The sequence below is a fragment of the Aeromonas sp. S13(2024) genome (assembly GCF_041402405.1).
Taxonomy (GTDB): domain Bacteria; phylum Pseudomonadota; class Gammaproteobacteria; order Enterobacterales; family Aeromonadaceae; genus Aeromonas; species Aeromonas veronii.
The window spans coordinates 1-56,878 of record NZ_JBGLRA010000017.1; the positions used below are offsets into that span (position 1 = coordinate 1).

At 60.1% G+C, this 56,878-nt stretch carries 54 protein-coding genes and 1 riboswitch; of the genes, 20 read left to right on the forward strand and 34 right to left on the reverse strand.

What is annotated here, in order from left to right; genetic code table 11:
- Nucleotides 1-195: 195 nt before the first annotated feature.
- From rplS to ffh, 5 genes are all read right to left on the reverse strand, one after another.
- Entirely contained in the window at nt 196-543 is a 348-nt protein-coding gene (gene rplS / locus ACB042_RS17725; protein ID WP_005313505.1) for a 50S ribosomal protein L19, read from the reverse strand.
- Nucleotides 544-575: 32 nt separating this feature from the next.
- On the reverse strand, nt 576-1,325 hold the full coding sequence (gene trmD / locus ACB042_RS17730) for a tRNA (guanosine(37)-N1)-methyltransferase TrmD (RefSeq protein WP_005340400.1): 750 nt from the start codon (nt 1,323-1,325) through the stop codon (nt 576-578).
- A 34-nt stretch (nt 1,326-1,359) separates the two neighbouring features.
- A complete protein-coding gene (gene rimM, locus ACB042_RS17735; RefSeq protein WP_005340394.1) occupies nt 1,360-1,881 on the reverse strand; it encodes a ribosome maturation factor RimM in 522 nt (173 codons plus the stop codon).
- A gap of 24 nt (nt 1,882-1,905) precedes the next feature.
- The gene (gene rpsP, locus ACB042_RS17740; protein WP_005340392.1) at nt 1,906-2,154 is read right to left on the reverse strand and encodes a 30S ribosomal protein S16; all 249 of its coding nucleotides are present in this window, start codon (nt 2,152-2,154) and stop codon (nt 1,906-1,908) included.
- A 177-nt stretch (nt 2,155-2,331) separates the two neighbouring features.
- Nucleotides 2,332-3,708, reverse strand: a complete 1,377-nt coding sequence (gene ffh / locus ACB042_RS17745) for a signal recognition particle protein (protein WP_371178830.1) — start codon at nt 3,706-3,708, stop codon at nt 2,332-2,334.
- Nucleotides 3,709-3,910: 202 nt separating this feature from the next.
- Between ffh and ACB042_RS17750 the strand changes: the two genes are divergently transcribed.
- Together ACB042_RS17750 and ACB042_RS17755 are read left to right on the forward strand one after the other, a co-directional pair.
- Nucleotides 3,911-4,699 (forward strand): inner membrane protein YpjD, encoded by a 789-nt coding sequence (locus tag ACB042_RS17750; protein WP_371178831.1) that lies wholly within the window; start codon nt 3,911-3,913, stop codon nt 4,697-4,699.
- A 42-nt stretch (nt 4,700-4,741) separates the two neighbouring features.
- Nucleotides 4,742-6,022, forward strand: a complete 1,281-nt coding sequence (locus ACB042_RS17755; protein WP_005348906.1) for an HlyC/CorC family transporter — start codon at nt 4,742-4,744, stop codon at nt 6,020-6,022.
- Between the two features lie 27 nt (nt 6,023-6,049).
- On the opposite strand, the gene ACB042_RS17760 is transcribed toward ACB042_RS17755, so the two are convergent.
- Nucleotides 6,050-6,520: an Rrf2 family transcriptional regulator gene (locus ACB042_RS17760; RefSeq protein WP_058057978.1), complete on the reverse strand. Its 471-nt coding sequence runs from the start codon at nt 6,518-6,520 to the stop codon at nt 6,050-6,052.
- 111 nt (nt 6,521-6,631) lie between these two features.
- On the opposite strand from ACB042_RS17760, the gene hmpA reads away from it, so the two are divergent.
- Complete coding sequence (gene hmpA, locus ACB042_RS17765) at nt 6,632-7,825, forward strand: NO-inducible flavohemoprotein (RefSeq protein WP_144714954.1); 1,194 nt, start codon at nt 6,632-6,634, stop codon at nt 7,823-7,825.
- A 98-nt stretch (nt 7,826-7,923) separates the two neighbouring features.
- Here hmpA and ACB042_RS17770 read toward each other — a convergent pair whose 3' ends face one another.
- The 6 genes from ACB042_RS17770 to ACB042_RS17795 form a co-directional block, all read right to left on the reverse strand.
- Nucleotides 7,924-8,508, reverse strand: a complete 585-nt coding sequence (locus tag ACB042_RS17770; RefSeq protein WP_144715073.1) for a tetratricopeptide repeat protein — start codon at nt 8,506-8,508, stop codon at nt 7,924-7,926.
- Nucleotides 8,509-8,903: 395 nt separating this feature from the next.
- Entirely contained in the window at nt 8,904-9,839 is a 936-nt protein-coding gene (gene mdh / locus ACB042_RS17775) for a malate dehydrogenase (RefSeq protein ID WP_005340384.1), read from the reverse strand.
- Nucleotides 9,840-10,060: 221 nt separating this feature from the next.
- Nucleotides 10,061-10,723: an arginine ABC transporter permease ArtM gene (gene artM, locus ACB042_RS17780; RefSeq protein ID WP_005348902.1), complete on the reverse strand. Its 663-nt coding sequence runs from the start codon at nt 10,721-10,723 to the stop codon at nt 10,061-10,063.
- 3 nt (nt 10,724-10,726) lie between these two features.
- Nucleotides 10,727-11,377, reverse strand: coding sequence for an arginine ABC transporter permease ArtQ (artQ, locus tag ACB042_RS17785; protein ID WP_042011891.1), 651 nt, complete (start codon nt 11,375-11,377; stop codon nt 10,727-10,729).
- Nucleotides 11,378-11,380: 3 nt separating this feature from the next.
- On the reverse strand, nt 11,381-12,118 hold the full coding sequence (locus ACB042_RS17790) for a transporter substrate-binding domain-containing protein (protein ID WP_005340381.1): 738 nt from the start codon (nt 12,116-12,118) through the stop codon (nt 11,381-11,383).
- 24 nt (nt 12,119-12,142) lie between these two features.
- Complete coding sequence (locus tag ACB042_RS17795; RefSeq protein WP_005348895.1) at nt 12,143-12,883, reverse strand: ATP-binding cassette domain-containing protein; 741 nt, start codon at nt 12,881-12,883, stop codon at nt 12,143-12,145.
- Nucleotides 12,884-13,084: 201 nt separating this feature from the next.
- Here ACB042_RS17795 and argR point away from each other — a divergent pair, with 201 nt between their 5' ends.
- Entirely contained in the window at nt 13,085-13,555 is a 471-nt protein-coding gene (argR, locus tag ACB042_RS17800) for a transcriptional regulator ArgR (protein WP_005340378.1), read from the forward strand.
- Nucleotides 13,556-13,645: 90 nt separating this feature from the next.
- Here argR and ACB042_RS17805 read toward each other — a convergent pair whose 3' ends face one another.
- From ACB042_RS17805 to dmeF, 5 genes are all read right to left on the reverse strand, one after another.
- The gene (locus ACB042_RS17805) at nt 13,646-14,551 is read right to left on the reverse strand and encodes a Dyp-type peroxidase (protein WP_371178832.1); all 906 of its coding nucleotides are present in this window, start codon (nt 14,549-14,551) and stop codon (nt 13,646-13,648) included.
- 103 nt (nt 14,552-14,654) lie between these two features.
- Nucleotides 14,655-15,689, reverse strand: a complete 1,035-nt coding sequence (locus ACB042_RS17810; RefSeq protein ID WP_371178833.1) for an ABC transporter ATP-binding protein — start codon at nt 15,687-15,689, stop codon at nt 14,655-14,657.
- Between the two features lie 82 nt (nt 15,690-15,771).
- Entirely contained in the window at nt 15,772-17,397 is a 1,626-nt protein-coding gene (locus ACB042_RS17815; RefSeq protein ID WP_371178834.1) for an ABC transporter permease, read from the reverse strand.
- A 39-nt stretch (nt 17,398-17,436) separates the two neighbouring features.
- Entirely contained in the window at nt 17,437-18,444 is a 1,008-nt protein-coding gene (locus ACB042_RS17820) for a Fe(3+) ABC transporter substrate-binding protein (protein WP_371178856.1), read from the reverse strand.
- 201 nt (nt 18,445-18,645) lie between these two features.
- Nucleotides 18,646-19,602: a CDF family Co(II)/Ni(II) efflux transporter DmeF gene (dmeF, locus tag ACB042_RS17825; protein WP_371178835.1), complete on the reverse strand. Its 957-nt coding sequence runs from the start codon at nt 19,600-19,602 to the stop codon at nt 18,646-18,648.
- 71 nt (nt 19,603-19,673) lie between these two features.
- Here dmeF and ACB042_RS17830 point away from each other — a divergent pair, with 71 nt between their 5' ends.
- From ACB042_RS17830 to ACB042_RS17840, 3 genes are all read left to right on the forward strand, one after another.
- Nucleotides 19,674-19,949 (forward strand): metal/formaldehyde-sensitive transcriptional repressor, encoded by a 276-nt coding sequence (locus tag ACB042_RS17830; protein ID WP_371178836.1) that lies wholly within the window; start codon nt 19,674-19,676, stop codon nt 19,947-19,949.
- Nucleotides 19,950-20,076: 127 nt separating this feature from the next.
- Complete coding sequence (locus ACB042_RS17835) at nt 20,077-21,273, forward strand: aromatic amino acid transaminase (RefSeq protein ID WP_371178837.1); 1,197 nt, start codon at nt 20,077-20,079, stop codon at nt 21,271-21,273.
- 163 nt (nt 21,274-21,436) lie between these two features.
- A complete protein-coding gene (locus tag ACB042_RS17840) occupies nt 21,437-22,369 on the forward strand; it encodes a LysR family transcriptional regulator (protein ID WP_139730951.1) in 933 nt (310 codons plus the stop codon).
- A gap of 63 nt (nt 22,370-22,432) precedes the next feature.
- Here ACB042_RS17840 and ACB042_RS17845 read toward each other — a convergent pair whose 3' ends face one another.
- From ACB042_RS17845 to ACB042_RS17870, 6 genes are all read right to left on the reverse strand, one after another.
- A complete protein-coding gene (locus ACB042_RS17845; protein ID WP_005340296.1) occupies nt 22,433-22,756 on the reverse strand; it encodes a DUF1820 family protein in 324 nt (107 codons plus the stop codon).
- Between the two features lie 138 nt (nt 22,757-22,894).
- Complete coding sequence (locus ACB042_RS17850) at nt 22,895-23,782, reverse strand: YjjW family glycine radical enzyme activase (RefSeq protein ID WP_371178838.1); 888 nt, start codon at nt 23,780-23,782, stop codon at nt 22,895-22,897.
- A gap of 11 nt (nt 23,783-23,793) precedes the next feature.
- The gene (locus tag ACB042_RS17855; protein ID WP_371178839.1) at nt 23,794-25,320 is read right to left on the reverse strand and encodes a YjjI family glycine radical enzyme; all 1,527 of its coding nucleotides are present in this window, start codon (nt 25,318-25,320) and stop codon (nt 23,794-23,796) included.
- Nucleotides 25,321-25,442: 122 nt separating this feature from the next.
- The gene (locus ACB042_RS17860) at nt 25,443-25,778 is read right to left on the reverse strand and encodes an AzlD domain-containing protein (protein WP_005340292.1); all 336 of its coding nucleotides are present in this window, start codon (nt 25,776-25,778) and stop codon (nt 25,443-25,445) included.
- 1 nt (nt 25,779) lies between these two features.
- Nucleotides 25,780-26,487 (reverse strand): AzlC family ABC transporter permease, encoded by a 708-nt coding sequence (locus tag ACB042_RS17865; protein ID WP_005340291.1) that lies wholly within the window; start codon nt 26,485-26,487, stop codon nt 25,780-25,782.
- Between the two features lie 120 nt (nt 26,488-26,607).
- Nucleotides 26,608-27,087 (reverse strand): murein L,D-transpeptidase family protein, encoded by a 480-nt coding sequence (locus ACB042_RS17870; RefSeq protein ID WP_371178840.1) that lies wholly within the window; start codon nt 27,085-27,087, stop codon nt 26,608-26,610.
- Nucleotides 27,088-27,366: 279 nt separating this feature from the next.
- Here ACB042_RS17870 and ACB042_RS17875 point away from each other — a divergent pair, with 279 nt between their 5' ends.
- Complete coding sequence (locus tag ACB042_RS17875) at nt 27,367-30,534, forward strand: S41 family peptidase (RefSeq protein WP_371178841.1); 3,168 nt, start codon at nt 27,367-27,369, stop codon at nt 30,532-30,534.
- A 15-nt stretch (nt 30,535-30,549) separates the two neighbouring features.
- Here the strand turns inward: ACB042_RS17875 and ACB042_RS17880 are convergent, their stop codons facing one another.
- Nucleotides 30,550-31,833 (reverse strand): ferric reductase-like transmembrane domain-containing protein, encoded by a 1,284-nt coding sequence (locus ACB042_RS17880; protein ID WP_371178842.1) that lies wholly within the window; start codon nt 31,831-31,833, stop codon nt 30,550-30,552.
- A gap of 308 nt (nt 31,834-32,141) precedes the next feature.
- Here ACB042_RS17880 and ACB042_RS17885 point away from each other — a divergent pair, with 308 nt between their 5' ends.
- A complete protein-coding gene (locus tag ACB042_RS17885; RefSeq protein ID WP_129504796.1) occupies nt 32,142-32,375 on the forward strand; it encodes a hypothetical protein in 234 nt (77 codons plus the stop codon).
- A gap of 100 nt (nt 32,376-32,475) precedes the next feature.
- On the opposite strand, the gene ACB042_RS17890 is transcribed toward ACB042_RS17885, so the two are convergent.
- The 4 genes from ACB042_RS17890 to ACB042_RS17905 all read right to left on the reverse strand — a co-directional run bounded on the left by ACB042_RS17890 (nt 32,476) and on the right by ACB042_RS17905 (nt 38,519).
- A complete protein-coding gene (locus tag ACB042_RS17890) occupies nt 32,476-33,525 on the reverse strand; it encodes an HlyD family secretion protein (RefSeq protein WP_047439774.1) in 1,050 nt (349 codons plus the stop codon).
- A complete protein-coding gene (locus tag ACB042_RS17895) occupies nt 33,525-34,865 on the reverse strand; it encodes a glycosyltransferase (protein ID WP_005357891.1) in 1,341 nt (446 codons plus the stop codon). Before ACB042_RS17895 ends, ACB042_RS17890 begins: the two co-directional genes overlap by 1 nt.
- Nucleotides 34,858-35,925 (reverse strand): diguanylate cyclase domain-containing protein, encoded by a 1,068-nt coding sequence (locus ACB042_RS17900; protein ID WP_236562235.1) that lies wholly within the window; start codon nt 35,923-35,925, stop codon nt 34,858-34,860. Before ACB042_RS17900 ends, ACB042_RS17895 begins: the two co-directional genes overlap by 8 nt.
- Before the next feature lie 761 nt (nt 35,926-36,686).
- The gene (locus ACB042_RS17905; protein WP_371178843.1) at nt 36,687-38,519 is read right to left on the reverse strand and encodes a M3 family metallopeptidase; all 1,833 of its coding nucleotides are present in this window, start codon (nt 38,517-38,519) and stop codon (nt 36,687-36,689) included.
- Between the two features lie 276 nt (nt 38,520-38,795).
- Here ACB042_RS17905 and ACB042_RS17910 point away from each other — a divergent pair, with 276 nt between their 5' ends.
- The 6 genes from ACB042_RS17910 (at nt 38,796) to ACB042_RS17935 (ending at nt 45,201) form a co-directional block, all read left to right on the forward strand.
- Nucleotides 38,796-40,478: a methyl-accepting chemotaxis protein gene (locus ACB042_RS17910; RefSeq protein WP_371178844.1), complete on the forward strand. Its 1,683-nt coding sequence runs from the start codon at nt 38,796-38,798 to the stop codon at nt 40,476-40,478.
- Nucleotides 40,479-40,743: 265 nt separating this feature from the next.
- Nucleotides 40,744-40,829, forward strand: a riboswitch (cyclic di-GMP riboswitch).
- Between the two features lie 65 nt (nt 40,830-40,894).
- Nucleotides 40,895-42,316 (forward strand): N-acetylglucosamine-binding protein GbpA, encoded by a 1,422-nt coding sequence (gene gbpA, locus ACB042_RS17915; RefSeq protein ID WP_371178845.1) that lies wholly within the window; start codon nt 40,895-40,897, stop codon nt 42,314-42,316.
- A 283-nt stretch (nt 42,317-42,599) separates the two neighbouring features.
- Nucleotides 42,600-43,862 (forward strand): MgtC/SapB family protein, encoded by a 1,263-nt coding sequence (locus ACB042_RS17920; protein WP_371178846.1) that lies wholly within the window; start codon nt 42,600-42,602, stop codon nt 43,860-43,862.
- Between the two features lie 86 nt (nt 43,863-43,948).
- Nucleotides 43,949-44,539 (forward strand): sugar O-acetyltransferase, encoded by a 591-nt coding sequence (locus tag ACB042_RS17925; RefSeq protein ID WP_236271967.1) that lies wholly within the window; start codon nt 43,949-43,951, stop codon nt 44,537-44,539.
- Nucleotides 44,536-44,874, forward strand: coding sequence for a DUF1294 domain-containing protein (locus ACB042_RS17930; protein ID WP_202002874.1), 339 nt, complete (start codon nt 44,536-44,538; stop codon nt 44,872-44,874). Before ACB042_RS17925 ends, ACB042_RS17930 begins: the two co-directional genes overlap by 4 nt.
- Nucleotides 44,875-44,988: 114 nt before the next feature.
- Complete coding sequence (locus tag ACB042_RS17935; RefSeq protein ID WP_041209029.1) at nt 44,989-45,201, forward strand: hypothetical protein; 213 nt, start codon at nt 44,989-44,991, stop codon at nt 45,199-45,201.
- An 85-nt stretch (nt 45,202-45,286) separates the two neighbouring features.
- Here ACB042_RS17935 and yrfG read toward each other — a convergent pair whose 3' ends face one another.
- Complete coding sequence (yrfG, locus tag ACB042_RS17940; RefSeq protein ID WP_047439791.1) at nt 45,287-45,967, reverse strand: GMP/IMP nucleotidase; 681 nt, start codon at nt 45,965-45,967, stop codon at nt 45,287-45,289.
- Nucleotides 45,968-46,114: 147 nt separating this feature from the next.
- Here yrfG and nudE point away from each other — a divergent pair, with 147 nt between their 5' ends.
- The 3 genes from nudE (at nt 46,115) to ACB042_RS17955 (ending at nt 49,282) form a co-directional block, all read left to right on the forward strand.
- Nucleotides 46,115-46,723, forward strand: a complete 609-nt coding sequence (nudE, locus tag ACB042_RS17945) for an ADP compounds hydrolase NudE (RefSeq protein ID WP_047439793.1) — start codon at nt 46,115-46,117, stop codon at nt 46,721-46,723.
- A gap of 37 nt (nt 46,724-46,760) precedes the next feature.
- Complete coding sequence (gene cysQ, locus ACB042_RS17950; RefSeq protein ID WP_371178847.1) at nt 46,761-47,573, forward strand: 3'(2'),5'-bisphosphate nucleotidase CysQ; 813 nt, start codon at nt 46,761-46,763, stop codon at nt 47,571-47,573.
- A 437-nt stretch (nt 47,574-48,010) separates the two neighbouring features.
- Nucleotides 48,011-49,282 carry an aromatic amino acid transport family protein gene (locus ACB042_RS17955; RefSeq protein WP_371178848.1) on the forward strand — a complete coding sequence of 424 codons (1,272 nt, stop codon included), beginning with the start codon at nt 48,011-48,013 and terminating at the stop codon, nt 49,280-49,282.
- A 71-nt stretch (nt 49,283-49,353) separates the two neighbouring features.
- Here the strand turns inward: ACB042_RS17955 and ACB042_RS17960 are convergent, their stop codons facing one another.
- The 3 genes from ACB042_RS17960 to metJ form a co-directional block, all read right to left on the reverse strand.
- Nucleotides 49,354-49,692, reverse strand: a complete 339-nt coding sequence (locus ACB042_RS17960) for a tRNA-binding protein (protein WP_033113988.1) — start codon at nt 49,690-49,692, stop codon at nt 49,354-49,356.
- A gap of 84 nt (nt 49,693-49,776) precedes the next feature.
- Nucleotides 49,777-50,499, reverse strand: coding sequence for a helix-turn-helix domain-containing protein (locus tag ACB042_RS17965; protein WP_371178849.1), 723 nt, complete (start codon nt 50,497-50,499; stop codon nt 49,777-49,779).
- 41 nt (nt 50,500-50,540) lie between these two features.
- Nucleotides 50,541-50,864: a met regulon transcriptional regulator MetJ gene (gene metJ, locus ACB042_RS17970; protein ID WP_005340251.1), complete on the reverse strand. Its 324-nt coding sequence runs from the start codon at nt 50,862-50,864 to the stop codon at nt 50,541-50,543.
- A gap of 205 nt (nt 50,865-51,069) precedes the next feature.
- On the opposite strand from metJ, the gene metB reads away from it, so the two are divergent.
- Together metB and ACB042_RS17980 are read left to right on the forward strand one after the other, a co-directional pair.
- The gene (metB, locus tag ACB042_RS17975; RefSeq protein ID WP_371178850.1) at nt 51,070-52,242 is read left to right on the forward strand and encodes a cystathionine gamma-synthase; all 1,173 of its coding nucleotides are present in this window, start codon (nt 51,070-51,072) and stop codon (nt 52,240-52,242) included.
- Nucleotides 52,242-54,698, forward strand: a complete 2,457-nt coding sequence (locus tag ACB042_RS17980) for a bifunctional aspartate kinase/homoserine dehydrogenase II (RefSeq protein ID WP_371178851.1) — start codon at nt 52,242-52,244, stop codon at nt 54,696-54,698. The genes metB and ACB042_RS17980 overlap by 1 nt, the downstream gene beginning before the upstream one ends.
- A gap of 93 nt (nt 54,699-54,791) precedes the next feature.
- Here ACB042_RS17980 and ACB042_RS17985 read toward each other — a convergent pair whose 3' ends face one another.
- Nucleotides 54,792-56,057, reverse strand: coding sequence for an inorganic phosphate transporter (locus ACB042_RS17985; RefSeq protein ID WP_005343043.1), 1,266 nt, complete (start codon nt 56,055-56,057; stop codon nt 54,792-54,794).
- Between the two features lie 25 nt (nt 56,058-56,082).
- Nucleotides 56,083-56,763: a TIGR00153 family protein gene (locus tag ACB042_RS17990; RefSeq protein WP_005340244.1), complete on the reverse strand. Its 681-nt coding sequence runs from the start codon at nt 56,761-56,763 to the stop codon at nt 56,083-56,085.
- Nucleotides 56,764-56,878: the final 115 nt, after the last annotated feature.

Consider the following 56,878-nt stretch of genomic DNA (forward strand, 5'->3'; position numbering starts at 1 on the left):
CCAGTTTAAAAGTCAGCGAGTAATCGCGCTGTGTCCGTTTCACACCTTGTCCCATCGGGTTCTCCATTTATTGGGGGGAAAGGTGTAAACCATATTCAGGACGGGACAACGGATACAAAAAAGGCTCGCCATTGGCGAGCCTTTTCACTACCTGTCGAGCTATTTGCCGACATACCGACACCAATTCGAATCGAATTAGTTGAGCTTCTCTTTGATACGAGCAGCTTTGCCGGACAGGTTGCGCAGGTAGTACAGTTTGGCGCGGCGAACATCACCACGACGCTTCAGTTCTACACTGTGGATCAGCGGAGAGTGAGTCTGGAATACACGCTCAACACCTTCGCCGTTGGAGATCTTGCGAACGGTGAAAGCAGAGTGCAGACCGCGGTTACGCTTGGCAATAACGATGCCTTCGAAAGCCTGCAGACGCTCTTTACCACCTTCTTTAACACGAACTTGAACACGTACAGTGTCGCCCTGGGCAAAAGCCGGGATGTCGGTACGCAGTTGCTCTTGTTCAAGCTGCTGAATAATCTTGCTCATTGTCTTTCCTTACCTAGGATAAACTGAAAACTCTACTTAACGCTGTCACGCACTTCGCGGACATACTCGGCAAGAAGTGATTCTTGCTCGTCAGTCAGAGCTAGGTTGTTAATAAGTTCCGGCCTTCTTTGCCAGGTTCGTCCGAGCGACTGCTTGAGACGCCAGCGTCGAATCACTTCGTGATTGCCGCTTGTCAGCGCCTCGGGCACCGCCAATCCATCCAACACCTCCGGCCGAGTGTAGTGGGGATGATCCAGCAAGCCATCCGTAAAGGAGTCTTGCTCGGCACTGGCCTGATCACCCAAAACCCCAGGGACCAGACGCGAAACCGCATCGATCAGGGTCATGGCAGGCAACTCGCCACCACTTAACACGTAATCCCCGATAGACCACTCTTCGTCGACTTCGGTTTGTATCACGCGTTCATCGATACCTTCGTATCGACCGGCTACCAGAATCAGTTTCTGATTCGTCGCCAACTCGGTTACGCCCGCTTGAGTCAGCTTGCGTCCCTGAGGAGAGAGATAGATGACTTTCGCCCCGTCTCCCGCCGCTTGCTTGGCTGCATGAATCGCGTCACGCAGCGGCTGAACCATCATTAACATGCCGGGCCCACCACCATAAGGACGATCATCGACCGTACGGTGTTTATCGTGGGTAAACTCCCGGGGGTTCCAGCACTCAATCTGCAGCAGGCCACTCTTGACGGCCCGACCCGTTACCCCGTGCTCGGTAATGGCTCGGAACATTTCAGGGAAGAGGCTAATAACCCCAATCCACATAAGAAACCTCCGGCACCCGTGTTAGCGCGGGAAACTAGAAACCAGGATCCCAATCAACTTCGATTGTTCGAGCAGTCAGATCAATATTCTTGATCACCTGCTCTTCCAGGAACGGAATCAACCGCTCCTTTGCACCAAAGGCATCTTTTACATTGGCCTCAACCACCAACACATCGTTGGAGCCGGTTTCCATCAATTCGGTCACCTTGCCCAGGTCGTATCCCTTGGTGGTCACCACGGAGCAACCAATCAGGTCACGCCAGTAGAACTCACCTTCAGGCAACGCAGGCAACAGATCGGCGGGTACGCCAATCTCGACATTGGTCAATGCCAGGGCATCTTCGCGCACATCGATACCATCGAGTTTGCAGATCAGACCCTTGTTGTGACGTTTCCAGGATGAAACCCGAATTTCACGCCACGCCCCGTTCTGATTAATCAGCCAGGGGTTGTAATCGAAAATCGCTTCGGCAACATCGGTGAAGGAGTTCACTTTAAGCCAGCCCTTGATGCCATAAACGGTACCCAGGGTGCCCAGAACTACAGGTTTTTCCACCTTAACTCCTTACCGTTGGGCTGATTAAGCAGCTTTTTTAGCGTCTTTGATCAGCTTGGCAACGCGGTCAGAAACAGCGGCACCAGTAGCAACCCAATGCTCGATACGAGCCAGGTCCAGGTTCAGCTTTTCAGCTTGACCAGCAGCAACCGGGTTGAAGAAACCAACGCGCTCGATGAAGCGACCGTCACGGGCGCAACGGCTGTCAGAAACTACTACCTGGTAGAACGGACGCTTTTTCGCGCCACCACGTTGTAAACGAATGGTTACCATATCGTCCTCATTAACATCTAATGAACAAGGCCCGCAAATACGCGGACCCTAGCTTAAAATAAGCCGCATAATTCTACTTGGATTCGTAATAATTGCAACCAAGCCAGCCATTTTTTGCGCAGAGCGGCAATGAAAAGGGGCCTGCCGCAGCAGACCCCCATCAACACGCAGGCCGGATCAGAACGGGCCGCGACCGCCACCGAAACCGGGGGGCATCATGTTCTTCATCTGGCTCATCATCTTGCGCATGCCGCCTTTACTGGACATTTTCTTCATCATGCGCTGCATCTCGGTGAACTGCTTGAGCAGCTTGTTCACATCCTGCACCTGCATGCCGGAACCTGCGGCGATACGGCGTTTGCGTGAGCCCTTGATGAGATCTGGGTGAGCACGCTCCTTCGGCGTCATGGAGCTGATGATGGCCTCCATTCGCACGGTGAGCTTGTCATCCATCTGATCTTTCACGTTATCCGGCAGACCGGACATGCCGGGCAGCTTGTCAAGCATCCCCATCATACCGCCCATATTGCGCATCTGGGCCAGCTGCTCGCGGAAATCTTCCAGATCGAAGCCTTTGCCACTCTTGACCTTGCTGGCCAGCTTGGCTGCTTTCTCTTTATCGACGTTGCGCTCGACCTCTTCGATAAGAGAGAGCACATCGCCCATACCGAGGATGCGGGAGGCGAGGCGATCCGGGTGGAACGGTTCCAGCGCATCGGTCTTTTCACCCATACCGATGAACTTGACCGGCTTGCCGGTGATGTGACGCACCGACAGGGCGGCACCACCGCGGGCATCGCCGTCCGCCTTGGTAAGGATGACACCGGTGAGCGGCAGCGCTTCGTTGAACGCCTTGGCGGTGTTGGCGGCATCCTGACCGGTCATGGCATCCACCACGAACAGGGTCTCAACCGGTTTGATGGTGGCATGCAGATCCTGGATCTCGGCCATCATCTCGCTATCAACGTGCAGACGACCGGCGGTATCGACGATCACCACGTCATAGAATTTCTTGCGCGCCTGATCGATGGCGGCGGTGGCGATGTCGACCGGCTTCTGGCTGGCATCGCTCGGGAAGAAGTCGACACAGATGTCGCTGGCCAAGGTTTCCAGCTGTTTGATCGCCGCCGGACGATAGACGTCGGCACTGACTACCAGCACCTTCTTCTTGCTGCGCTCTTTGAGCAGCTTGGCCAGTTTGCCAACTGTGGTGGTCTTACCGGCCCCCTGCAGACCGGCCATCAGGATGATGGCGGGCGGCTGGGCAGCCAGGTTGAGCTGTTCGTTGGCCTCCCCCATCACGGTAACCAGTTCACCGTGTACAATCTTGATGAATGCTTGGCCCGGGCTCAGGGATTTGGCCACTTCCTGCCCGACTGCGCGCTCTTTGACACGCGCCACGAAATCACGCACGACCGGCAGGGCGACATCCGCCTCGAGCAGCGCCATGCGGACTTCACGCAGGGTTTCCTTGATATTGTCTTCGGTCAGGCGACCACGGCCACTGACATTGCGCAAGGTGCGCGAGAGTCGTTCAGTCAAATTCTCAAACATGACGGATTCCGGTTCTTGGCGTAATAAATTGGGGGCATTATAACCCAGAGCGGGCGCGAGGACGATTATTCACCGCACCGCAGCAGCAGGGACCTTCTCCCTATATATGGACAGATCGGCCGTTGCACAACTGGCGAGCACTTCTCGTGCAAGGTATACTGCCCCTCTTACCCTCAAAAGCTTGTGCAACAACGACCTGGTTATGATCGTAATCTCTGTTCTGGCCCTGGCGTTTTATCTGCTGGCCATCATCGCCTCCCTGCATCTGTTACTGAGCGCCAAGCCGGTGGGACAGCGCTCCCTGTTTGCCTGTATCGGATTGGCCCTGATCGCCCACGCCAGCGCCCTCGGTTCAGAGGTATTGCAGAGTTACGGCCAGAACCTGAGCATGCTCAACGTTGCCTCGCTGGTCAGCCTCATCATCAGTTGCTTCATGACTTGCGTGACCCGCCGCTTCAACGGCTGGATCCTGCTGCCGGTGGTCTACAGCTTCTCGGTCCTGCTGCTGGCTGCCAGCGCCTTGATCCCGGGTCGCTACATAACCCATCTGGAGGCCCATCCCCAGCTGTTGCTGCACATCGGCCTCGCCCTGATGGCCTACTCGGTATTAATGATCGCCTGTCTGTTTGCGCTGCAGCTCGCCTGTCTGGACAAGCAGCTTAAATCTCGAAAAATCAGCAACCTGCCAGCCATGCCGCCACTGATGACGGTGGAAAAACGGCTGTTCCAGTTGATCTCTGCGGGGGTGCTGCTGCTGACACTCTCCATCGCCTCCGGCCTCTTCTTCCTCGAAGATATGTTCGCTCAGGGCAAGTCTCACAAGGCAGTGCTCTCCATCCTGGCATGGTGTGTCTACGTGTTGCTGCTGTGGGGTCATCACACCTATGGTTGGCGCGGCCGTAAAGTCATCACACTCAGTCTGATCGGCAGCTTCATCCTGACTCTTGCCTACTTTGGCAGCCGCTTCGTCAAAGAAGTGCTGTTGAGCTGACACCTATACTCTTTTAGCCATACCATCCAACAGGAGCCCTTTTTGGACAGCATCTCAACGAGTACATTACTGATTGTTCTCGTTATCTTGATCCTTCTTTCCGCCTTTTTCTCCAGTGCCGAAACCGGCCTGATGTCCATCAACCGCTACAAACTACGGCATCTGGCACAGACCAAACACAAAGCCGCACGTCGCGTCGAGCAACTGCTCGCCCGCCCCGATCGCCTGCTGGGACTGATCCTGATCGGCAACAATCTGGTCAATATTCTCGCCTCCGCCATCGCCACCATCGTCTGTATCCGGCTGTTTGGTGATCTCGGGGTCGCCATCGCCACCTTCGGCCTGACCCTGGTGGTACTGGTATTCGGTGAAGTGACCCCCAAGACCCTGGCTGCCATGTTCCCGGAGAAGATCGCCTATCCCGCCTCCTGGATCCTCAAGGGGCTGATGGTGCCGCTCTCGCCGCTGGTCTGGCTGATCAATGGCATCACCAGCGGCCTGCTCAAGATGCTGAAGATCAATCCCAACAAGGATGACTCCCTCAACACCGAGGAGCTGCGCACCATAGTCAATGAGGCGGGTAACCTGATCCCCCAGCGTCATCAGGAGATGCTGTTGAGCATTCTGGATCTCGACAAGATGCTGGTCGAGGACATCATGGTGCCGCGCAGCGATATCTACGCCATCGACATCAACGATGACTGGAAGAGCATCCAGCGCCAGCTGGCCCACTGCGCTCACACCAAGATCCTGCTCTATCGCGACAATATCGACGACGTTGTCGGCTTTTTACACGCGCGCGATGCCCTGCGGCTGGTAGCCAGGGACCAGTTCAATAAATCGAGCCTGTTGCGGGAAGTGGACGAGATCTACTTCATTCCGGAAGGAACGCCGCTCAACGTGCAGCTGGCCAAATTCCAGCGCAACAAGGAGCGAATTGGCCTGATCGTCGACGAATACGGCGACATTCAGGGGCTAATCACTCTGGACGATATTCTGGAAGAGATAGTGGGCGACTTCACCACCTCCATGACGCCAGCGCCGAGCGACGAGATCCACCCCCAGTCAGATGGTTCTTATCTGGTCGAAGGCTCAGCCAATATTCGTGAGCTGAACAAGGAGATGAATTGGCACCTGCCCATCGACGGCCCGCGTACCCTCAACGGTCTGATCCTCGAATATCTGGAGGAGATCCCCCAGCCCAACATTGGGATCCGGCTGGCCGGTTATCCTATCGAGATCCTCGATGTGGAGAACAACATGGTCAAGATGGCGCGGATTATGCCGGCATCGTACCGGGCGGAGTCGGATTCGCAAGATTGAAAAAGGGCTGCCAGTGGCAGCCCTTTTCTATTGCTCATCGTCATCATCCGGCTCCAGCACCAGCGTCGGGATCAACTCGCCAAACACCCGTTGCAACTCGTCGCGGTTGGCCAGCAGGTCTTGCAGCGTATAGCTGTCCATCACTGCCAGAAACGCATCCATCGCCTCTTTCAGCGCACTCTTGAGCAGACAGACAGAGACGATGTGGCAAGCGGGCGAGCCGCAGTCAATGCCGTCCAGATTGCCTTCCAGCGCCCTGATCACCTGCCCGATATTGATGGTGGCGGGATCGCAAGCCATGCGAATACCGCCATTCTTGCCCCGCTGGGATTGCAGATAGCCCAGCTTCACCAGCTGATTGACCACCTTCACCATGTGGTTGCGGGAAACACCATACAGGGCCGATACCTTGGCAACGCTCGACAACTCCCCTTCCGGCAGGGTGGCAAGATAGAGCAGGGCTCTCAATCCAAAATCTGTATAACTGGTTAGTCTCATAAAACCTGATTAGCGCGATGCGAAAAGTGGAGTATTGATTCAAATCAAATAAACATCTAGGATGCCACTTATTAAATGACATTTTATATGTTCAATTAGAACGAGGCCCCTATGCTAGATCAAACCACCGTTGCCGTCATCAAAAGCACTATTCCGCTGCTCGAATCGGCAGGCCCTGCCCTCACCCAGCACTTCTACCAGCGGATGTTCAGCCATAACCCGGAGCTGAAAGATATCTTCAACCTGGCCCATCAACGCAGTGGCGGCCAGCCGCTGGCCCTGTTCAATGCAGTCGCCGCGTATGCCAAGAATATTGACAATCTGGGGGCACTCGCCGGTGCGGTCGAGCGGATTGCGCACAAACATACCGGATTCCTGATCCAGCCTGAACAATATCACATTGTAGGTAGTCATCTCTTGGCCACGCTCAAAGAATTGGGCGGAAGTGCGGTCACCGACGAAGTGCTGGAGGCTTGGGGCAAGGCGTATGGCGTGCTGGCAGACATCTTCATCGGCCGCGAGCGAGAGATCTATCAGGAGAAGGCCAATCAGGATGGCGGCTGGCAAGGTACCCGCACCTTCATCATCAAGGAGAAGCGAGCCGAGAGCGACCTCATCACCTCCTTCCTGCTGGCGCCGGAAGATGGCAAGCCGGTACTGACCTTTAAACCGGGCCAATACCTCAGCATCAAGCTGGTTCACCCCGAGCTGGAATATCAGGAGATCCGCCAATACTCCCTCTCCGATGCCCCCAACGGGCAGGATTACCGCATCAGCGTCAAGCGTGAGCCGCAGGGTCAGGTCTCCAACCTGCTGCACGATCACCTGCAGGCGGGTGACAAGATCGAGGTGATGCCCCCTACCGGCGATTTCTACCTGAAAGCCGACAGCCAGACCCCGGTCGTACTGCTCTCCGCCGGTGTCGGCGTGACGCCGATGATGAGCATGCTCAACCAGCTGCTGGCGAACGGCCATCAGGCTGATGTCACCTGGCTGCACGCCTGCGAACAGGGCGCTGTACACGCCTTCCGGGAGGATATTCAGCAAAAATCCCGCCAGCATCCCAACTTGCTGAGCCGGATCTGGTATCGGGAGCCGGAGGCCAGTGATGTGCAGGGTCAAGATTACGATCTGGCCGGCACCATGGATCTGACTGCCGTGAAGGAGCGCATCACGCCAGAGGCCCACTACTACTTCTGTGGCCCTGTCGGCTTCATGCAGGAGATCAAGCGGCAGCTGCTGGCTGCTGGGGTACCAACGGGGCAGCTCCATTACGAAGTTTTTGGCCCCCACCAAGATCTCTAAGGCGCGGGCAGCCATATAACAGAGGGAGGTTCCGGCCTGTCATGGCACGGCGGCTGGAACCGGACCCACAGGTGCAGATCTGTGGGTCATTTTTTGGATCAGTGCATCGCCTTGGCGCGGGCCACCACGTTGGCCGGCATCAGGTTGCCAAGACGGTTGAGCAGAGTCGCCGCCTTCTGGTGCAGCGCCTTGTCACCTATGACGGAGCCATGGAGCCAGCGATAGGCGTCCTCATAATCGAGCGGACTACCCATCCCCTGCAGCAGCATTTCGACCCACTCGATGCGGGCCCGCAGAAAACCGAGGCTGGCCGCCTCGCGCATCAGGGTCTCGGCTCGCACCAAATCCTTCTGCACCAAAGTTCCTTTCCAGTAGTAGCGACCCAGCTGCTCCAGCGCCGGCGCCAACCCCTGATTGGCCGCCTCCCACATATATTGCACCCCGAGCTCGGCGTTGGACTTGGTGCAGACCCCCCACGCCAGCATATCCCCCCAGAGGAATTGATAGGCCGGGATCTTCATCACCGAGGCGCGTGCTTCGATATCCTGAGTCAGCTGACAGCGATCCTGCTTCACCTGAGTGAGGTGGCGCCCCTGCTCAATCCAGTTGAGCAGCTCGTCCTGACGATAGAGCGGCACCGCCTGCAACTCGCCAGCAGCCAGAGGTGCGGGAGGCGCCACCACAGCAGCAGGTTCCACCGGTTTTGGCAGCGGTGCGGCCCCCTCGCCACTGCTGGCAACGGGGGTGACCGGCTCGGCCGGGAGCAAGACGGGGACTGCCTCAGAGGGCGCTGGCGTAGCAGCAGAGACAGGGGCCGTTGCCACCGCAGCACTGCTTGCGGTCGGTGCCGATGCACTTGTTGCAGGCACATCGCTCGATACGGCAGCCGATACCGCCTCGGCACCATAGAGGGGCGCGGTGAATGTACCGACAAGAATGAGAAGGGTAAGGGGTTTCATCATAAGGATCTCCTGCTGCACTCTGTTATCGGCACCAAGCCCCATCCCCTTAGCCTGCCGGGCGGATCTCATCAATACAAAAGGGAGCCGAAGCTCCCTTGTTGGCACGGTTGACCCGCTTACTTGACGAAATCGACACCCAGCTGGATATCGGCTTTCAGGGTAGCCAGCATGCCTTCCATCGCTTCCTGCTCGAAGGCGCTCAGCTTGCCGTAATCCAGTACGGTTTCGACGCCATTCTTGCCCAGCAGTACCGGCTGCGCGAAGAAGGTGGCGTGCTCGCCGTTGCCTTCCACGTAGGCGCACTCAACAACGTTGGCTTCGCCCTGCAGACCCTTGATAAGGGAGAGACCAAAACGGCAAGCCGCCTGACCCATGGAGAGGGTAGCGGAACCGCCACCGGCTTTGGCTTCTACCACTTCGGTACCGGCATTCTGGATGCGCTTGGTCATAGCAGCCACTTCTTCAGCGGTGAAGGAGGCGCCTTCAATCTGGGAGAGCAGCGGCAGAATGGTCACGCCACTGTGACCACCGATCACATTGACGCGTACCTTGTCGATGTTCAACCCTTTGGCGGCGGCCACGAAGGTCTCGGCGCGGATCACGTCCAGGGTGGTGACACCGAACAGGCGACGCTTGTCATAGACACCGGCTTTCTTCAGCACTTCGGCGGCGATGGCTACAGTGGTGTTGACCGGGTTGGTGATGATGCCGATCAGTGCTTTCGGGCAAGTGGCCGCGCACTTCTCGACCAGATTCTTGACGATACCGGCGTTGATATTGAACAGGTCAGAGCGATCCATCCCCGGCTTGCGTGCCACACCGGCGGAGATCAGCACCACATCGGCCCCAACCAGCGCAGGAGTCGGATCTTCACCGCAGAAGCCCTTGATGGCGACGTCGGTAGGAATATGACTGAGGTCAACGGCCACACCCGGAGTAACCGGGGCGATGTCATACAGGCTCAGCTCGGAGCCAGCCGGCAGACGGTTTTTCAACAGCAGAGCGAGGGCTTGACCGATGCCACCAGCGGCACCCAGAACGGCAACTTTCATGATCAACTCCATGTTTAAGCGTAGGTTTAAGGTTGTTTGTTGTTGTGCGCCCAACCTTAATGGATCCCCCCATAAAAAACAATCTGATAACAGTTGCAGTCACGGGTTCTGTGAGCCACGAAACATGCGGGAGCAAAAATTGGAGGGAAATACAAAAAGTTGGAGGAGAAGCACAGTTTTTCTGCACTTCCCCCTACCATAAAGAGGTAGATCTGAGGGTCTCAGGATTGAAATGCCAGCGCCCGTTTTTCACACCAGCGAAAACCAATTGTTAACAATCCGTTCATCGCCAGATAAAGCCCGCCAGCCACCCCGAACACCGCCAGGGTATCGTAGGTCTGGGCGTTCAACCCCTGCGCCAGCCCCATGATGTCCATGATGGTGATGGTACTGGCGAGGGAGCTCCCCTTGAGCACCAGGATCACCTCGTTGGAGTAGGCAGGCACCAGATGACGGGCGGCGTGGCGCACCTTCATCCACAAGGTCTGACGGCCGTTAAAGCCAAGCGCCCGGCACGCCTCCACCTCACCGGCCGGGATGGCATCGAGCGCCCCCTTGAACAACCGGGTGGAGTAGGCCGCCGTGTTGAGACCCAGCGCCAGCACGGCGCAGAACCAGGGCTGCTTGAGCAGCGGCCAGAGCGGGCTGGCTTTCAGCCACTCGAACTGGCCCGGCCCGTAGTAAATCAGGAAGATCTGGATAAGCAGCGGCGTACCGGTAAAGAGCAGCACCCACAGCTGCACCAGCTGGGTCGCCACCGGCAGGCGCAGCTCCAGCACCCAGGTCATCAGGGCTGCCAACACAATCCCCAGCAGCAGGCTGAACAGGGTCAGCTCCAGCGTGGTGACCAGACCGCCCAGCAACGTAACGAGATACTCTTGCATCAGTTAGCCTCCGTAGCGGCGGGTGTAGCGGGCAGCCAGCCCGAGGCCATATTCACTCACCAGACTGATGGCCAGATAGATGAGGGCGGCGGCGGCATACCAGGTGAAAGGCTCATAGGTACTGGCCGAGGCCATCTGGGCCTGACGCATCATCTCGTTGACCCCGATAAGCGACACCAGCGCGGTATCTTTCAGCAACACCAGCCACTGGTTGCCGAGGCCAGGCAAGGCATGACGCCACGCCTGCGGCAACACGATGCGAAAGAAGATGTGGCTCTTGCTCAACCCCAGCGCCAGTGCTGCTAATCGTTGCCCGGCTGGTACCGCATTGAGCGCCGCCCGCAGGGTCTGGGTCGCATAGCTGGCAAACAGCAGGGAGAGCGCCAGCACGCCACAGGCAAACGGGCTGAACTCCACATACTCGCCAGTGATGAGGAACAGCACTTGGGTCGAGCCGAAGTAGATGAACAGCACCACCAGCAACTCGGGCAGACCACGGATGAGCGTGGTCAGGGTGGCCACCGGCCACACCAATGCACGCTGCTTGCTGAGCTCGGCGGCACTGAACGCCAGTGCCAATACCATGCCCCCGACCAGTGATGCCAAGGCCAGCCCGAGGGTCATCCAGGCTGCATCCAACAACAGGCTCAACATGGCTTACTGCGCGAAGTATTTGTCGAAGATTTTCTGATAGGTGCCGTTGGCCTTGATCTCGGCCAGCCCCTTGTTCAACTGGGTCAGCAGCTCCTGATTGCCCTTAGCGACCGCGATGCCAAAGCCGGTACCGAAGTACTTGGCATCGGTCACCGGCGCCCCCACCACCGCATACTCCTTGTGCTGCTTCAGCCAGTCGGCAGCAACGGCAGTATCGGCAAAGACACCGTCGGTACGGCCATTCATCATGTCGAGGAAGGCGCTCTGGTAGCTGGCGTACGGCACGGTCAGCAGACCCTTGCTCACCCAGTTATCCACCAGATAGGACTGGTGAGAGGTGCCGTTCTGCACGCCGACAGTCTTGTCGACCATCTCTTCCGGCCCCTTGAAGGCCCCTTTCTTGGCGACGAATACTGCCGAGTTCTCGTAATAGATGTCGGAGAAATCGACCTGCGCGGCCCGCTCCGGGGTCACGTCCATGGCGGCGATGGCAGCATCGTAGCGACGGAATTTGAGGCTGGGGATCAGGCTGTCAAAGGCCTGGTTGTGGAAGCTGCACTCCAGCTTGGCCTGCTCGCAGATGGCGCGGGCCAGATCGATGTCAAAACCCTGAAACTCGTTCTTGTCATCCAGGTATTCGAACGGCGCGTAGGTGGCCTCGGTGGCGAACTTGATCTCTTTGGCCATGACGGAGGTACTCAACAGGCCCATGGCAGCAACCAACAACAGACTCTTTTTCATGACAGCTTCCTTATCGATTCAATATCAATGCATCAAGAATTCGGCAAACCGGCTGGTTTGCGGGGATTGGAAAATGGCAGCGGTGCCGGATTCGATGATCCGCCCCTTCTCCAGATAAATCACCTGACTGGCGACCTTGCGGGCAAAGTCGACCTCGTGGGTCACCACCACCTGGGTAATGCCGGTCTGGCTCAGGTTACGGATGATCTCGGCCACCTCCTTGGTGATCTCGGGATCGAGGGCGGCAGTCGGCTCGTCAAACAGCAGCACTTCCGGGTCCATCATCAGGGTACGGGCAATGGCCACCCGCTGCTGCTGACCGCCAGAGAGACGGGCAGGCCAGGCATCGCGCTTGTCGGCCAGTTGCAGCTGGGCCAGCAAGTAAGCCCCCTTCTCGATGGCGGCCTCTTTGCTCATGCCGAGCACCTTGACCGGCGCTTCAATCAGATTCTCCATCACAGTGAGATGTGGCCAGAGATTGTACTGCTGGAACACCATCCCCACCTTGCGACGCAGCAGTTGGGACTGGCGGTTGAATTCGGCAGCAGAGAGGGAGCTCGGGAAAGAAAATTCACTTTCACCAATCCGCAGAACACCCGCATCCGGGGTATCCAGCAGATTCATCATCCGTAGCAGGGAACTCTTACCAGCACCGCTCGGGCCCAGCAACACCAAGGTTTCACCGGGGGATGTCCGAAAGCTGACCTGTTGCAGAACCGGCACCTTGTGCCAGGACTTCTCGATACCTATTAATTCAATACCCATACAGCCCAATTGAATAAGTTTTCAAAATTTCATCCCGATTCTATCCCTAATAAAGGTTGATGCAAGCCATTTTTGAATCAATATGCAGAACAAGCGCCGCTTCCTTGCAAAAAACGGCATATGAATGCAAAATGGCCCCGCTGTTCGTATCTGCCGCCTGTATCGCACAGGCCGCCACACCTCCTCATTCGTGAGACCAAGATGAAACACAACGACAAGCAAGAAAAACTGGCCAAGGCCTTTAAAGCCTTGCTGAAAGAAGAGCGCTTTGGCTCCCAGGCAGAAATCGTCACCGCCCTGCAAGAGCTGGGCTTCGAGAACATCAACCAGTCCAAGGTATCGCGCATGCTGAGCCGCTTCGGCGCCGTTCGCACTCGCAACGCCAAGATGGAGATGGTCTACTGCCTGCCGGTGGAACTGGGCGTGCCCACCACCTCCAGCCCGCTCAAGAATCTGGTACTGGACGTCGATCACAACGGCGCACTGGTGGTGATCCACACCAGCCCGGGCGCTGCCCAGCTGATCGCCCGCCTGCTCGACTCCCTCGGCAAGGCAGAGGGGATCCTCGGTACCATCGCCGGTGATGACACCATCTTCATCACCCCGACCAGCGACACCGATATCGAAGAGCTCTATCTCTCCGCCCTCGAGCTGTTCGAACAGACGCCGTAATGGCCGCTACCGCGTCATAGCGGTCACGCCAGAACGAAAAATCCCGGCCAAGGCCGGGATTTTTGTTTTCTGCAGCTTCGTCAGGCGGGCTTATTTGCCCTGCGCCATCAGAAAACTCTCCGATGGGGCGAAGAAAGCCGCGCCGGTCACTGCCTTGGTGAAGCGCAGCAGGTGGTCGAAGTGGCTGCCCTCCCCCTTGTACATGCTGGCCAGCATGGCGTTGAAGTGCTGCGGTGTGCGGCAGCAGGAGATGAAGTAGAGCCCCTGCTCGGTCATGGTGCCCCAGGGCATGCTCTGGCGCAGGATCTCCATGGACTCCCCTTTCGGGGTTTTGAGGTTGACCCGCTTGATGTGGGCGGTCAGCGGCTTGGCGGCAGATTCATACTCGATATTGTCGGGCTTGGTGCGACCGATAATGTCTTCCTGCTCTTTCTGCGCCAGCTTCTCCCAGTCGCTCATGGCGTGGACCCAGCGCTGGACGTGAATGTAGGAGCCACCGGCAAACTCGCCATCGGCCAGCAGCGCCACTTCGGCACGGTGCTCATCCTGCGGGTTCTCGGTGCCGTCAACGAAACCGGTCAGGTCACGGAAATCCAGATTGCGGAAACCGCGCACCTCTTCGGCCAGCTCTACCAGTCCGGCCAGCAGTGCCATCACACGGTGACCGGCGTGGTGCAGCACATCCACCCGATCGGCGCGCAGCTGAATAAAGAGATCAAACGGGGTGTTGGGGGCTTCCTGACCGTTGGCGGATTGCGCCATAAAGCTGCGGAACTGGGGCGGACGGGCGGCAGGGTAGAGACCATCCCAGGCATCGGCGCCAACGGCAACCAGACCGCTGAAACCGGCATCGGGGAAATCGGCAGCCACCGCCTGCCACAGGGCGGGCAGTTTGGCCAGAAGGCCGACCAGTTCGGCGGCATCGCCGGTACGATTGAACATCAGATAGAGGGCGTGCAGATTCGGCTCTGCGCAGATCCCGGCTTGGGCTTTCATATATCTCTCCCCTGAGTAGGCGTTAGCGTTACGGGCTATTTGCGTTGCGCGATTATAAACCAGAGTGGAGCCAGTTCTTTGATTTCACGACGATATCACGCGTTCAGGGCAAAGGGTCAAACAACACCAACCCATGGGGGGCAACCTTGATCCGTGCCCGCATCCCATCAAGGGGCTCGCCAATGCTCGCCTCCAGCTGCAGACCTCCACACTCGAACAGCACCCGGCAGTGGTGGCCGAGGAACTGCTGCTCCACCACCTTGAGCTCCCCATCTGCGGCGCTCTCCAGCAGCAGTTGCTGGGGTCTGAGCATCAGCTGCAACTGCTCGCCCACCGCCCGGCCATGAGGCTCGCTGCCACAAATGACCCCGAGCGCCGTTTGCACGCAGTGGCTGTCCACCACCTCGGCAGCCAGATAGTTGACCCCGCCGAGAAACTCCGCCACGAAACGGTTTTGCGGGCGGCGATAGAGCTGCTCAGGCTGGCCCACCTGCTCGATGTGACCGGCGCGAAACAGCGCCAGCCGATCGGCGAAGGCGAACGCCTCCTCCTTGCTATGGCTGACGAAGATGGCGCCAATCCCTTGCTGCTTGAGCAGGGCGCGGATCTCGAGGATCAACTTCATCCGCACCTGGGTATCGATGTTGGAGAAGGGCTCATCCAGCAGCATCAGCCGCGGCTTGCACACCAGCGCCCGGGCGATGGCTACCCGCTGCTGCTGACCGCCGGAGAGCTGGTGCGGATAGCGATCCCCCAGCCCCTGCAAATTGACCAGCGCCAGCGCCTCGTCCACCTGCTGCTGGCGGGCACTGCGGTCGAGTTTGGTCAGACCGAAGCCGACGTTGTCGGCCACCGTCAGGTGGGGAAAGAGGGCGTAATCCTGAAAGATCATCCCGATATTGCGCGCCTCGGGCGGCACACTGGCACCCGGCCCGTCGAGCAGGGTATCGCCGAGGCGAATAGAGCCCTCTGCCAACGGCAGCAAGCCGGCGATAGCCTTGAGCAGCGTGGTTTTGCCGCAGCCACTGGCTCCCAGCAGGCAGACGATCTCGTTGTCTGCCACCGTCAGGGAGAGCTGTTCCAGCACATTTCGGCCGTTGTAACGGCAGCTGACATTTTCAACCTGCAAACAGGACAAGGCTGACTTCCTCTCTTTTCTGGCGGCGCGCTGCCTTTCGGTTCAGCACACCGCATGCAATTTCATTGACCGACGCGGCGACTCAGTGGCCCGGACTGTCCAGACTGCGGTTGACCCAGATCAGCGGCAACAGCCCCACCAGCACAATGACGATAGCCCCCAGCGCGCCACGCTCCAGCATCTCGTCCGAGACAAACTGATAGACGTGGGTCGCCAGAGTATCGAAGTTGAACGGCCGCAGCAGCAGGGCGGCGGGCAGCTCCTTCATGGATTCGATAAACACCAGCATGGCACCGGCAAACAGACCGCGGCGCACCAGCGGCAGATGGACCCGGCGCAGCATGCCGCCATCCCCCTGTCCCAGGGAGCGGGCAGCCATGTCGAGACTGGGGGAGATCTTGTCCATGCTGCTCTCCACCGAGCCGATGGCGATGGCCACGAAGCGTACCAGATAACCGAACACGATGGCGGTGATGGTGCCGGTTAGCAGCAAGCCCGGGCCCTGACGCCCGAGCCACTCGGCCAGATCGTTGATGGCAAAGTCGAGGGCGGTTAGCGGCACCAGCACACCGATGGCGAGCACGGTACCCGGCATGGCGTAGCCCATGGCGGCTATGCGCAGGGGCAACAAACTCTTTATCCCGCCATCGAGGCGACGAAAGAAGCCGAGCAGCAGGGCGATGCCCATCGCCAGCAGAGCGGTCAGCGCCGAGATAGCCAAGCTGTTGCCGGCAAAGCGGACAAACTCCGGCGTCCATGACAACTCGAAGTAACGCACCCCGTAATCGAGCAGGATGACGAATGGCAGGCCAAAACCGGCCAGCACCAGCCCCCAGCACCAGAGACAGGCCAACCAACGGCCAATCCCCTTGAGCGGATAGCGCAGCGGCTGCTCATGGCCCATGGACTTCTGGAACACCTGCTGCCGACTGCGCGAGCGGCGCTCCAGCGCGATCAGCAGCACCACAGCCAGCAGCATCAGGCAGGAGAGTTTGGCCGCGGTGGCCAGACTGCCGTAGCCGAGCCAGGTGTCGTAGACCGCCGTGGTCAGGGTGTTGATGGCAAAGAAGTGGACGGTGGCGAAATCGGCCAACGTCTCCATCGCCACCAACGACACCGCCACCATGATGGCCGGGCGCGCCAGCGGCAGACTGAGGCGGCGAAAGCTCTGCCACGGGGTACAGCCGAGCAGGCGGCTGGAGTGGATCAGGCTGACTGACTGCTCGAGAAAGGAGGCGCGGGTCAGCAAATAGACATAGGGGAACAGCACCAGCGCCAGCACCCAGGCGGCGCCACCAAGGGAGCGAATGGCCGGAAACCAGTAATCGGCCGGACTGTTCCAGCCAAAGAGTGCTCGCAACCCGGCTTGAAGCGGGCCCGAGTAGTCGAGCAGGTCGGTATAGACGTAGGCGACGATATAGGAGGGCATGGCCATTGGCAGCATCAAAGCCCACTGCAGGGCACGCCGTCCCGGTACCTGACACATGGCCACCAGCCAGGCGGTAGGCACGCCAAACAGCAGGCTTAGCAATACTACGCCGACCACCAGCCCCAGGGTATTGCTCAGATAATCGAGCAGCACGGTATCGGCGAGGTGGCGAAAGAGATCTCCCTCAGCCGAGAAGGCAGAGAAAAGCAGGGCTATAACCGGTAAACCCAGCAGCAGGGCGATGGCCCAGCTGCCGGTCATCCATCCAAAATTTTTCATGAGACCACAGATGTTGATGGGGCCGTTGGCCCCATCTGATTACAAATCGAACTTCACTTCATCCAGCAACTGCAAGGCGTCCTTGCGGTGCTTGGCGTAATCGCTGACCGGTAGTGCGTCAGACTTGAAACTGCCCCAAGACTTGACCATGGCGGAAGGCTCGACCCCGGCCTTGACCGGATATTCGGCGTTCACGTCCGCATACATGTGCTGGGCGGTGTCACCAGCCAGAAACTCCATCAGCTTCTGGGCCTCGGCCTTGTTCGTGGCATACTTGGTCATGGCCACGCCGCTCACGTTGACGTGGGCACCGCGGTCAGCCTGGTTTGGGAAGTTGATATAGACTGCATCCGCCCAGGACTTCTGCGCCGGATCTTTCAACATGGCGCCCAGATAGTAGCTGTTGCCGAGCGACACGTCACAGATACCATCCTTGATCGCCTTGACCTGATCCCGGTCGTTGCCCTGCGGCTTGCGCGCCAGGTTGGCCTTGACCCCTTCCAGCCAGGTTTTGGTCTCAGCCATGCCGTGATGGGCAATCATGGAGGAGACCAGCGCCACATTGTACTCATGCTTGCCGCTGCGGGTGCAGATTTTCCCTTTGAATTCCGGTTTGGCCAGATCTTCGTAGCTGATGGTGTCGAGCTTGCCGAGGCGATCCTTGCTGGAGTAGATGGCGCGAACCCGGGTGGTCAGCGCGAACCAGCGATTCTCCGGATCACGATAGATGGCGGGGATGTTCTCCTGCAGGATCTTGCTGTCCACCGGCTGCACCAGCCCCTTGTCCACCAGATCGGTCAGACGGCTGATATCGACGGTCAGCATCAGGTCGGCCGGAGAGAGCTTGCCTTCCCGCTCCAGACGCTCGTTCAACCCCTCTTTGGCGAACACCACGTTCACCTTGATGCCAGATTCCTTCTCGAACTGCTGGATGATGGGCTTGATCAGCTCATCCTGCCGGTTGGAGTAGACATTCACTTCCCCGGCCGCCAATGCCGACTGAGCTGCCAACGCAGAGAAAGCCAGTGCCAACATCTTCATTTTCATCATCCATTCCTTGATTAGCTATACAGAGTGATAACGATTGCCGTTTGCATTCTGCATACATCTTATAAGCGGATCAAGAAAGCTCGCCGTCGCCACATCACATATTTAATCCGAATAGATTCCAAAAATCTCGCCCAAGCAACAGGAGACTCAAAGGAGGCATCGCCGCCTCAGTGGCGTCTCTCGTTACATCCTCCATACCTATTCGCTGGCGATCTCGATGGTCACATGCACCAGCTCTTCATGGATCGCCAACCGTTCGCGGATCTGCTGCGCCGGTAGCGGATTGACCATCAGCAAAGAGAGCACGCAGGCATACTGCTGCTGCCCTACCCGCCAGACGTGCAGATCGCGGATCTCGGTCTGTGGCAGTTCGGCGATGACCTCGCGGATCTCTGCCACCAGCGGGGTATCCATCTCGGCATCCAGCAGCACCCGACCGGAGTCGCGCAACAGGCCCCAGGCCCACACCGCGACCAGCCCGGCACCCACTATGCCCATCAGCGGATCCAGCCAGTCAGCGCCCCACAGCATGCCCCCCACCAGCGCCAGAATCGCCAGCACGGAAGTGGCCGCATCCGCCAGCACGTGGATATAGGCGGCGCGCAGGTTGAGATCCTGATGGCCGTGGTGATCGTCATGGTCATGATGATGATCGTGGTCGTGATGCTCATGATGGTGGTCATGCCCATGGTGATGGTGGCCGTGATCATCCTTGAGCAGCCAGGCACAGGCGAGGTTTACCAGCAGCCCCACCAGCGCGATAGCGATCGCCTGTTGATAGTGGATCGGGCTGGGATCCAGCAGCCGGAACACCGACTCGAACAGCATCAACCCGGCCACTCCCACCAGCAACAGGGCGCTGGTGAAGCCACCCAGCACCTCGATCTTCCAGGTGCCGAAGCTGAATCTGTGGTCGCGGGCGAAGTGGCGGGCGGCGCGGTAGGCCAGCACCGAGAGACCGAGCGCTAGTGCGTGGGAGCTCATGTGCCAGCCGTCGGCCAACAGCGCCATGGAGTTGTAGAACCAGCCGCCGCCAATCTCCGCCACCATCATGATGACGGTCAGCAATACGGCCCAGCGGGTCTTCTGTTCGGCGAGCGGATTGCCCTCGTGGATGACGGGTTGATGGCAGTGTGATTGAGCGAGGGATGACATGGATTTCTCCTGAGAGTGATGATGCAATATACTATACCCCAGTATAGTTTTATTGATCGAGAGGATCCGTCATGTCCCACACCATTCACGACAAAAAGAAGCTGCTAGCACGGGTGCGCCGCATCAAGGGACAGGCCGGTGCGCTGGAGAGCGCGCTGGAGCAGGAGAGCGACTGCACCGCCATTTTGCAGCAGATCGCCGCCATCCGCGGCGCCGTCAACGGCCTGATGCTGGAGGTGCTGGAGGGGCATATGCGCGAGCATCTCGGTGCCCCCGATGCCACCCAGGCCGAGCGATTGGAGGATCTGGATCAGGTGGTCAGCGTCCTGCGATCCTATTTGAAGTAAGCAGGATCGCGGCACCATCCCTTCAGGCTCGACCAGCGTCGGGCTTGAGCCACCGCCAGCTTTGCGCCATGATGTCCAGCCCGGCTGACCGCCGGTTTTACTGGACAGTCAATTTCAAGGATCCCCCATGTTTGAACACGTCGATGCCTACGCTGGCGACCCCATCCTGACTTTGGTCGAGACCTTCCACAAAGACACCCGCGAGCAGAAGGTGAACCTGGGGATCGGCCTCTATTACGATGAGCAGGGCCGCATTCCGCTGTTGCCGTCGGTGCAGCAGGCCGAAGCCCAGCGCGCCGCCGCCCCGGCCCCGCGCCCCTACCAGCCGATGGAAGGCGCCGCCAACTACCGCACTGCAGTGCAGCACCTGCTGTTCGGTGCCGACCATGAAGCGGTCAAGGCGGGACGTATCGCCACCATCCAGACCATCGGTGGCTCAGGCGCGCTGAAGATTGGCGCCGATCTGCTCAAGCGCTACTTCCCGACCTCCGAGGTGTGGGTCAGCAATCCCACCTGGGACAACCACAAGGCGATGTTCGAGGGAGCCGGCATCAAGGTGCATGACTACCCCTACTACGATGCGGCCACTGGCGGCGTGCAGTTCGATGCCATGATCGACTGCCTGAGCAGCCTGCCGGCGAAGAGCATCGTGCTGCTGCACCCCTGCTGCCACAACCCGACCGGGGTGGATCTCTCCCGTGCCCAGTGGGATCGGGTGATCACGCTAGTGGTCGAGAAGAACCTTATCCCCTTTATGGATATCGCCTATCAGGGCTTCGGTGACGGGCTGGAAGAGGATGCCTACGCCATTCGCGCCATGGTGGCCGCCGGCGTCAGCTTCTTCGTCAGCAACTCGTTTTCCAAGAACCTCTCCTTCTACGGCGAGCGCTGCGGCGGTCTGTCGGTCATCTGTCAGGATGCCGAAGAGGCCGGTCGGGTACTGGGCCAGATGAAGGCCACCGTGCGCCGCAACTACTCCAGCCCTCCCACCCACGGCGGCCAGATCACTGCGGCGGTGATGAGCCAACTTGAGCTGCACGCCATGTGGGTCGATGAAGTGACCGAGATGCGCACCCGCATCAAGGCGATGCGCCAGAAGCTGTTCGAGGTGTTGAGCGCCAAGGTGCCGGACCGCGATTTCAGCTACTTCATCAACCAGCGCGGCATGTTCAGCTACACCGGCTTCACCCCGGAGCAGGTAGATCGCCTGCGCGAGGAGTTTGCCGTCTATCTGGTGCGCTCCGGCCGCATGTGCGTGGCAGGTCTCAACAGCCGCAACGTCGACTATGTGGCTGACGCCATGGCGGCGGTGCTCAAAGGCTAATCCGCATCAGCCCCGCTTTGGCGGGGCTTTTTTGTTTGTTGCGTTCGCAGTCACCTCTTGAGGAGTCTGCTCACCCTCCCCCTGCTGTGAGAGAATGCCAGCAGGTCATGCTGAATCTCCCTGATTCCAAGCCTGTTTATCTTCATCAATTTCAGGAGCCACTATGGATCTGATCGCTCTCTCTAGGCTGGGAGGTCGCCATCTGGTCACCCTGCACCTGTTGCTCGACAACCAGAGCGTCACCCGCACCGCCGAGCGGCTCTGCACCACACCTTCCACCGTCAGCAAAACCCTCAACCAGCTGCGGGATCTGCTGGGGGATCAACTGCTCTACCGTCAGGGAAACCAGCTGTTGCTCACCCCCATGGCCGAGCGACTGGCGCCCACCCTGCACAGGCTGTTGGGGGAGCTGAACGGCCTCACTCGCCAGAACGCCTTCAACCCGCAGCAGTGGCAGGGCACATTGCGGCTGGGATTGCGCGAGAGCGTGATGACCTGGCCGGTGGGCCCCATTCTGGGTCAGCTGATGAAAGAGGTGCCGGGCATGGTGCCGGAGATCTGGAACAAGGATGAGCAGGGGCTGGAGGCGCTGGCAGCGGGCAAACTCGACTTCGTGATCCTGCCCCATGACCAGAGCCAGCCGTTGCCGCGCCAGCCCGGGCTGGTGTGGGAGACCCTGCGGGAAGAGAAACTGGTCTGCCTGCTGCGCAAAAACCACCCCGCGCTGGCCAAGCCCTGGGATCTCGATGCCTACCTGAGCTGGCGCCATATCGCCATCCGGGATCAGGAGCTGGCCAACCCCTTCTTCGAGCAGAGCCTGGCCCAGCAGCAGGTGCGTCGCCAGATTGGCGCCACCCTGCCCGATTTTGCCAGCGCGGCGGCCCTGCTGCCCCAGACCGATCTGATCCTCACCGCCATCGGTGGCTGGGCGGCCTGCATGGCCAGTCAGCCAGATCTGGTGATGCGTCCGGCACCGTTCGATTACGGCAAGGTGAGTCACAGCCTAGTCTGGTATGGCCCGGCCGGTGATGGCTCGGCCCGTCACTGGTTCCGCCAGCGGATCCTGCAACTGGGTCGCGAATTGATTGAGCCCTGAGCCGGGCGACAAGGAGAAGAGATTGATGTTTCACCGCGGCGAAACATCAAGGGCAAGTAGGAACTAGGGACGTTTGGTATAGATGGGGCTGGGGAAGGAGGCGACGTTGCTGCCCAGATCCGTGATGCGGGCAGCCCCCTGCTTTTTCACCTGATCGATGCGCAGCACCTGATGCATGGGAATAAGAGTCTGGCGCACATCGGCAAATTCGCTCTTGAGCTTCTCGTGACTGGGATCGACGATAAGCGCCGTGTGGTTGTCCCAGACAAAGTCGGCAATCTCGATAAAACCGAACAGCTGGCCCTGATTGACTTCGCGCACATAGACTTCGTAGCGCTCGCTGTGGCAAATAAACTGAACTCGATATAACGCCTTGCTTTCACTCATGATTATCTGTCATTGAGGGGTAAGAAGATGACCATTATTCTAGCCGCCGTTCTCGCCCCCTCCAATAGACAGAAATCACAGTTGCGGCCTTTCCATGCCGCACCTCACGCCATGACGGTCACCGGATGACGCAGCCACTCAGCCCATCAAGGCAGGCAGTGAGACAGGCCCCAATCCCGCTGCACGCAAACGGCTGGCCAGCTGTTCCAGCTCGGTTTGGTGAGCCTCTGGCCATTGCGCCGCCTCCCCCCGCACCCCGTGGTGGCGAAAGCCGTTGAGGCGAATGGGCACAGGCCCAAGCTGCTGCAAGAAGGCGGCGAGATCCGCGTCCAGCTCACCACTCGCATCCAGAAAATCGCTCCTGCCCGGCACATGGAGCAGCCGCAGTTCGGTCAGCTTGCCGTGGCGTGCCAGCAGTTGCAGCGATCCCAGCACCCGCTCGCGACCATAGCCGGTCAGGGTGTGATGCACCGAGTCACGCCACCCCTTGAGATCGAGCATGGCGCCGTCGAGCACCGGCAGCAGCCGCTGCCAACCGGTTTCGGCCAGCGAACCGTTGCTGTCGAGCAGGCAAGTGAGATGGGCCAGATCCGGTGCGGCCTTGATGGCGGCAAACAGCGCAACCACAAAGGGGAGCCGGGTGGTCGCCTCACCACCGGAGACGGTAATGCCGCTCAGCATTGGGCCGTAGCGGCGCAGCAGGGCCAGCACGTCGTCCACCGTCATTGTAGCGGTCTTGGGATTGGCACTGCGCGGGCAGACATTCAGACAGGCGTCGCAATCGGTGCAGAGCGCCGTCTGCCATTGTACCTTGCCTTCGCTCAAGGTGAGGGCGCCGCTCGGACAGACCGCAAGGCAGTCGCCACAATAGTCGCACAGCCCGATAGTGTGGGGGTTGTGGCAGCCGGGGCAGCGAAAGTTGCACCCTTGCAGAAACAGCACCAGCCGGTTGCCCGGCCCGTCGACACAGGAGAACGGCAGCACCCTGCTCACCAGGGCGCTGCGTGTTGGCAAGGCGTCAGCCATCAGGTTCGAGCTCAATACTCGCAGATGGTCGATTCGTGGGCGACCACCCGCGGTGCCCGCTGACGAATGGCGGTCACTTCACTCGCCTCGGCACCGAGACAGGTGGTCTGCAAGCGCGACCCCTCCTCTGCGAAGCGGGCCACGTCGCTCTTGCGGATCATGTAGCCGGTCACCCGCACCAGATCGCTGTCGGCCACGTTGGCGGTGAACTCGCGCATACCGATAGCGAGCGCCCCTTTGCAGAGCTGCAACAGCGCCTGCGGGTTCTGGCGGATGGTGGGATCCAGCGTCAGGATCTCGCTGATCCCCGAATGGTAATAAGTGTGGTGCGGTGCCAGTGCCAGCACATGGCTGGCGGGATCCGGCTCATGACCGTAAGGGATGCGCACCCCGGGGGTGACAGCCACATCGATGCTGAGGCCACCTTGCGAATGCAACAAAGCGCGGCCACCCCAGGCATGGGTCTGCGGGGTCGTGGTCACATAGGCGGAGAGCTGGGCCGAGATGCGATAGCCAAGCTGGTTCGCCTCCTCGCCATGGCCGTAGCGATCCGGCAGATTCTCTTTATCCATCAGGATATTGACCGCTTCCGCCATGCCGTAGATGCCGAACATGGGGACGAAGCGATCCTCATCCAGCAGCCCCTCTTTCACCAGGAAGCTGTCGAAGAAACCGGACTCATCGTGGAGGAAGGCGGCCCGCGCCTCGATCAGCTGGGAGGCCAGACGGCAGTAGTGGGGCAGCAGGCAGCCGAGGAAGTCATCGATCCCCTGACACTGCTCGGCGACCCGCTTGAGGGAGATCCGCACCAGGGTATTGGCGCCACCCGCCTGCGGCAGGGCGTTGTAACAGCTGACGATACCAAAACCACGAGTGTCGAAGGTATCGCGGTGGATCGGGTAGTTGGCGATGTGCGGCTTGCTGCACTCGGCGATGCTCTTCACCGCCTGCAGCAGCAGGCTGTCCGGGGTCTGCTCCGGATCGTGGAAGAAGGTGAGGTTCGGCGCCACCTGCTTGAGCTCGTTGTCGATGCGCAGGATCAGGCGGCAGATCCGGTTGTCATCCGGCCCGATGTTGACGTGCATGAAGGCGTCCGGCAGCACCCTGTCCAGATAGACCCAGAACCCCTTCAGCTTGCGATAGAGGGTCTCGTCATCCAGTTCGCCAACAAACGGCAACAGCAGATGGTCGAGCCGCCCCAGCCAGACCGGCATGCCGGTGACGGAGGGGACATGGTGATAGAGGATGCGCAGGGCGTTGAGCGCCTCGTCGAAATCCTGCGGCGCCGCCAGCTCCAGCCAGGCAGAGCCCTGACTCAGGAATTTTTCATAATCCGGCAGCACATAACGCGGCTTGTAGGGGGCGTGCCCTTCGAACATGTCGCAGATAAATCCCTGCTCCATCGCCTCGGCGACTGCGGCAGGCAGGTCGGGGTAGGGCAACGCATTCTCGGCGGCCAGCGCCAGTGCGTGGCTCTTCTGGGCGGCGGAGAGATGGGGATCGCGCACGATGCGCTGACAGGTTTCGATCAAAGACATGGGACACTCCTTCACGGATAGAGCCCATATCCTCACCATTTGCAGGCTTTTTTTGAAGTGACATTCATGACATGACGGATGTCGAATAATGACATCCATTACACAAGATCACGGCTCGCGCTTCACCAAGGCAAGAGCTCGGCTATGCCTCCCAGCCAGCGCAGCAGAAAGAAGCCCCCCATTCCGCCCACCACCACAACCAGAGTCGGCAGCCGCAACAGGGTCAAGAGCATTACCCACAGGGTGGCAGTCAGGTAGTCAGGATCCCAGTCAAGACCTATCCCCGGCTCGTAGCTAAAGACGATGGGCAACCAGATTGCAGTCAGCACCGACTGGGCCGAAAAGCCGAGAAACGCCCCCATCTCGGCACCCGGCTGATATCGGGTCAACCGAGAAAAGAAGGCGAAGCGGTTGAAAAAGGTGATCAGGGCCAGCAGGCCAATCATCAGCCAGCTCACGCTACCTCCTCATCCGGTGCAGCACATAGCCCACCACCATGCCAGCCAGAGCCGAGACGATGATGTGGATCTCCGCCAGCAGCGGCTTGGTAATCAACGCTGTGCCGCCGCTCACCAGAGTGGCCGCCACCATGGGCAAGTTTTTCATGGCGGGAATGGTCATGGCGATGAAGGTGGCCGCGATGGCAAAATCCAGCCCCATGCTGTCCAGTCCATCGATGTACTGACCGGCCGCGATGCCGAGCAGGGTCGCCAGATTCCAGAACAGATAGAAGACGAATCCCGCGATGAGCGCGTAGGCCGGATCAAAGTGGCCGCTGCGCTCCCGGTCTTTCAGCGCCACAGCGAACATCTCATCAGTCAGGAAAAAAGCAAGGCTGGCACGCCAGCGCAGGGAGAGCGGCAATACGTCACGGCGGAATGTGAAGCCGTATAGCAGATGCTGGGAAGTGATCACCATGGTGGAGCTCATGATGGGCAGCAGGGGCGTGCCCGCCCCGAACAGGGTCGTGGCCGAGAGCTGGGCGGCTCCGGCGTAGACCAGCAACGACATCAGCTGAGCCTGAAGCGGACTCAGCCCTGCCTGCAACGCCAAAGCGCCACACAGGATCCCCCAGGGGATCACCGAAATGGAGAGCGGGAGCATATCCAGTGTGGCACGCCACCAGAGCATCCCCGTTCGCTCGGGCACGCTCGTTACTGACATCATGTGATCTTCCTTGTCACAGCCAAAGCGAGCCGAAAAAACTAGCACGGGACAGCAAGCGCTGTCACGTCATCACTGGCGGGAAATAAAACGCCCGCGGAGTCGCGGGCGTGCACAAGGGGATCAGGGCTCGATGACGATGGGCGTACCCGGGTCAATAGCGTCCCACACCTCATCCAGCTCGTGGTTGAGCATAGCGATGCAGCCGTTGGTCCAGTTGGAAGGCTGAACCCTGCGGTTGCCAATGCTGTTGCGCTGGCCGTGGATCATGATCATGCCACCCGGACGAACACCCAGCTCATTGGCACGCTTGATGTCATCCAGGTTCGGATAGTTGATATGGATGGCTTTGTAGTAGCCGGAATTGGTCTTCTTGTAGTCGAGGATGTAGCGTCCTTCCGGAGTACGCTGATCCCCTTCCTGCTGCTTGTGCCCCTTGGGCGCCGGGCCCAGAGCAATCCAGTAGCGCTTCAGTTCTTTGCCATCCTTCATCAGGGTCAGGCTATAGGTCGACTTCTTGACCACCACCAAATCGGCTTTTTCGGTCAAGGCAAAACTCAATGCGGGCCAAAGCCCCAACAAACACAGTAATACGGCTCTCATTCCATCCCTCGACAAGCCTCTGGTGCGGGCTTTTCTTGTTACCAGATCATCTGAACGATGCCCGCCAAGCGGCGAGCGAGCGCAATCATATTGGATCGCCATCAATACTCAATATGCCCGGCAAAACATATCTTGCCGCAGCCAGGGCATCTTCCTTGAACGCCGTCATTTGGTATTGGTAATTAACAGTTAAAACAACAAGATACAAAAAATTATCGCGCTGGCACCCGGGGCAATGATCGGCGAAGATAACACTCCACTCCCCGACAGGATCATGCCATGCGCTCTTCGTGCCGCCTCGCCACCCTGCTGTTCTCGCCACTTCTGCTCTGGCTGCCCGCCAGTGTCGCCGCCGATGCACTCTGGCTGCGCGAGCCCGCCCTCTCCCCCGATGGCAAGCAGCTTGCTTTCACCTGGCAGGGGCGCATTTTTGTCGCCAGTGCCGAGGGTGGCCCCGCCACGGCGCTCACTGGCAGCGACTACCTGAGCCAGCGGCCAATCTGGTCGCCGGATGGCAAACAGCTCGCCTTTGCCGCCAATCTCTACGGCAACGAGGATGTATTCGTGGTACCCGCCAGCGGCGGCGAGATGGTGCGCCTCACTCGCGATTCACGCACCGATCTGCCGCAAGCCTTCAGCGCCGATGGCAAACGGCTGCTGCTGAGCAGCCAGCGCCTGGGCGCGCCCGATGCCGACCATTTTGTCGCAGAAGGCTACCAATGGTGCGAGCTCTACTGGACCCCGATCACCGGCGGCACCTTGCAGGCCGATCTGCCGCTGCCTGCGACCCTGGCCCGCCCCCACGGGGAGGGGCTCGTCTACCAGATGCCCGCGGCGGATCAACCCTTTCGCAAGCATCAGCACTCGTTCGCGGTGCCCCGTCTCTGGTTGTTTGATGGCAAGCAGCACAAGCAGCTGACCGAAGATCGGGTGGCGGCCACCGATCCGGTCTGGAGCGACAAGGGGGACAGCCTCTTTTTCCTGAGCGAGCGCAGCGGCGATTTCAACGTCTGGCGTCGGGATCTCGCCAGCGGCAAGGAGCAACAGCTGACCCACTATCAGGGCCATCCGGTGCGGGGGCTCAGCGCCTCTCGCAGTGGCGATCTGGTCTGGTCATGGCTGGGGGAACTCTATCGCCTCGATGCCAGTAGCAGCGAGCCACGCAAGCTGACCCTCACCCCGCAAGTGGCGAGCACGCCGGATGAGGCGAGCGAAGCCCTGACCCTGGCAGACGAAGCGCTGGTCAGCGAAGAGGCGGACGAGCTGATCCTGGTGAGCGAGGGCAACCTGTTTGCCGTCGACCCCGAGCGGGAGCGGGTGCGCCAGCTGACCCGCGACCCGAGCGAGCAATCCAGCCCTCTCTTTGCCGAGCAGGGGCGCGCCCTCATCTATCTGTCCGAGCAGCAGGGGCATGCCGCCCTCTATCGCCTGCGCAAGGGGGATCCGGATCTGCTGTTCAGCGATCCCGGCACCCTGACCGAGAGCCTGCTGCTGGCAATTCCCGGCAAGGGGATCAGCCGTCCGGTGCTCTCCCCCGATGGCAAACAGCTCGCCTTCGTGGTGGATGGCCAGGCCATCCACCTGCTCGATCTGGCGAGCAACAAGCAGCGGGAGCTGGTGCCTGCCAGCTTCAACCCCTCGCGCCACGAGGTGCATCTCGCCTTTGCTCCCGACTCCCGCCATCTGGCGCTCACCTTCCGCCCCGATGCAGCAGAGCAGGAGATCGCAGTGATCGACACGGCCAATCCCAAGGCCAAACCGGTCAATGTCAGCCTCAACGGCTATCAGGATGGGCAACCGGGCTGGAGTCAGGATGGCGCCATTCTCTACTGGCAATCGACCCGGTTTGGCGCACTGGGGCCTGATGGCGAGCCCCTCGTCACCAACCTGCTCGGCATTTACAGCAGCCGCGCCGCCAGAGCCGATGCGATGGCCGAAATGGAGCCGCCGAAAGGGGGATACGGCTTTGAGAGCGATCGCCTCAACCATCGGGAAGCGCTGCTGTTGCAACCCACCGGCACCCTGCTCGCCAGCCGCATCATCGGCGACCAGCTGATCTATCTGGTGGAGGAGATGGGGGTCAACAGCGAGAGCGAGATCAAGGGCTACAGCCAGGATCTGCGCAAGGGCAAAACCAGCGAACTGTTTGGCGAGCAGCCCGGCCCTGCGCTGGCAAGCCTCAACCAGCAGGGCACCCTGGCTACTCTGGTGCGGGATGGGGAGATCACCCGGATCCACCTCGACTCCGGCGAGGCCACCAGCGCCCCCTTCGCCTTGCAGCCCACCAGCCGCTGGCAGGAACGCATGACCGCCGCCTTCGATCAGATCGCCCGGCTCACCCGGGACGAGTTCTATCTGGACGACATGAACGGGGTGAACTGGGATAGCTATGTCGCCGCTTACCGCCGCCTGCTGCCGGGCATCGGCAACCCGCGGGACTTTGGCAACCTGTTGGCGGAGCTGGCTGGCGAGCTCAATGTCTCCCACACCTGGGGCAGCGGCCCCGCCCCCTTCCCGCGCATGGCGGACGAGACCGCCAGCCTTGGCGGCTACTGGCAGGATGGCGAGCAAGGGGTGATGCTCACCGCCCTGCTCTCTGGCGGCCCGCTGGATCAGGAGAGCGATATCGCCCCGGGCGCCCGCCTGCTCGCCATCAACGGCGTCCCGATTGCCAATCTGGCCGAGCTGGATCAGGCCCTCAACCATCAGGCTGGCGCCCGGCTTGCCCTCACCTTCCAGCAGGAGGGCAACAAGCAAACTGACGAGGTGGTGCTCACCGCCATCGACAAGCAACAGGAGTACCAGCTGCAACAGGATCGCTGGATTGAGAAACGGCGGGAGCTGGTGGCCACCCTGAGCGGAGGACGGGTCGGCTACGTCTATCTGCCGGCAATGAACAGCGAGGTCTACGATGCGGTGGTGGCGGATGCCCTCGGCAGGCAGCGCAATCGCGAGGCGCTGATCGTCGATGTCCGCTTCAACAGCGGCGGCTATCTCGCCAATACCCTGGTGGAGTTTCTGACCGGCAGCGGCAGCACCAAGGGGATGGCCAGCAGCTGGCCCCGTCAGGGCAAGGGGGAAACCGACGCAGCCACTCGCCAGTGGACCAAGCCTTCGGTGGTGCTGGTCAACGCAGCCAGCTACTCGGAAGGCTCCGCCTTCCCCGAGTACTACCGCACCCTCAAGGTCGGCCCCATCGTCGGCGATCCGGTGCCCGGCACCGGCACCATGGTCTACAGCCACGACTCCAGGCTGATCCCGGGCCTCTCCTATGGCATTCCGACCCTGGGGCTGCGCAAACCGGACGGCACCTTCTACGAAAATCAGGAGCTGATCCCGGACCAGCAGGTGCCCCTCACTCCGGCTGACATGGTGGCTGGACGCGACCCGCAGCTGGAGGCGGCGGTACAAGCCGCCCTCAAGCAGTTGCCAGCCAGCGCCAAATAACGGCGCCCATCGAGCTCAACGAAAGCGAAACTGCTCGCGATGCAGATGCCCGTCCGGCAACAGCCGGGTCAGGGCATCTGCCATCCCCTCCGGCCCGCAAAACCACACCTTCTCAGGCGCATCATGCGCGATGCGGATCAGATCCAGCCGCCCGGCTGTCTTGTCCAGATGCAGCTGATAGCGCACGCCGGTGCGATGACAGAGCTCGGCCAACCGTCGGTGGTAGACAGCTCCCGCCAGATCCGGCGCGCACTGGATCAGGGTGATCCCCTCGCCCCGCTCCTCACGGGCAGCCAGCCCCTCCAGCCAGGCGACGAACGGCGTGATACCTATCCCGGCCCCCAGCCAGAGGGCTCTACCTCCCCCTTGCGGGGCGACAAAGGCGCCATAGGGCCCGGTCACCACCACCCCATCCCCGATGCGCGCCTCTGCCACCAGCTGACGGGTATGATCCCCGAGTGCCCGCACCGCAATCACCAGCTGGCGCCGATCCGTCGACACCCGCACCAGGGTAAAGGGGTGCGGCCCCTCCTTGGCATCAAATTCGAAGAAGGCAAACTGACCCGGGCGGTAATGGGCAAGCGGCTGCTCCAGCTCCATGGTCAGCTCGCAGGTGTGATCCGCCAACGTCCGCACCGCAACGACCCGGCCCGGATGGCGATCCCGTGCTCCCACTTGTCCCAACAGAGAGTAGAGGGCCCCGATAGCTCCCAGCCCACCGATCAACCAGATCGATACCCCCACCGGGGTCATGGCCCCAATCTGAGGCAACAGGCAAAGCCCGTGTCCCCACCCCGCCAGATAGATGAACGGCGCCAGCCGGTGGATCAGCCGAAAACGGCCATAACTCACCAGCGCCAGCAAGCTCACTACCACCAGCGCGATCAGCAGATAGAAACTCCACTCACCCAGGGTATTATGGAGCGAGATGCCATTACCTGCACCAGCGCCAGCTGTACTGGCCCCACGCCGCGCAGGACGACTCAGCCAACCCGCCGAGACAGCCCACTTGGGCACCTCCACCACCAGCCAATGCGCAGTGAGCGCCAATGCACCGCCGATGGCCGTTTGGCGGTGCCATCGCAACATCCGGTCCAGACCGCCACACCACACCTCCAACTGCGGCAGGCGCAACGCCAGCAACAGCGAAATGGCCATATAGGTCATCCCCAGCAAACCCGTCAGCAGCAACATCTCATGGCGCCAGGGCCACACCCCATTGGCATCCCCCGCATAACCGAGCCACCAGACCCCGACCACCAGCAGCGGCAACAGCCACCACATCCATTTGTTCGTCATAACATGCTCCCTGGTTCCATCGCGGCAGGGCCTCATCTCCCTGCTGATGGCACTATTGCACACCCGTCCGGTCACAAGACTTTGCCAGAGGGGGAAGCTTGTGTGGCAATGTGTGACAAACGGAAACAAAAGAGGGGCCGACTGGCCCCTCATGATCACCCTTGTTGGCTCGCCCCTCTTCACAGGAGATAGCGCACAATCCACCTCCGCTGTGATTGACGACCTGCCAGAAAAAGGAATCAAATGGGGACGTTACATATCTGCGGCGGAAAACCTGCTGCCCACTCTTCTGCACAAGGAGATCCCCCTTGCTTTCATCCACCGAACAACGCGTCTGCCCCAGCTGTCAGCGCGAGACCAACCATGTCGTAGTACTGGTCGACAAATCCTATGGAAAAGAGGTGAAACCAGAGCAAAAGCGCAAAGCGTTTATCAAGGACTTCATTACCGGCTGGGCCGCCGGCCCCTTTCTGGCCAACATGGCTCGCTTTGAACGCCACGCCATCTGTGAATATTGCGGAAATAAAGTCATTGATGAATGAAAAAGGGGGGGGGCAATTGCGGGCGTCAATACATCAGCCACCTTTTATGGCCGAAATCCAAATGAAGGCGTTGCGATTCAGGATCACAACGCCATAGACATCAATCAAACAATACGGTCACCGGCAACCCTTCCACTTGCAGGTTCGGGGGTAATTTTTCATCCAGCGAGAGTGCGACCTTGAGGGTTGCTTTCTCCCCTTCAAACGGTGCTGCAAGCTGGGCTGGCAGCTTGTCTGCAAGCTCCACAGGTCTGGCAACCCTGGCCGCCAAACGCTCACCACTGGGCAACTTGACGATAGCCTTATGACCCGGCTTCATCGAGGAGAGGTATTTTGGCAATACGTAGGCAATGACCAACGGGTCTTCCCGCTTAGCGATCAACGCGAGGGGGGCCCCCGAGAAGACCCAATCCCCCTCCTGCACCAGCACATCTGAGACCTTGCCGGTAGCTGGGGAAAGGGGCTGCTGCTGCCTAGTGATAGCTTGCATCTCGGTTAGCTCCTGCTCCAACTGGTGGCGCGCACTGGCCAGTGGCCCTGTCAGGTGATCTTCTTTGATCTGCAACTCTTGCTGCATTTTTTCAGATCTTGCCTTCTGCAAATCGATACGAGACTGGGTCCAGCTCAGCAAGGCACTGGCATACTCGGCACTGGAAACCAGTTTCTCCTTCCTATACCCCGCGTACTCCTGATAGATCCCCTCCTGCTCATTAGCCCCCCGCTCTGCGATACGAATCTGCTCATCCAGGTTACTCAATATCGCCTGTTCGGCAGCGCTCTTGTCCAGCTCGATCGCTTTTAGACGTGCTTTACGCCCCTCTATATTGGCCCGTAGCGTCGGCGACTCGAATCGCATCAGGGCATCCCCTTGCGAGACGGCTTGACCGGGAGACATATAAATGTTGCGAATGAAGCCATCTCCATTGGCCACCACAAGTTGAGGTTCCGTAGTGATGATGGCAGGCGCCTGGGTCAGCCACCACTCTCGTCCCAGATACCAGAGCAGTATGATGACGGGGCTGAATGCCAGCAGCAGGATCAGATACCAGCGGGCTCGAAATGCGATGCGCTTGGCGGGGGCATAGAGCACCCGAATCCCTTGATCAGAGGTAGCGTCCTGTTTCTTGGGGGGATTGAATGTGACTTTCATCAGAATTTGTTTCCTCGTTTTAATACCCACCAGGGAGCCATACTGCTCTCCTCATGACCGCGACGGAAAATTTCGTTGAGCAGTGCCACGGCACACCATAGACGCATCAGCAGGGTATAGAGCGGATACAACAACAACCATGGCAACATACGCATATCCGCTTTAGGCCGCTCGGAAATGGCAAGCAGAAACACCATAAAGTTGACCAGAGTAAGAAGCAGATAGACCTGGTAGAGGCACAGCATCAAGGCCGTAACGAACGGACCAGGATAACTTAACACCAGCCACCAGCTGTACCCCATGACCAACAGCGGCAACACCACGTTTTGTGCCACCCCGTAGATCAGAGTGAACAAAAAGGTCTTCCATCCCAAGATGCGCGGAGTCAGCGATAACTTGTGTTTGCGCAGGTAGAGAAACAGCAAATCCCCATCCCAGCGCAGACGCTGGTTTGCCAGGGTCACCAAATCTGCAGGGGCGTCCGTGTGACCAATGGCTCTGGGGGCAAAGCCGATCTTCAGATTGGGATGGCGTTTGAGGTAGTGCTTGATCCGCACCGTTAAATCCAGATCTTCTGCTGTGTGGGTATCCCACCCTCCAATCTGGCGCAGGAAATCGCGGCGAAAAGCCCCGAATGCCCCCGAAATATTGTTGATCAGGTTCCATTCGCTCAGACCCGTCTTGCCCCCCTGCATGGAGATCATGTACTCGATCCCCTGCATACGGGTCAGCAAACCATCGCGCAGGTTGCGCACCCGCAACGCCCCACCAACGGCGGGCACGTTCGGGTCATCGAAGCAGGCGACAATCTCATCGATCATGTTGTTGTCGAAGGAAGTGTCCCCGTCTGCATTCATGACTATCTCGCCGGTTGCCGCCGACAAGCCAGCATTGAGGGTCGATACCCGCCCGCCACGCTGCCACTTGGGCAGTAGCACCAGGGTACGTCTCTCACATCCCTCAAACTCGGCGATACAGTTTAGGGCCGCCTGATAGGTATGGGCATTGGCCTTGGCACCATCGATCACCGCAATGATCTCCAGATGGCCGCGATAGAGCTGTTCCTTGAGGGTCAGAATGGTCGAGCGGATCGCCTCCCCCTCACCGTAACAGGTGATGATGCAGGAGACCTTGGGACAACGATGTGACAGGGGTAAATCAGACTTTTTTGGCAGCTGACGGGCAAACCACTTGAGGATCCCGGTCAGGGTCAGCGCCATCAGGGGCACCTCCATCAGCAGCAACATGGGAAGCAGCAGCAGGATCATCCTGGGCGAAAACTGCAGGCTGCCCAGGATCTCGGTCAGGATGTACCGAACCGTACTCATCCACTCAGGCATCCTGAAGGCTCCCGTCCAGCCAACGGCTCAACCAGAGGGCGATATCTTCACCCAGCGTGGTAGGGAGCGGCTCTACCTGCACATTCAGCGTCAAGGCATCCAGCCCCTCGACATTGTTGAGCGCTAGGATCCGCCCCTGCAAGATCTGCCAATCCTCCACACTGGTGTGCGGCAGCAACAACAGCAGTCGATCATCGGCATACTGGCAAACCACATCGGTATCCCGAAACAGTGCCTGCAGACGAGCCAGCAAGGCCCCCAATCTCTGCTGAGTCTTCAACAGGCCCAATTCGGCGCGCAGCTCGGCGAGCTGCTCGATCTGGATAGCCAAAAGGGTATGGTTGCCGCCGTGGCGCTGCAGCAGCCGGTTGCTCCATTGCAGCAGCCAGGGGAAGTGATCCATCGCCATCGGAGCCCCCCAGGTCAGGGGCAGATGTAACTGCTGAGTACCCTCGCGAGCGATATGGCGAGCCAATTTGCCGATGCGGTACTCATAGATGGGAGACACCAACAGATCATCTGGTTTGTGAGCCCGCCCACACTCATGACATCGCGCCTGTACTGCCGCCTCCATGAAACGGGAATGGCAAGAGAGACAGCGGTACTTTTCCAGTGGTCTGTCGTAGTCGACCCCTATATGACGCAGGGTTGTCACACACTTGGGACAACGCAGCAAACCCTGTTGCATGAAGACATCCTGATCGTCCACATGACCGCAGGTGAAACAGTGCACCGCAGGCTTGGCCTGGATGGCGATATGGGAACATTCTGGACATACGTCGACAAAATTAAGATAAGCAGAGCTGCAACTGCTGCACAGGCGTACTCGATCGACCAGTTGTTCAATCTGCAATAGCCGCTCGGAGACCAGTTGCGGCAAGGATGCAGTTGCATCGGCCCCCAGCAAACAATCCAGCAGAGGGTAGCTGTAGCCTTGGCGACAACCTGCCTGCCAGCGAGGTAACAAACGGAAATGAGCCCTCGGCCAGCTGTACCAGGCCAGCTTCTCCATTTCGTCGGGGTGTTCACGCGGCGTCAGCAATGACAGTCGCTCCAGCATGTCTGGCGCTCTCTCATCCAACTGTGACAGAAGGCCATCAGACAGAATCGGAGATAGCGGGCTTTGCGTCACGCAAAATACGGGATACAGAAAGCGAGAAGAATCGCGACGGATCGCCAGCAAGATTCGATCCTGCTCTTCACTGGGTAAGTTAAGCAGCAATACCGGCAGTTCGGCTGGCCGCCACTGGGACAAGTCACTGAGAGACCGGGTGTTTCGCTCTACCGGTGTCCCCAGCAAGGAGACTAGGCTGAACGGTTCACTTGTACTCGTCATGGGAAAATCACCTCATTCAGCAGGCAAAAATAGGGGATGGCCCGATGGGGCTTTTACCTCAGTATCAACCTGGATAGAAAAAGTGGAGAACAGACTCACCATCCAGGCCGGTGCAAGTGTCACAGCCGACACAAATGACCGATGTTTGGAACATTAGAGGAACCAAGAAGAGAGCCAACGATAACCAAGGCCATATTCCTATATGCCACACAGCCATCTCCGGGCGGAGCCCTGAGGCTTTCTGAAGCGGGTTAACACCTGGGGAGGCAAGAGCGCCAGCGCTGTCCAAAGAGTAATAATCAGCAAACGCTATAGTGTAATTACTTATTACTTCATCCATTGAACTCTACGCAACATCAAAATACTGAAATATTGGGGTTACACGGATTTTTCTGCAAAATCATTGCGCTGTTATGATATAGCCCTGCACGGGTTGCAGGACTATATCCACATAAATGGCTCAACCTAAGGAGCCGCATCCTGCGTCAATGCTTGATGCGATGAGCTACCCACGCCTCGAAGTCGGCCAGCATGCGGGTTTCCGACTCGCTGTTGTCGGCGATAAGCTCGGCGCCGTGTACCACCCGGATATGGGCGTCGAGCGGGCTTCCCTCGCCAGCCGCGGGGCGCTGCTGGGCGGCAGCCATACAGGCTTGCGCCTGTTGCCACGCCTCGGCGGCGCTCAGGTTGCATGCCTCGGCCAGCGGCACCGCGCTGAATTCCTCGCCGGTCAGGCTGCGCAGGGTCTCATCGTGACTCATGCCGTTGCCAGGCCCCCAGTAGTGGGCGGCCAGATCCGGCCCGATGCGCGGGTTGTCGGTGAGGTAGCCATCACGCTTGAGGAAAAAGGCGCGGGTCTGCTCCACCGCCATCAGCGCCAGCAGGTAGCCGTGATAGGCGCAGGCCGACTCCTGATTAAGAAGGTGCGGAATAGCCAGCAGCGGGCGCGGGCTCTCTACCCCGAGGATCTTGCGCTCCCACTGGCGGGCCAGCGCCAACACAGCCTCGGGGGTGCGCTCGGCCTCATCCATGGCGTAGAGATCCCGCTCGAAGTAGGCCACCAGCGCGATCTGGCGCTCGTTGAAGGCACGAAACGGCTGACGCGCTTCAATCATCTCCTTGATGAGGGCGTCGGGAACAGCCTCTCCTGCCGCATTTCTAGCGTAACGTTTGAGCCAGTCGGCATCGTCCAGCAGGCTGTCGCAGAACATCGACTGGGTCTCGGCATAAGCCATGGAGGTGGGCGGGAACTCCTGGGAGAAGCAGGGGGCGTTGCCAGTGACATTGGCAAAATGCGCGGCGTGCCCCCCCTCGTGGAACAGGGTGTTGAGGCCACTCCAGCCGCTACCCACCTGCGCCGGGTCGGCCAGGCTGGTGAAGTTGACCACAGCTGGCACCCACTCCCCCTGTTGGAAGAAGCTCGGTACCGGGCCGTGGCAGAAGCCGTTCTCGTATTTCCCCTCTCGTGTCAGCAAGTCCAGGGTCAGGGTCGCCCCGCGATACTGGATGCCGAGCCGGCGGAAGCTCTCGACCCAATCCCGCAGCGCCCGCGAGAAGGGCACGTAAGGATCGAGCTGGCGGGTCACATCGCCACTCACGCTGTAACGCAGGTTGTGGGGCAGCAGGGCCGCCTCCCCCTTGGCAACCTTCAGCTCTTCCAGACTCTGCTGCAACCGAGCGTCGGTGCGGGCAATAAAATCGTCGAGGATGGCGAACAGCTGCTCCGGGCTCATCTGCTCGTTCTTGCGCACCTTGTAGTCGAAGTAGTCGCGATAGCCCATGGCGCGGGCAAAGCGGTTGCGGATCGCCACCACCTCGAGAAAACCGTTGCCGACCACCCACTGCTCCAGGGTGTGGAACATGGCGAGCGCGCTCTGGCGCACTGCCTCGTTCGGACTGGCGGCGAGCGAGGTACTGGCGGCAGGCAGGCTGCCAGCGACCTGCTGGCCCTGCTCATCCAGCAGGGTCAGTTTCAGCCCCTTGCGGCGGGCGAACAGCTCCGCCTCGGCAGCTACCAGCTCATCCATCAGGGCGGCAGCGGCGGGATCTTCAATCACATTGCACTCGAAGAAGGCGATCCAGCCTTGCAGACCGCGCTTGAGATCATCCTCGTCGGCCTGCACCAACATCTCCCGCAATTCGGGCAGACGGGCCGGATTGGCACAAAAGGCCTTGTAGGCCTGCTCGGCCTCGGTGAAACCGGCCTGATCATCGCTGGTGCCCATATAGGTGGACCAGAAGAGATCCTCCTTGCGCCTGTGCACCTGCAGGTAGTCGGCGTTGAGCTGGTTGAAGTAATTCCTGGCAATGGAACTCATAAATTCCCTCTTGTTATGGGGTCACCCGCAGCGGGGCCCACTCCTTTTTTTGAAGAAATGCCAAACCATTCACACTCTTTGGCAAAAATTGCGCAGGGATGCGCATCAACACGCTACCAAAAAGTGGGGGTTGCTGTCTGCTGACTATACTGATGTTAAAACGCTCATTTGAGAAAGCTCGGCAAGAGACTGAAAGTAAATGAGTTGTTAAATATTACGAACTGGCTGCCGCGGTACAGAGCCACATAAAATCAACAGGGAAATGAGGGTTTAGTCATGTTCAAGCTCGGTGATATCACCGTGAGCCGCAAATTGACCTTGCTGCTCGCACTGGCGTTTGTCGGTTTTGTCTCGCTGCTGCTTATCTCGGCCAACGCGCTCCAGCGCAATCTGATGAGCGAGCGAGAGGCGCGGCTCAATGCGGTACTGGAGCAGGCCATGAGCCAAATCGAGTTTCTGGCCAGCACCCTGCCAGCAGAGCAGGCTCAGCAGGAGGCGCGCAAGCTGCTGACCAACACCCGCTTTGATGGCAACAACTATTTGTTCGTCATCGACGAGAACCGCACCATGGTGGTTCACCCCATCCGTCCCGAACTGGTCGGCCAGAAGATGGGTGAAGGGGGCGCCGCCACCGCTGGGCAGTTCTGGTATCAGATGGTGGATATCGCCAAAGGGGGCAAACAGGGCACTCTGCAATATGTGTGGGTCGGCCCGTCGGGTGAGACCGCCGACAAGCTCTCCATGGTCTCCGGCTATCAGCCCTGGGGCTGGATCCTCGGTTCCGGCATGCTGCTGCAAGATATTCAGCAGACCATCTGGGCCCAGTACATGAAGATGGGTACCGCCACCGCCATCGTGATCCTGCTGATGGGGCTGCTGGGCTGGCGTATTACCCATTCCATCGTCTCCCCCCTCAGCCAGATCAACCACGCCATGCAGCGGGTCGCCAAGGGGGATCTGGTGGTGAGCATCCCGGTACAGGGCAAGGATGAGCTGGGAGTGGTCGCCCGCTGCACCAACCAGAGTCTCGATGCCATCCGTCACGCCCTGCTGGAGGCCAGCCAGGGGGCTCGCAACGTGGCGGATGCCGCCCTGCGCATCGCCGCCTCTGCCGAGCAGACCAATCAGGCGGTCACCAGCCAGCGGGATCAGCTGGCCCAGCTCGCTACCGCCATGAACGAGATGAGCGCCACCATCTCCGATGTGGCCGGACACGCCGAAAATACCGCGCGGGATACCCAGGAAGCGACCGGTGAAGCCGGGCTCGGCAACCGTGACGTTCATGCAAGCGTGCATGGCATCAAGGCGCTGGCCACCGAGGTGGAGCAGGCCACCCAGCAGGTCAACCAGCTCAAGGAGGGGGTAATGCAGATCAGCGAAGTGACCGCTGTCATCAGCGCCATTTCGGAGCAGACCAACCTGCTGGCCCTCAACGCCGCCATCGAGGCAGCACGGGCTGGCGAGCAGGGCCGCGGTTTTGCCGTGGTAGCCGACGAGGTGCGCCAACTGGCCAGCCGGACTCGCCAATCCACCGAGGAGATCCAGAGCACCATTGCCCAGTTGCAGCAACGGGCTGTCACCGCCGCCAACGCCATGGATACCAGCCGCAAACTGGCAGAGAGCAGCGTCAACCAGTCCCAGCAGGCGGGGCAGGATCTCACCCTGATCGTCAACCACATCCAGCATGTAAGCGATATGGCGACCCAGATCGCGACCGCCGCCGAGCAGCAGAGCATGGTGGCCGAGGATATGAACCGCAACGTCAGCGGCATCAACGACTCGGCGCTGGAGATGTCCCAGTCCGCCTCGCAACTGGCGCAGGAGAGCGAGCTGCTGGCCGGTCTCTCCCGCAGTCTGGATGAGCGACTTGCGGTGTTCAAACTGGGCAAGGAGTCCGCCGCGGCGCCGATGATGGCTCCCCAATCTCCCCCCTCCGGCGAGCAGCACGCCCGCCATTGATGGCGTCAATATGTGTCGCCTTGTCATCCGACCTACCAGCTCAGCTGGCAGGTTTTTTTACGCCGCAAAACACGCAGCAAGCATGCACCTTATTGACATATTCAACGGTATTCGACGCCATTCACAAATAAGAGAACAATTTAAAAACAGCCAGTTAGAATGATTTACGCGCCATTGGATGATGCATTTAAACATTCAACTTCAAATAACGAATCAATGCAGTGCACAATGCTGATGGCCGAACATTTGGCCCATCACTAATCATCTAGTCATTTGGCAAACTGACCGAAAGGTCGGGACGCAAAGCCTCCGGTCTACAGACGTTTTGTCCAGGATAGCGGGGTTGCCACACGCAAGTGTGTATCGGGGAATCCCCAGGCCAACTGACTGCCCACATCTGTCGAACAGAGGAATGTATGGCAGCAAAAATCCAACTCAATCACATCGCAGCGGTGCTGGCTCTGCTGGCCAGCGGCAGCGCCCTGGCTCATGGCTACATCAGCCAGCCAGAGAGCCGCAACTATCTGTGCAAAACCGGCGGCAACAGCCAGTGTGGCGGCGTGCAGTGGGAGCCCCAGAGCGTGGAGGGGCCATCAGGTTTCCCGCAAACCGGCCCGCAGGATGGACAAATCGCCTCGGCGGGCAGCCCGCGCTGGAGCGAGCTGAACATCCAGACCAGCGACCGCTGGACCAAGCGTGAAGTACAGCCCGGCCCCTTCGCTATCAGCTGGACCTTCACCGCCAACCACGTCACCCGCAACTGGCGCTACTACCTGACCAAGCAGGACTGGAACCCCAACCAGCCGCTCACCCGCGCCTCGTTCGACCTGACCCCCTTCTGCGTCATCGACGGCAATATGGTGCAGCCGCCCAAGCAGGTGACCCACAACTGTATCCTGCCGGAGCGCACCGGTTATCAAGTGATCCTCGGCGTGTGGGAAGTGGGCGACACCAGCAACAGCTTCTACAACATCATCGATGCCAAGTTCAAAGATGGTAGTCAGCCGCCGCTGGAGTGGAGCCAGTCCGGCACCATCTACCCCTCCATCGACCTCACGGCAGGCGACAAGGCGATGACCCGGGTATTTGATGCCAACGGCGAACGCCCCGATCTGCAAACCGTGCTGACCATCACCACTGCCGAACAGGGCCAGAAGAACAACTGGGCCCATGCTCTCGCCAGCAAGATCAACGCCGAGCAGAGCCTGATCCGCGCCGGTCAGCAAGGAGCCGATGGCCAGTTCAATCCGGTCTACGGTATGAACCCCATCTATCTGCATCGAGACAGCAAACTGAAGCGGGTCGAGATTGACCTGCAACAGCAGCAACCGCCGGTGGTGGACAGTATCAGCGTCAGCGGTCTGGCCAGCGACTATGTGCTGGACAACGGCAAGGCAACCCTCGATTTCACCGTCACCGCACAGGGCGATCTGGCCGTCACCAACACCCTCTATGACCACGGCGGCGTAGCCAAGGGTGAAAGCAGTGCCGACATCAAGGACAGCAGCCACACCTTCACCATGGCGCTGGAAGGGCTCAAGGCAGGTCACCACCAGCTGGTGATCAAGGCCACTCCGAAAGCGGGCGGCGAGACCATCCAGCAGACCATGGATCTGATGTTCAAGGAGCAGAGCAGCGGCGAATATGACTTCGTCTTCCCGAACAACATCAAGTCCTACACCGCCGGTACCAAGGTGCAGCAGCCGAAAAATGGCAAGGTCTATCAGTGCAAGCCCTTCCCCTACAGCGGCTACTGCGTGCAGTGGGCCACCACCGCTACCCAGTTCGAGCCGGGTGTCGGATCCCACTGGCAAGAAGCCTGGATTGAGCTGAAGTGATCCGCAGCGGGTCATGACGCCATCAATACAACGGGGAGCCATTGGCTCCCCTTCTTGTCTTCTATCTCCATTCAAATCTGGACGTCGATGGCGGGCTAGCAGCCCATAACACCTCCCCGATAGCCTGCACGACTCTTGTGCAGTGCTCGCGATCCATCTCTATTGCTCATATCAGCCACTCGCATCGGGAGCCGGACGCAGACTCTGTGAGCCATGCCCCTCTGCCACCTTGAACCCTGTGCCATCATGGGATCAGGCAGCAACGACGCGAAAGGAAGTCGTTATGTGGATCAATGCAGAACCGGTCAACGGAGCCCTGGTCTCGCTGGCTATCGGCCTTATCATCGGGCTGGAGCGGGGCTGGCAGGTGCGCCAGCTGGGGGATAACCAGCGCATCGCCGGGATGCGTACCTACGGCCTCATCGGCCTGCTCGGCGGGGTATGCGGTTTGCTGCTACCGACTCTGGGCCCCTGGCTGCCACTGCTCGGCCTGCTGGCGGTGGTGATCGGCTGCGGCCTCTCGGTCTGGCTGGCCCAACGCTGGCAGGGGGAGTTTGGCCTCACCAGCTCGGTGGCCATGCTGCTCACCTATTTGCTGGGGCTGATGTCGGTGCTGCTGAGCCCGAGCGAGGCGGTGGCCTGCGCCGTGCTGGCCGCCCTGCTGATGGGGCTCAAGGGCAAGATCCAGCAGGGGATGCTGTTTCTGAGCGAAACCGAATTCCACGCCACCCTGCGTTTTCTGCTTATCTCGCTGGTGCTGCTGCCGGTGCTACCCAACGAGGAGATGGGCCCCCTTGATGCCTTCAACCCCTTCAAGATCTGGCTGATGGTGGTGGTTATCGCCGGCATCTCGTTTTGTGGCCACTTCGCGGTACGCCTGCTCGGCACTCGCGCCGGGCTGGTGCTCACCAGCATACTGGCGGGACTGGCCTCCTCCACCGCCCTCACCCTGCAGTTCGCCCGCCTCAACAAGGAGCAGGGCGGGCTGGAGCGACTACTGGCTACCGGCATCCTGCTGGCAGGAGCCACCATGTGGCTGCGGCTGCTGGTGCTGGTGCTGCTCATTCACAGCGAACTGGCGATGCGCCTCGCCACCCCGCTCGTGCTGCTGGCTACCACGGTGTACGGCTTTGCCTTCTGGTTCTGGCGCCAGCGCGAGGAGCTGACCAACGGCCCGGTAAAACCGGAAACCAGCAACCCGCTCGATCTGGCCACCGCCATCAAGTTCGGCCTGCTGCTGGCGCTGATCGGCTTTATGGCAACGCTGCTGCAAGACAAGGTGGGCAACTCCGGGGTCTATCTGCTGTCGCTGGTGTCGGGGATCACCGATGTGGACGCCATCACGCTGTCGCTCTCCCAGCTCTCCCACAAGGAGCTGGCGCTGGAGGTGGCGGCCCGCGGCATCCTGCTCGCCGGGCTGGTCAACTCGCTGGTGAAGGGGCTGCTGGCCCTCGGCATCGGCGGTCGCAGCCTGGGGCTGCGGGTGCTGCTCCCCTACTTCGCCTCGGCCCTGCTGATCCTGCCCCTCGTCTGGCCCACAGGTTGACGGGGATCACCTGCAACAAGTGACAGACTGACGGCGCCCCTGACAGTCACGTATACTGCCTGCTCTTGCAGCATGAGGAGGTAGCAATGGCGAGCGACTGGGACAAGGTACTGGCTGGCGGGGCACTGGATAGCCAGAGCGAGGAGATAGCGAACGACCGGATCCGCGGTCAGGCGTTGCTGGCCCGGCTCAATGGTTCATCGGCGGGCGATGGCCCTCTGCGCCAGCAGATTTGCCGCGAGCTGTTCGGCCACTGCCCCGACTCCTGCTGGATCAGCACGCCCTTCACCTGCGAGTTTGGCCGCAACATCCACATCGGCGAGAAGACCTTCTTCAACTTCAACGTCACCATTCTCGATCTGGGTGAAGTGCATATCGGCAGCCATGTGCTGCTGGCCCCCAACGTGCAGATCTACACCGCCACCCACACCATGAACTATCTGGAACGACGCAACTGGACTGCCTACAACAAGCCGGTGCGGATCGGCGATGACTGCTGGATTGGCGGCGGCGCCATCATCTGCCCCGGCGTCACCATAGGGCCGCGCTCCATCATAGGTGCCGGCGCCGTGGTGACCCGCGACATCCCGGCCGACTCGGTGGCGGTGGGCAATCCGGCCAAGGTGATCCGCACCCTCAAGCAGGACGAGGAGCGCTGCTGGGAGTTGGCCCAATGATGGCGCTGGCGCTGCTGCCACTGGGTGCCGCCCTCTGGCTCGGCCTAGGCGAACAGCAGTGGTGGCCGCTGGTCGCACTGCTGACCATGAGTCTGCTGACAGTGGCAGCCTACGCCTGGGACAAGCGGCAGGCGGTGCGGGGCGAGTGGCGCATTCCCGAATCGAGGCTCCATCTGCTGGAGCTGTGCGGCGGCTGGCCGGGGGCGCTGGTTGCCCGCCAGTGGCTGCGCCACAAGACCCAGAAGCGCAGCTACCGGCTGGTCTTCTGGTTTATCGTGCTGCTGCACCTCACCCTGTGGGCACTCTGGGTCGGTCGGCCACTCTGGCAGCAATAGCTGTCTGCGTCACAAAGGGACAATGGGCCCCATTGCGGCCGCCCGACGGCTGTGAGAAAACAGAGCAGATCTCATCAGCGTTTTTGCCGTTTATAGACGACAAGGAGTCGTGACATGACCATGTGGACAGGCATAGTCCTGATCGTATTTATCAGCGTATTGTTCGGATATCTCGGCAAGCGGGCCCGCTATCAGATGGGGGATGCCCGCATCACCGACCGCCTCGGCAGGCAAGATATGATCATCAGAGAGTTGCAGGAGCGGATCGCCAATCTGGAGGCGATCGTCATCGAGGAAGAGAAACGGCGCCCGTTTCGGGAGCTGTGATTTTTCGGCATCAGGCGTCAGATAACCATAATTCAAATCAAAGATAGAGGGCTGCATGATGCAGCCCTCTGTCGTTTCAGCAGACTCAGATTGCCAGCGGCAGCAACTCGGCATAGTCGCGGATCGCCGGAAAAGCGGTGATGCTCTGCTCCGGCTTGCAGCTATCCGGATTCTGGATCGCCAGCTGATAACCGATACCATAGTCGGCGGCGGCCCGCAGGATCCGCTCGCTGTCATCCACAAACAGGGTGCGGGCAGGATCGAACGCCAGCCGCTCGGCCAGTGCCTGCCAGCAGTGTTGGCTCTCCTTCGACCAGCCCAGCTCGTGGGTACTCACCATCAGATCCAGATGGTCGCTCAGCCCCAGCTGCGCATCCTTCACCGACAGGCTGGCGGGGTGGGCGTTGGTGAAAAGCACCAGCTGCTTGCCCGCGGCACGCAACTCGGCCAGAAAAGGGATGGCATGGGGACGCCACTGGATCTTCGCCAGCAGCTCCTGCTTGAGGGCACGAATGTCGAGCCCCAGGGTCTCGCTCCAGTAATCTACGCAATACCAGTTGAGGGTGCCGTTGACGGCGTGATAGTGGACGTCGATCTGCGCTTTGGCTTCATCCAGTGGCAGCCCGAGCCGCTCGGCGTAACGCTCCGGCACCAGTTGCTGCCAGAGGTAGTTGTCAAAATGGAGATCGATCAGAGTGCCATCCATATCGAGCAAGATGGTATCTATCTGGTGCCAGGGCAAGGTGGTGGAGCGGGAGTGTGGCATCGGGCCTCTTGATCTCGGTGTCGCGAAAGAAATGGAGCGGCAGTATAACGGATTTTTCCTCCCCCTTTGCCCTCCCCGGCCCGTGGTGTTCGGTGTGAGAGTCGTTTACTCTTGAAGCACGATTTTTTAACGAGCAGCCAGCGTCCGATGAGCGACCCCCACAAGAGCAAACCCGAGCACATCTCAGCCGACCAACTGGATAACCCCAAGAGCAAACCGGAGATCCTCAAGGCCGAGATCGTGGCCGAGAGCCGGCTGTTCAAGGTGGAATCGCTACACCTCAAATTCTCCAACGGCGAAGAGCGGGTCTACGAGCGGATGCGCGGCGGCAACCGGGGTGCCGTCATGGTTGTGCCGCTGTTCGATGCCCACACCCTGCTGCTGGTGCGCGAATATGCCGCCGGCACCCACTCCTACGAGCTGGGCTTTCCCAAGGGGCTGATCGACCCGGGCGAAGATGCCTTCGAGGCTGGCAACCGGGAGCTGATGGAGGAGGCGGGCTTTGGCGCTAACAGCCTGACCCTGCTCAAGCAGGTGTCGCTGGCGCCCGGTTACTTCTCCAGCCGGATGGACATTTTACTGGCCCGGGATCTCTTCCCCGAGCAGCGGATCGGCGACGAACCCGAACCGCTGGAGGTGATCCCTTGGCCACTCAACCGGATCGACGAATTGCTGGCGCGACCCGACTTCACCGAGTCGCGCAGCATCAGTGCCCTGCTCTTGGCCCAAAAGTGGCTGGCGAAGCAGGCAGAGTAGCCCGCAGACGGGCAGTTAACAGACAGAGGATAACGAGATGCAGGAGTTGTTGGCCTGGGTGCCGGGGGTCAAGGAGATTGCCCGCGAAGCCGGAAGGCTCCTTCACGACATCTATCACGGCGGTCAGTTCGAGCGTCAGCTGAAGGAGGATGCGACCCCGGTCACCAGTGCCGATCTTGCTGCCGATGCCTACCTCAAACAGGCGCTCTCGGCGCTCACTCCCCATGTGCCGGTGCTGACCGAAGAGGCGGCCGACATCCCCTTCAGCCAGCGATCCAACTGGCGGCAGTACTGGCTGGTAGATCCCCTCGACGGCACCGGCGAATTTATCGCGGGTAGCGGCGATTTCGCCACCCTGATCGCCCTGGTGCGGGACAATGTGCCGGTGCTCGGGGTCATCTATGCTCCCGAGTCCAACGTGCTCTACTGGGCGGTACGCGGCTACGGCGCCTTCAAGGAGGTGAATGGCGAGGTGTTGCCCATCAGCGCCATGCATCACGAGCATGACCAGCCTGACTCGCTGGTGGTGGCTATCAGCCGCCGCCAGAAGCTGGAGAACCTCACCCGCCGCCTCAACCCGGCCATCAACTACGAGCTGATCCCGCTTGGTTCCAGCTCCCTCAAATCCTGTCTGGTGGCGGAAGGGGCAGCCGATTGCTACGTAAGGCTCGGCCCCACCGGCGAGTGGGACACCGCCGCCGCCCAGTGCATCGTCGAGGCAGCCGGTGGCCGTATCCTCAGCCTGGCGTTGCAGCCACTCAGTTACAACGAAACCGAGTCGCTGGAGAACCCTGACTTTATCGTGATGGGGGATCCGGATCTCGCCTGGGGCAACATTCTGGCCCACTAGACGAGTAGCAATATCATCACACCAGACAAGCAGGCGGCCCGATGGCCGCCTGCTTTTTCAGAGTCGTTGTCCGGGGTGATGGCCGGTGTGATCCGCTGGTCAAGGCGCTCTTGAACAGCGTGATACGCTGGCAAAGCGGCAAAATGATAGTGAAACATCACAATCGGTCGGCGAGAAATGGTACGATTTTTCACGTAATTCTGAAAACACCTGATTAGCCAAAATAAAAAAATGACAGTAGATCAAATTTTGGTTTTATATTTCACATAAATCACAAATATCAGTTTTGTTTCATTCTGCGATCCAGATTCCATTCCCAATCTCGCTGGCTAAACCCCGCAATGGCAGTGATATGTTTCAGTCTCGCTTTTTGAGAATTAAATCCCGATAAACCACAATGAACTCAGATTAAAACACTAACAAAAAGTGAATTAGTAATGAGTTTATCTGTAGAGGCTACCAAGGAGCTATCCGGTTCCTGCTCCACCACGGTCAGCACCACCCGCTGGCGCCGTCACGACACCCACTGGGTCATCAGCCTGTTTGGCACCGCCGTTGGCGCCGGCATCCTGTTCCTGCCCATCAATCTGGGTCTGGGCGGCATCTGGCCCCTCGTTATCGTCGCGGTACTGGCAGGCCCCATGACCTTCCTCGCCCACCGCGGGCTGGCGCGCTTCGTGCTCTCCTCGTCACGCCCCCACGCCGACTTCACCGAAGTGGCGGAGGAGCATTTCGGCAAGATGGCCGGTCGCCTCATCTCGGCGCTCTACTTCCTCTCCATCTTCCCGATCCTGCTCATCTACGGGGTCGGGCTGACCAATACGGTAGAGAGCTTTATGGTCAACCAGCTCGGCATGGCGGCTCCGGATCGGGTGATGCTCTCCGGCGTACTGGTATTCGCCATGATCGCAGTGATGCTGGCGGGTGAGAAAGCGATGCTACGCGCCTTCGCCTTTATGGTCTATCCGCTGGCGGCCATTCTGGCGGCCCTCTCCTGCTACCTGATCCCTCAGTGGCAATGGCCGGAAGTGACCGCGTTTGAAGGAGTCAGCTTCCTCAACACCGTCTGGCTGGCGCTGCCAGTGACCGTGTTCGCCTTCAGCCACGCCGCCGCCATCTCCGGCTTTGCCAACGTGCAGCGTCGTGAATATGGCGAGCAGGCAGAAGCCAAGAGCGGCCTGATCCTGCGCAACACCACCGTAATGCTGGTGGGCTTCGTGCTGTTCTTCGTCTTCTCCTGCGTGCTGAGCCTCTCGCCAGCCCAACTGGCCGAAGCCAAGGCCCAGAACGTCTCGGTGCTCTCCTATCTCGCCAACATCACAGACAACCCGGTGATCGTGACTCTGGGGCCGCTTATTGCCTTTATCGCCATCAGCTCCTCCTTCCTCGGCCACTTCCTCGGTGCCCGCGAGAGCCTGAAAAGCCTGCTCGCCAAGCCCACCGGTCTGCCGCTGGCCAAGGCGGACAAGCTGGGCATCGCCCTGATGTTCTTCGCCATCTGGGGCGCCGCAGTCATCAACCCGGGTATTCTGGGGCTGATGGAGACCCTCTCCGGCCCGGTTATCGCCATGATCCTGTTCATCATGCCGGTGATTGCCATCTACAAGGTGGAGGCGCTGGCCCGCTTCCGTCACGGCTGGACCAACGGCTTTATCCTGCTGACCGGTTCGCTGGCGGTATCGGCGCTGATCTTCAGCCTGTTGAAGTAACGACTCACAGCAGATAACAAAAAGAGAGGCGACCCCGGGGTCGCCTCTCTTGTCTCTGTTCGGGTGTGAATTCAGCCCAGCTTGGCGCCGTTCTCCACCGCCTGCTCGGGGATAGCCATCACCACTGCGCCATCCGGCCGATAGAAACCGGTCAGTAGAAACTCCGACTGAAACGGCCCTATCTGTTTGGTCGGGAAGTTGACTACGGCGATGATCTGGCGGCCCACCAGCTGCTCTGGCTGGTAGAGAGCGGTGATCTGGGCGCTGCTCTTGCGAATCCCCAGTTCGGGACCAAAATCCGCCCACACCTTGTAGGCCGGTTTGCGCGCCTCGGGGAACGGCTCGACCCGCACCAGGGTGCCCACCCGGAGCTCCACCATCTCGAAATCCTGCCAGCTAATCGTCTCCATTTCGGCTCCTGTTTATCGTGTACCTTGCATGACCCGCAGCATGGCCCAAAGAGAGCATCCCGTCTTCGGCGATCAGCCGTTTCGTTACGGCAGGTGGCCGTTTTGCTGGCGCCAGAGGGACGGAGTAAGCCCGGTCTCGGCCAGGAAGCGCTCGCTGAAGGCCCCCTGATTCTGGTAACCACAGAGGCTGGCAATCTCGCCGACGGGCAGTTGCGTACCGGCAAGCAGGGTACGCGCCAGCGCCATGCGTCGACTGCGAATGTAGTGGGAAACGCTCATCCCCAGCTGCTGGCGAAAAGCGAGCTTGAACTGGCTCTGGCCAAGACAGGCGATGGCGGCGAGTTGCTGATTGGTCAGCGGGGCGGCAAGGTTGGCCTCGATATGGCGCTGCACCTTGAGGATGCGAGCGGCAAGACGCGGGGTGGCAGTGCTCTGCATCCCCTGCCCTTCAGCCAGCAGGGAGAGCCACACCTGCTCCATGCCCGCCACCTGCCGCCCCTCGGCCACCATGCGGTGCAGAAACGCGAGGTAGTGGCGCTGGGGCTCATCCAGCTCGATAAAGGGGCAGGCCGCCAGATCGCCGGGTAGCCAGTCGCTCTCCTGCACCAGAAACGAAAGCGCGGGATCGGCGGCATAATCGTGCCGCTCGCCGGGAGCGATGACGCAGACAGAACCGGGGGCAAGCCTGCGCCCCCGGCCCTGCACCTCGATCTCGAGGGGGCCGTCGAGGGGGATCACCAGCTGGGCAAAGTCGTGGCTATGGCTGCAGACGTGGTGGTGATAGTGACGCAGGCTGAAGCGGGACATGGCAGATAGCAATGACGCGGCCAGGGCCGCGTCATTGGGGATTATTCCTTGTCGAAATCTTCGATCTCTTTGCCCAGCGCTTCCATGATGGCGCGCGCTTCGGCCGGGACACTGTCCGGTTGATCCTTGCGCAAATCTTCGTCGCAAGGGAGCGGCTGGCCGGTGAAAGCGTGCAGGAAGGCTTCACAGAGCAGCTCGCTGTTGGTCGCATGACGCAGGTTGTTCACCTGACGGCGGGTGCGCTCATCGGTCAACACTTTCAACACCTTGAGCGGGATCGAGACGGTAATCTTCTTGACCTGTTCGCTCTTCTTACCGTGTTCCGCGTAGGGGCTGACGTAGTCGCCGTTCCACTCTGTTCCCATGACTCACCTGTTCTCATTTAGCCGTGAGCGCGGATTTTAACCCTTAAGGAAATTAATGGCAATCCAACAGCAAAGCCATTTAGACGTCTGGAAGTGTTGACGGCTTTTTTAAGCTGGCGTAGTGTGGTTGTCCATGAGCCCGCAATGGCGGGATGGCGCGTGGCAGCAAGATGCCAGCGTGTGAAGAGACATCAAGGAGAGTGATATGACCCACAAGGCCACCCTGGCGGTTCGCACCGGGATTGAGACAGACCAGCAGCACGGTGCCGTGGTGCCCCCCATCTACCTCTCCAGCAACTACACCTTTGCCGACTTTGGCGAACCCCGTCAATACGATTATGCCCGCTCCGGCAATCCGACCCGCACCAATCTGGCGGACGCGCTGGCGGCGCTGGAAGGGGGCGCTGGCGCCGTGGTCACCGGCACCGGCATGGGGGCCGTCCATCTGGTCACCACAGCACTGCTCAAGGCGGGGGATCTGCTGATTGCCCCCCACGACTGCTACGGCGGCACCTGGCGCCTGTTCGAGTATCTGGCGGCCAAGGGCCACTACCGGGTGCAGTTTGTCGATCAGGGTGACGAGGCCGCTCTGGCCGCCGCGCTGGCGCAAAAGCCTGCGCTGGTATGGGTCGAGACCCCCTCCAACCCGTTGCTGCGGGTGGTGGATATCAGCGCCATTGCCAGCGCCGCTCACGAGGCAGGTGCGCAGGTGGTGGTGGACAACACCTTCCTCTCCCCCTTGCTGCAACAACCGCTCGCACTTGGTGCCGACGTGGTGGTGCACTCCACCACCAAGTACATCAACGGTCACTCAGACGTGGTGGGCGGAGTGGCGATTGCCAAGGAGGCAGCACTGGCCGAGTCGCTGGTGTGGTGGGCCAACTGTCTGGGGCTCACTTCCGGGGCGTTCGACTCCTACCTCACCCTGCGCGGCCTGCGCACTCTGGCCCCCAGATTGCGCACCCATCAGGAGAACACCGATCGCATCCTCGCCTTCCTGCAACAGCAGCCACTGGTGAAACGCATCTATCACCCCAGCCTGCCGAGCCATCCGGGCCACGATATTGCGCGCCGTCAACAGTCCGGCTTCGGCGCCATGCTAAGTTTTGAACTCGATTGCAGCGAGGCGGGCATTCGCGCCTTCCTCGCGGCCCTCACCCTCTTCTCGGTGGCCGAGTCTCTCGGCGGGGTGGAGAGTCTGGTGGCCCATCCGGCCAGCATGACCCACAGGGCCATGACCCCGGCGGCGCAGCAAGCAGCAGGCATCAGCGCCCAGCTGCTGCGGTTGTCGGTCGGTATTGAACACGGTGAAGACCTGGTGGCCGATCTGGCTCAGGCTTTTGAACAGGCGCAGCAGGCAGAACAGGTAGAGAAGTAATGGAACAGCAGCAACAAGGAGAGATCGCGGTGGCCACAGAAGCAGGATTGAAGCGGCGTCACGTCCACAAATTCGGTGGCAGCAGTCTGGCGGATCCGGTCTGTTATCGCCGGGTCGCCAGTATCGTTGAACAACAGGTGGGCGGGGATGAACTGATCGTGGTCTCCGCCGCCGGCAAGACCACCAACCGGCTGATCCAGCTGGTGGAGCTGGCCGAAGCGGGGGACGAAGCCGCCGGTGAAGCCATCTCGGCCCTTCAGGCCTATCAGCAGAGCCTGATCGACGGCCTGCTGGAGGGCGAGCTACAGCTTGATCTGAGCAAGCAGCTGGCCGACGACATGCAACTGATCGCCAAAACGCTGGAGGGACAGTTTGATCGCTTCGCCCGCAACGGCCTGCTCGCTTTTGGCGAAGTGTGGTCGGCGCGCCTGCTGGCGGCCCTGCTCACCAGCCGAGGCGACAAGGCTATCTGGCTCGATGCCCGCAGTTTCCTGCGCGCCGAGGATGGCGCTCTGGTCAAGGTGGATACCGCCCTCTCCAGCGAACTGCTCAAGGCGCTACTGGCGGAGCATGCCGGCCGCATCGTAGTGACCGGCTTTATCGCTGCCGACATGGAGGGGCGCTCCCTGCTGCTCGGTCGCAACGGCTCCGACTACAGCGCCAGCCTGTTGGCGCTGCTGGCGGACGGCGAATCCACCACTATCTGGAGCGATGTGGCCGGGGTCTACAGCGCCGACCCGCGCCGGGTGAAAGAAGCACGTCTGCTGGAGCGCCTGAGCCTCGCGGAAGCGAACGAGCTGGCCCGTCTTGGCTCTTCGGTATTGCACTCACGCACCCTGCAACCTGTGGCCGACAGCCGCCAGCGCCTCACCCTGCGCTGCAGCTACAACCCGGACGAGGGCTGCACCCATATCCTGCGCCGCGCTCCCCGCTCCGGCGGCGCCCGCATCGTCTCCTCGGTGGATCAGATCGCCCTCATCGAGCTGAAAGTGCTGCCACAGACCAACTACGAGCAGACGGTGGCCACCATCGAGGCCCATCTGGCCCGTCACCGTCTCAACCCGCTCACCCTGCAGCGCCAGCCGGATCGCCGAATCCTGCGCCTCGCCTACACCCTTGAGGTAGCACAGGGCGCCTTCGAGCTGCTGCGCGACTTCCAGCTGCAAGGGAGCTTCACCGGCCTCATCCAGAAAGAGGGGTACAGTCTGGTGGCGCTGGTCGGCGCCGGTGTCACCGACAACGCGGAGCAGTGTCATCGCTTCTATCAGCTGCTGGCGGATCAACCGCTGGAGTTCGTCCAGGTGGCCAAAGATGGCCTGAGTCTGGTGGCCGTGCTGCGTCAGGTAGTGCTGGAGCCGCTGCTCATCGCTCTGCACAGCGCCCTGTTCAGCCGCCCGACCCGGGTCGGACTGGTGGTGTTCGGCAAGGGCAATATCGGCGGCCACTGGCTGAGCCTCTACGCCCGTGAAAAGGCACGGCTGGAACATGAGCTCAATCTGGCGCTCACCCTCTACGGGGTATTCAGCTCGGAAGGGGGCCTGCTGGATGAAGAGGGGCTCAACCCCCTCAAGGTACAGGACAACTTCAACCCCAAACCGCTGATCTGGCCGGAGTTGCTCTCCCAGCTTGAACAGCACGGCTTTGATGCGCTGGTTGCGCTGGACATGACCGCCAGCGAAACGGTGAGCCGCTACTATCCGGATTTTGCCCAGCTCGGCATTCATATCATCGCCGCCAACAAGTTTGCCGGTGCCGCCGACAGCGAGTTCTACCAGCGCATCAAGCAGACCTGCCGTGACCATCAGGTGCAGTGGCGCTACAACGCCACCGTGGGCGCCGGGCTGCCAATCCAGTCCAGCATCCAGATGCTGCGCCAGAGCGGCGACCGCATTCAGGGGGTCTCCGGCATCTTCTCCGGCACCCTCTCCTGGCTGTTCCAGCAGTATGATGGCACCCGCCCCTTCTCCGAGTTGGTGGACGAGGCGTGGCAGCACGGTCTGACCGAACCGGATCCCCGCGAAGATCTCTCCGGTCAGGATGTGCGGCGCAAGCTGCTTATTCTGGCGCGGGAGGCGGGCTTTGAGCTCGACTCCGCCGATATCGAGCTGGAGAATCTGGTGCCCGTTACGCTGCGCAAGGTGACCGCCGATCAGTTCATGGACAGACTGAAAGAGCTGGATGGCCCGATCCAGACCGCCTTCGAAGGGGCCAAGCGCCTCGGCAAGGTACTGCGCTACGTGGCCCGCTTCGAGCATGACGGCAAGGCGCGGGTCGGACTGGAGGCGCTGGAGCCCCATCACCCGTTTGCCAACCTCTTGCCGTGCGACAACATCTTCGCCATCGAGAGCGACAGCTACCGCACCAACCCGCTGGTGATCCAGGGGCCGGGGGCGGGTCGGGAAGTGACCGCCGCCGCTATCCAGTACGATCTGTGGCAGATCTGCGCCAGCCTCTAAGGCTGATATGCAAAGGGAGCAACACCTCAGCTCCCGCGCACAATAAAAAAGCCCGAGTCGATGACTCGGGCTTTTTGCTGAATGCCGCTTCGATTAGGAGAAGCAGGCCTGCAGCACGTAGAAGATCGCGATAGCCAGGATGGCACCGGCAGGCAGGGTGATGATCCAGGAGACCACGATGTTGCGCAGTACCCCCAGATTCAGCGCCGCAATACCGCGCGCCAGACCGACCCCCATCACAGCACCGACCAGGGTCTGGGTGGTGGAGATGGGCAGACCGGTACCGGAGGCAATCACCACTGTCGCGGCAGTGGCCAGCTGGGCAGCAAAACCACGGCTCGGGGTCAGGTGAGTGATGCCGGTACCGACCGTCGCCATCACCTTCTCGCCCATAGTCGCCAGACCGATCACGATACCGATACCGCCGAGGGGCAGGATCCACCAGGCAATGGCAGCCTGACTGGAAATCTCGCCACCGGAAGCCACGATCGAGGCCACCGCAGAGAGCGGGCCAATGGCGTTGGCCACATCGTTGGAGCCGTGGGCAAAGGCCATGGCACAGGCGGTGATCACCATCAGGATGCCGAACACCTTCTCCACGTTGGCGAAGTGCATCTTGCTGTCATCCTGCGGGTTGTACTTCTGACCGCGAATGTAGATCCAGCCGGCAAACGCCACTGCGATGGATATGGCGATGGAAAGCAGAATGCCCTCGCCATCGCTCAGGTGTAGACCGACGTGGGTCAGCCCCTTCTTGATGGTCACCAGACAGATCACCAGCGCAGTCAGGAACATGTAGAACGGCACATAGCGCTTGGCGTTGTTCAGGGGGTCATCGGTGTTGAAGATAAGCTTCTGCACGCTGATGAACATGAAGTAGGCAATGACACCTGAGATGGCTGGGGTGATGACCCAGGAGCCGACGATGCCGCCAAACTTGCTCCACTGCACCGCTTCCGGGCCAATGCTCACCACCGCAAAACCGACGATGGCGCCGATGATGGAGTGAGTGGTCGAGACAGGCCAGCCGAAGTAGGAGGCGAGGATCAACCAGGCGCCTGCCGCCAGCAGGGAGGCGATCATGCCGAGCACCAGCAGGTCCGGGCTATCGACAAACGCATTGCTGTCGATGATGCCGTTACGGATGGTGGCCGTCACTTCGCCACCGGCCAGATAGGCACCGGCAAATTCGAAGATCATGGCAATGATGATCGCCTGACGGATGGTCAGGGATTTGGTGCCGACCGATGTTCCCATGGCGTTGGCTACGTCATTCGCGCCAATGCCCCAAGCCATCAAAAAGCCGAACAAGGCCGCCACGAGCACCAGAGTGGTGCCGTAATTCGCGATAATGTCCATTAATAGTGTTTACCCAGTCAGTCGATTACGAACGAGCCAGCATCAGTTCCAGACGGGCGCCTACGCGCTCGGCCTGATCTGCCAGGTCACCTACCCATTCGAGGATCTTGTAAAGGAACATCACGTCGATCGGATTGTAATTGTGCTCAACCGCTTGCAGCTGTTGGCGCAGTCCGATCTGCATGGTGTCTGTATCGTCCTCGATCAGATCCAGCTGGTGGATCATCTCGGCAACCATTTCCACTTCCCGTCCTTTGAAGCCGGTCTCGAGCAGCTCGTCGAGCTCCCCGATCGCTTTCTCGGCCTGAGCGGTCGCATCAATACAACGTTTGAGGTAAGCCATGAAATCCGTCCGCATTTCTGCGGGGAACTCCATGCGACGGCCAAGCATGCGGCCGGAGATATCCTTGGCACGGTTGGCAATCTTGTCTTGCTGGGTCAACAGCTCCAGCAGGTCGGTACGTGCAACCGGCAGGAACAGGCCGCGAGGCAGTTTCAGACGGATTTCACGCTTGAGGGTATCTGCCTCTTTTTCCAGTTGGGCGATCTGCTGCCGGATCTTCTCGGCATCTTCCCAACGGTCTTCGGCAACGGCGTCAAAGAAGGGAACCAACTGCTGGGAGCACTGGTGAACCTTGACGATATGCTTCTGCAGCGGCTTGATGGGGGACTTGGCAAAAAGCCCCAAAATAGTATTTACTGGCATGGCCAAACCTGTGTCGGTGAAAAAACACTCGATACGATTTTATGAGGCGCGCATGGTAACCGAACTGCGCCCTCAATTAAACCGCGAATTAATCTAGTCGTCTCGCGGGCATTAT

Bases quoted from the DNA above. Each gene is read 5' to 3' on its own strand.
- ACB042_RS17805 (WP_371178832.1), bottom strand. From the start codon at position 14,551: ATGAAAGCCCAAGCCGGGATCTGCGCAGAGCCGAATCTGCACGCCCTC.
- ACB042_RS17890 (WP_047439774.1), bottom strand. From the start codon at position 33,525: ATGAAAGTCACATTCAATCCCCCCAAGAAACAGGACGCTACCTCTGAT.
- ACB042_RS17830 (WP_371178836.1), top strand. From the start codon at position 19,674: ATGTCCCACACCATTCACGACAAAAAGAAGCTGCTAGCACGGGTGCGC.
- gbpA (WP_371178845.1), top strand. From the start codon at position 40,895: ATGGCAGCAAAAATCCAACTCAATCACATCGCAGCGGTGCTGGCTCTG.
- dmeF (WP_371178835.1), bottom strand. From the start codon at position 19,602: ATGTCATCCCTCGCTCAATCACACTGCCATCAACCCGTCATCCACGAG.
- ACB042_RS17920 (WP_371178846.1), top strand. From the start codon at position 42,600: ATGTGGATCAATGCAGAACCGGTCAACGGAGCCCTGGTCTCGCTGGCT.
- ACB042_RS17795 (WP_005348895.1), bottom strand. From the start codon at position 12,883: ATGGGTATTGAATTAATAGGTATCGAGAAGTCCTGGCACAAGGTGCCG.
- ACB042_RS17790 (WP_005340381.1), bottom strand. From the start codon at position 12,118: ATGAAAAAGAGTCTGTTGTTGGTTGCTGCCATGGGCCTGTTGAGTACC.
- ACB042_RS17985 (WP_005343043.1), bottom strand. From the start codon at position 56,057: ATGGACATTATCGCGAATTACGGCACCACTCTGGTGCTCGTGGCGGCC.
- ffh (WP_371178830.1), bottom strand. From the start codon at position 3,708: ATGTTTGAGAATTTGACTGAACGACTCTCGCGCACCTTGCGCAATGTC.
- ACB042_RS17840 (WP_139730951.1), top strand. From the start codon at position 21,437: ATGGATCTGATCGCTCTCTCTAGGCTGGGAGGTCGCCATCTGGTCACC.
- metJ (WP_005340251.1), bottom strand. From the start codon at position 50,864: ATGGGAACAGAGTGGAACGGCGACTACGTCAGCCCCTACGCGGAACAC.
- ACB042_RS17815 (WP_371178834.1), bottom strand. From the start codon at position 17,397: ATGAAAAATTTTGGATGGATGACCGGCAGCTGGGCCATCGCCCTGCTG.
- yrfG (WP_047439791.1), bottom strand. From the start codon at position 45,967: ATGCCACACTCCCGCTCCACCACCTTGCCCTGGCACCAGATAGATACC.
- ACB042_RS17980 (WP_371178851.1), top strand. From the start codon at position 52,242: ATGGAACAGCAGCAACAAGGAGAGATCGCGGTGGCCACAGAAGCAGGA.
- ACB042_RS17870 (WP_371178840.1), bottom strand. From the start codon at position 27,087: ATGAGAGCCGTATTACTGTGTTTGTTGGGGCTTTGGCCCGCATTGAGT.
- artM (WP_005348902.1), bottom strand. From the start codon at position 10,723: ATGCAAGAGTATCTCGTTACGTTGCTGGGCGGTCTGGTCACCACGCTG.
- ACB042_RS17910 (WP_371178844.1), top strand. From the start codon at position 38,796: ATGTTCAAGCTCGGTGATATCACCGTGAGCCGCAAATTGACCTTGCTG.
- mdh (WP_005340384.1), bottom strand. From the start codon at position 9,839: ATGAAAGTTGCCGTTCTGGGTGCCGCTGGTGGCATCGGTCAAGCCCTC.
- ACB042_RS17900 (WP_236562235.1), bottom strand. From the start codon at position 35,925: ATGCTGGAGCGACTGTCATTGCTGACGCCGCGTGAACACCCCGACGAA.
- ACB042_RS17850 (WP_371178838.1), bottom strand. From the start codon at position 23,782: ATGGCTGACGCCTTGCCAACACGCAGCGCCCTGGTGAGCAGGGTGCTG.
- ACB042_RS17935 (WP_041209029.1), top strand. From the start codon at position 44,989: ATGACCATGTGGACAGGCATAGTCCTGATCGTATTTATCAGCGTATTG.
- rpsP (WP_005340392.1), bottom strand. From the start codon at position 2,154: ATGGTAACCATTCGTTTACAACGTGGTGGCGCGAAAAAGCGTCCGTTC.
- ACB042_RS17955 (WP_371178848.1), top strand. From the start codon at position 48,011: ATGAGTTTATCTGTAGAGGCTACCAAGGAGCTATCCGGTTCCTGCTCC.
- metB (WP_371178850.1), top strand. From the start codon at position 51,070: ATGACCCACAAGGCCACCCTGGCGGTTCGCACCGGGATTGAGACAGAC.
- artQ (WP_042011891.1), bottom strand. From the start codon at position 11,377: ATGTTGAGCCTGTTGTTGGATGCAGCCTGGATGACCCTCGGGCTGGCC.
- ACB042_RS17905 (WP_371178843.1), bottom strand. From the start codon at position 38,519: ATGAGTTCCATTGCCAGGAATTACTTCAACCAGCTCAACGCCGACTAC.
- ACB042_RS17820 (WP_371178856.1), bottom strand. From the start codon at position 18,444: ATGAAAATGAAGATGTTGGCACTGGCTTTCTCTGCGTTGGCAGCTCAG.
- ACB042_RS17880 (WP_371178842.1), bottom strand. From the start codon at position 31,833: ATGACGAACAAATGGATGTGGTGGCTGTTGCCGCTGCTGGTGGTCGGG.
- trmD (WP_005340400.1), bottom strand. From the start codon at position 1,325: ATGTGGATTGGGGTTATTAGCCTCTTCCCTGAAATGTTCCGAGCCATT.
- nudE (WP_047439793.1), top strand. From the start codon at position 46,115: ATGAGCGACCCCCACAAGAGCAAACCCGAGCACATCTCAGCCGACCAA.
- ACB042_RS17865 (WP_005340291.1), bottom strand. From the start codon at position 26,487: ATGATGTCAGTAACGAGCGTGCCCGAGCGAACGGGGATGCTCTGGTGG.
- ACB042_RS17845 (WP_005340296.1), bottom strand. From the start codon at position 22,756: ATGAGTGAAAGCAAGGCGTTATATCGAGTTCAGTTTATTTGCCACAGC.
- ACB042_RS17855 (WP_371178839.1), bottom strand. From the start codon at position 25,320: ATGTCTTTGATCGAAACCTGTCAGCGCATCGTGCGCGATCCCCATCTC.
- ACB042_RS17925 (WP_236271967.1), top strand. From the start codon at position 43,949: ATGGCGAGCGACTGGGACAAGGTACTGGCTGGCGGGGCACTGGATAGC.
- cysQ (WP_371178847.1), top strand. From the start codon at position 46,761: ATGCAGGAGTTGTTGGCCTGGGTGCCGGGGGTCAAGGAGATTGCCCGC.
- ACB042_RS17895 (WP_005357891.1), bottom strand. From the start codon at position 34,865: ATGCCTGAGTGGATGAGTACGGTTCGGTACATCCTGACCGAGATCCTG.
- rplS (WP_005313505.1), bottom strand. From the start codon at position 543: ATGAGCAAGATTATTCAGCAGCTTGAACAAGAGCAACTGCGTACCGAC.
- ACB042_RS17835 (WP_371178837.1), top strand. From the start codon at position 20,077: ATGTTTGAACACGTCGATGCCTACGCTGGCGACCCCATCCTGACTTTG.
- ACB042_RS17750 (WP_371178831.1), top strand. From the start codon at position 3,911: ATGATCGTAATCTCTGTTCTGGCCCTGGCGTTTTATCTGCTGGCCATC.
- ACB042_RS17875 (WP_371178841.1), top strand. From the start codon at position 27,367: ATGCGCTCTTCGTGCCGCCTCGCCACCCTGCTGTTCTCGCCACTTCTG.
- ACB042_RS17930 (WP_202002874.1), top strand. From the start codon at position 44,536: ATGATGGCGCTGGCGCTGCTGCCACTGGGTGCCGCCCTCTGGCTCGGC.
- ACB042_RS17990 (WP_005340244.1), bottom strand. From the start codon at position 56,763: ATGCCAGTAAATACTATTTTGGGGCTTTTTGCCAAGTCCCCCATCAAG.
- ACB042_RS17760 (WP_058057978.1), bottom strand. From the start codon at position 6,520: ATGAGACTAACCAGTTATACAGATTTTGGATTGAGAGCCCTGCTCTAT.
- argR (WP_005340378.1), top strand. From the start codon at position 13,085: ATGAAACACAACGACAAGCAAGAAAAACTGGCCAAGGCCTTTAAAGCC.
- hmpA (WP_144714954.1), top strand. From the start codon at position 6,632: ATGCTAGATCAAACCACCGTTGCCGTCATCAAAAGCACTATTCCGCTG.
- ACB042_RS17960 (WP_033113988.1), bottom strand. From the start codon at position 49,692: ATGGAGACGATTAGCTGGCAGGATTTCGAGATGGTGGAGCTCCGGGTG.
- ACB042_RS17965 (WP_371178849.1), bottom strand. From the start codon at position 50,499: ATGTCCCGCTTCAGCCTGCGTCACTATCACCACCACGTCTGCAGCCAT.